Genomic DNA, 57,671 nt, shown 5'->3' with positions numbered 1-57,671 from the left:
TGATTAGCTGTTGTTTGCTGAAATTCTGCAATCAATGAATTTACATAGAAACTACCCGTACCCGTGAATTTCTTTCCACCCAGTTCTGTATTGGCGAGGTAAGAATAATTCCCGGCAGGCATGGTTCCTGCATCTAGCTGATAACCATTTTCGGTTTTAGAAAAAATATAGTTAAACACTTTGCCCGCTTCATTTTTAACCTGAAGATTAACTTCCGACTCATTTACAGGCTGATAGCTATCATTATAAAGGGTACCGTTAAACTGGATGGTTTCATTTTCATCGTAAGCCGACTTTGAAGTAAACACCTTAAACCTCCGCTTGTCATCTTTAACAGATAGGTATTGAACTGTTTTTGAGATCAGATCGTTTAAAACCGATTGATTGCCTTCGTTTTCAGCTTCTGAAAGTTTCCATCTCCAAAGCCCCTCTCCCATCAAATAACCAGTCTTTAAGCCATTTTCATTAGCAAAGAACAATAATGGCTGCTGTGTGCTTACTTTGCCAATACGTTGATTAAAAACAGGTATTGCGCCTGCATTCACAGTTAACCTTCCAAACGGACTTAGCAAAGGATCGAAAGATGAAAACTGCTTCTTATCATCTTCTGTAAGATTGAAGCTTGTAAACCCATTGGCAAAATCGGCATACACTTCTTGAATGGAACCGTTTGCAGAACCTAAATTGACCTGATTTTGGATCTGATTAAAAGCATTTATATTGCTCTGTGCCCCCAAAATGTACCAGATCGGTTTCTTTAATCCTGTTAATTTCTTTAAAAACACTGACGAAATATTTTGTGCATCCGGTAATTGATACAACACGATTAAATCAAATTTAGAGGGATCTGTTGTATTTAAATCGTCAGCAAGTGCAAGTTTAGCTTCGTAGTGTTTATTAAGCGATATAGCTTCTTTTAACACGCCCAGATCAGGGTGTGGAGCAACCGCAGCAAGCAATACTTTCTGCCTTCCATCAATAACTTCTACATAAAAGGTTTGAACATTATTTCTGGTCGTAATTTCATTTTGTAAAGCGCCGAGCTGAACGGTATATTTCTGAACACCAATTTTACCTGCATGGATCTTAACGGGGATCGTTTTAACAAAAGAAGCTCCATTAATCGATATATTTTGCTGTTCTACCTTTGCGCCATTTTGGCTAACCGTTAAAGAAGTGCTTTCGCCATCACTTTGAAAAGCCTGAACCTGAACTTCGATCGTAAAATCGTCATCCAGATACACAATGTTATTGTAATTTACGTTCGAAATTAAGACATCACGCTTTGGAATACTATCACCCAAGGCAATGGTATAAACCGGTGCATTAATCTGATTTACACTGTACAGCGGATTTCCACCGTGATTAAAAATACCATCAGTAGCTAAAATAATGGCGCCAACATTTCTGTTGGTATATTCATCTCTAACTTTCTGAAAAAAAGCCGAGGCATCTGTTAATTTACCCTGATTTTTAAAATCGAAACCATCTGCAACCTGATCGCCAAAGTGAAGTGTTTTTACCTCGTACTTGTCTGATAGTTTATCCTGTAAAACTTTAAGGTTATTTTCGTATAATTTTTGGTCGAAACCAGCTGCCTTAACCTGACCAACAGAAAGAGAATTATCCTGGCCGATAATGATTAAGGGCTTATCCAACGTATAATTTAAGGTTTTGATGAGGGGTGCAAATATTAACCACGTAATGGTAGTCACTACGATAATCCGCAAGGCAGTTAAGCCGTACCGAAGTTTTTTATCTAAATTTTTGTTGCCGCGATACAGCAACCAGGCATACAGCATGCCCAACGCCAAGCAACCGAGAAAAAACAAAATAGATGTACCCGAAAAAAAACTGTTCATACTTTTATAAAGATGGCAATTTTGAGGAAATTTTCAAGATTATTGTCTATAAAGAATTTATGCGAGGGCTAAAATACAACTTCATTTAACCACCGAGTTCACTAAGTTTTACATTGAGGAACACAGATTACCTAAACTGTTTTTAAGCACTCAACTCTGTGTACTTCGTGCCTTTTCTCGGTGATCTTTGTGGTAAAAAAAGAGAACGCTATGCGCTCTGTGGTTAAATCCCTATTTTTAAACCAAATCAAAATTTATGAAATTAATCTGTTTAACGTTTCTAGTGTCTCTAAGCCTTATGGTAAATGCCCAAAATAATTTTAAAGCCACTCAAATTAAATTCGAAAGAGTAGAAAAGGCCTACAATGAAAAATGGGAAACATTGAGAAAATTTGTTTTGGCAGGTGGCTATGGCGATCGGTTCTCTATGGTAATCAATGCTTATAAAACAGAAGGCAAACTAGAGATTTGGTTAAAAAATAATTCAGCAAAAACATATTCGTTGTTTAGAACTTACGATTTCTGTGCACATTCTGGCACCATTGGTCCGAAAGTAATTGAAGGCGATGGACAAACACCGGAAGGTTTTTATTACATTAATGTTTTTAATCCGATGAGTAATTTTCACCTATCATTGGGCGTAAATTATCCAAACGCTGTAGATTATGCCCGAACTGGAAAGAATAGGAAACCTGGAAGCGATATTTACATCCACGGCAATTGCGTTACTGTAGGATGCATTCCATTAACCGACGAAAAAATTAAAGAGGTGTATATTTTGGGTGTTGAAGCTAGAAATGCAGGCCAGGAAAAGATTCCGGTTAACTTCTATCCTTTTAAAATGACAGACACAAATATGAAGAAATATATTGCTCAATTTCCTACACAGGCCAGTTTTTGGAAATCGTTGCAGCCAGGGTATTTAGCTTTTGAGAAAAATAAAAACCAAGCTAATGTAAGTGAGGCAAAAGGAAAATATATTGTGAAGTAACAAAAGAAGTCAAGTTTTAAAAACTTGACTTCTTAATATTTCTAAGGCTTTGGAAGAAACACTTTACCCCCAAACCTTCATACCTTCTACCTTCCCTACAGCATCCCGCCGCAAACAGATAAAGTTTGGCCAGTTACGTAAGCACTCATATCTGAGGCTAGGAATACGCAAACATTTGCAATATCTTCAGTTTCTCCGGCGCGTTTTAATGGAATATCTTTTTCCCATCCTTCAACAACTTTTGGATCAAGAATATCTGTCATTTCGGTACGGATAAAGCCCGGTGCAACTACGTTGGCACGGATATTTCTCGAACCTAATTCTTTAGCGATTGATTTGGTAAAACCGATGATGCCAGCTTTAGATGCAGCATAATTTGCTTGTCCGGCATTACCTGTAGTACCCACAATAGAACCCATATTGATAAAAACACCTTTACGGGCTTTCATCATCACTTTTGAAGCGGCTTTGGTTACATTGAAGATCGATTTTAAGTTGATGTTGATAACATCATCCCAGTTCTCTTCGCTCATACGCATCAATAAACCATCCTTGGTAATTCCAGCGTTATTTACTACGATATCAATAGTACCAAACTCAGCTACGATATCATTGATCAATTGCTCAGCTTCAGCAAATTTAGATGCATCAGAACGATAACCTTTAACTTTTGTTCCAAAGCTTTGCAATTCTTGCTCTAAAGCTTCACCTTTTTCTACTGATGATAAATATGTAAAAGCTACATTAGCGCCCTGCTCGGCAAATTTTTCAGCTATTTTACGACCGATTCCTTTAGATGCGCCTGTAATTAATGCTGTTTTTCCTTCTAATAATTTCATAACCCTTAAATCCCCTAAAGGGGACTCTTATATAATTTATAAAAATTTAATTGTGGTAAAGTTAGCAACTCTATCGAGATATTGTTAAAATGTTTAATTGTTGCGTTGTTAAGGACTGAAAACTCCAAACTTAAATCGCTGGTTCCTGCTGGCTCAAACAATGAAAGCTTCCCAATCCCCATATAATATCAACCGAATTTATACCAATAACCTTTCTATCTGGGAAACAACCTTGAATAATAGCTAAAGCTTTCTGGTCGTTTACATCATCAAAAACCGGAACAATTACAGCCGCGTTAGCAATGTAAAAATTTGCATAAGACGCTGGTAAACGGGTATCTTCATAAATAACCGGCGATGGCATAGGCAATTGAACAATATTCAATGCTCTACCATCTTTCAGCTTCATGGCTTTTAAGGCCTCTAGATTCTCTTGTAACAGCACGTAATTTTCATCCAGCGGATTGCTTTCTACAACAGTTAAAACCGTATCCTCGTTTACAAAACGCGTAATATCATCAATGTGGCCGTCTGTATCGTCGCCAACAATACCATCTCCCAACCATAATACCTGATCTTGACCATAATATTCAAGCAAATATTTTTCGATCTGCTCTTTGGTTAAATGCGGATTACGGTTTTCGTTCAACAAACAAGCTGTGGTGGTTAAAACCGTACCTGCGCCGTTAAATTCTACAGAACCTCCTTCCATCACAATATCTGGTGTAAATAAAGGTAAATCGAAATGTTTGGCAATTTTTGTCGGAACCACATCATCCAGATCAAAAGGAGGGTATTTTCCACCCCAGGCATTGTATCCCCAATCTACAACAGCCTTTTCATTTCCTTTTAATAAAAATGCAGGACCATGATCGCGGCACCAGGCATCGTTGGTTTCATTGAAATAAAATTCAACCTGACTTAAATCAGCTTCTACTTTTGTTAATTCAGAAACAGCAAAAGCTTTCATTTCTTCATCCTTAACATTGATACGTACTTTTTCGCCTTCGGCAACAGCTTTGATAAACTGGCAATATGGTTCGTAAATAGTCTCAATTTTCCCAGGCCAGCTCTCCTCTTTATGTGGCCAGCTTAGCCAGGTTGCCTCATGTTTAGCCCATTCGGCAGGGAAAGCATAACCTTGCTTCTTCGGTGAATAATCGAATTGATTGATATTTAAATCTTTTCTTGGAGGGAAATTTGACATCTGATTTTAATTTATAAAATGAATGGTCCGTGAGGACACAAACCATGGATTTTTATTTATGGGTTTTCGCTTTAAGCTTTGGTCTTTAACCTTTCAGCTTAATCCCCGTCAATGTATCTTTTCGTAATCGGTTGGTAAGAATCAATTCTCCTGTCTCTTAAAAAAGGCCAATGCTTACGGAAGAAATCAGATTCTGACAAATCCAGCTCAACTACCTCGGTTTCTTCCTGATCGTGAGAACCTAAATAAAGTATTTTGCCTTGCGCATTCGTGGCGAAACTTCCACCCCAGAATTTCATGGCACCATCTTGCTCAAAACCCACTCGGTTTACACTCACTACAGGCACACCATTTGCAACCGCATGTGAACGTTGGATGGTTTGCCAAGCATTGTATTGATCTTGATTGGTTTCTTCATCCTGATCGGTAGCCCAGCCAATTGCAGTTGGATAAAACATGATATCTGCCCCCATTAATGCCGTGATGCGCGAAGCTTCCGGATACCATTGATCCCAGCAGATCAGAATACCGATTTTAGCAAACTTGGTCTGGAAAACTTTGTAGCCCAAATCGCCTGGGGTGAAGTAGAATTTTTCGTAGAAAGCTGGATCATCAGGAATATGCATTTTGCGGTATTTACCTAAATATGAACCATCAGCATCTAAAACAGCTGTTGTGTTGTGGTACAAACCTTCAGCACGTTTCTCAAACAAAGAAGCGATAATTACCACGCCCAATTCTTTAGCTACCACTTGTAAGGCATCGGTAGAAGGGCCTGGAATTGCTTCTGCCAAATCGAAATTATCGTAATCTTCAACATCGCAGAAATACAAAGAAGTAAAAAGCTCTTGTAAACACACAATCTGTGCACCTTTTGCAGCTGCTTCCCTCACTTTAACAATCGCTTTATCTAAATTCTCTTGTTTATCTTTAGTACAACTCATTTGTACCAAGCCAACTTTTACTTTCTTCATGTTTTAAAAATGATTGAATTAACAAATTAGCGAATGATTGAATGTTTTAATTTGCGCTTTGCATATTCACTCATCCAAAAATTCATTCATCCAAAATTAGGCTGCAAAGTTACTATTTTGTTTAAAAGTAGAACGGCATAATTGTGTAATTGTTTTTCGGTTTTTAGGAAATCAAAGGCAACATTTCAAACGGCTGTCAGTCGGGCTATCCATTATAGCTCCGATAAAAAATCGGAGGCTGCCATTCCTATCCCGTTTAGATGGCATGGTTTTTACAACTATTAACGTCAACCCACCCAACGCCCTAAATCATTAGCTAATAATGAAAAAGCCCCGATTCTCATCGAGGCTTTCCATTTTACTTTAAAACAAAATTAAGGGTTTATATTATCCTTTTTAGGTTTTGCTTTTGTTTCTACAATTTCTGCAACGGCTACCACTTCTTTGCGTTGTGCTGGGTCCATCAGTTCCATCAACTTCAATCCCAGCAGACCATCCATTGCTGAACCGCCGTGGTTACCTCCACTACCACCAATCAGTACATCAGGGATCAGCTTCACATTACCTTTTGATAATTCTTCGGTAATTTTGTAACGGGTAAAGTTTTCACCACCCAAAGCTTTCACTGCAAGTTCGTAAGCTTCGGCGGTTGATTTACCTACTGCTAAGATTTTACCCGCTTCGGCACTACCGGTTAACGAAATCTGTTCAGCCTCTGCCGATGCCCTTAACTTAATCGCTTCCGAATCAGCCTGCGCTCTTGCTTTGGTTGCTTCTGCTTCGGCATGCGCCCTCATTTTAGTGGCCTCAGCCTCTGCTCCCACTGCCAGTTTTACACCAGCCGCATCACCTTCCGATTTTTTTACGGTTGCACTTGCGGTACGTTCGGCAATCTCTACACTTTGTTGTGCCTTCACAATATCTTTCTGCATATCTGCAATCGCAGTTTCTTTTTCCATTCCCTGGCGTGTTTCCTGTGCTTGTTTCTGGGTTTCGTAAGTAACTTTTTGCTCTTCTGCAATTTTACGGTCGGTTAAAGTTTTCATTAACGATTCTGGCGGAACAATATCACCAATTAACGTATCTACTGCATTTACGTTATATTCATCAAGCACTTTACGGATATGTTCTTTAGCCGATTCCTGACGCTCTTTACGGGTACTTAAGAAAGCAATCACATCACTTCCCTGTGCTGAGTTACGGAAATAGTTACCAATTGTGGGCTCTAAAACCTGCGAAACCAGATTCACCATATTCCCAAAACGTGCAATTACTTTAGGAGCTTCTGTAGTTGGCACGTGGATAATCTGCGCAACATCTAAATTAAATGGGAAGCCATCTTTAGAACGTACGGTAATGGTTGATAGATTTTTATCCAGATTATGCGCCTCACTACGTGCCGATGCCCAGTTTAAGACCAAATTGGTTGTTGGTACCAGCTCTACTTTCATAATATATTTGTTAATCGGATATTTACCAGGACCGAGTGGTTCTAACCAAACGCCTTTTGAGCCTTTGCCAACAATATTACCATGTTTAAAGTCTGCACCGGTTAAGTCATTTCCGTCCGTACCAATAAATGAGATTACAACACCAACGTAACCGATCGCAATTTCGGTCATCGGGATTTCTTCCAATTGGATTGCCCATGGATTAAGATTGTAAGATCCCGCTAAAATTACCTGGGGCTGCAAACCACGGTTACCACCTTGTTTTATAAAGGCATCGAAATCCTGGAAATTGTTGTGTCCATCAACCAATTTACCGGCAATCTGATTGGCCTCAATCGGTAAACCATCCAAAGTGGTTACAATTCCCACCATACTTTCCTGAATGCGGATCATATCCGTAACAGAAACTTGAAACAGCATCGTATTGATACGATAAGAACCCGAGGTAATGTAAGATGTTTGCCGACCTCGCTGACCACCATTTTCGAGAAATTTCACCGCATCCTGAAAATTATCAGATTCTACTTTTTGTCCGAGGATATTTCCAGTTGGGATTTCCGAACCATCTTTGGCCATAATCAGTCCGATTTTTCCTTCAGGAATGATAGTGAATTGTTCCATCGTTACACTGTACTGCCAGAACCACATCCCGAAATATAACCCCGGGGCCAGTGTTTTTCCCTGAAAACCGGCCTCGCCTTTAACTGCGATGATGCGGCCATCGGGCAACTCGCGATCGGAACCGAAGAGCACGAATTTTTTGGTAATTAAACCGATCCTATCTTCGGGCACAATGACCATCCCGAATAAGAAACGTAAAATGTATTTGTATAAAACCACGCACAACAGTGCCACTAAAACCCACCAGTAATTAGAAATGAGCGCTTCCATAATCTTTTATATTTTCTATTTTTTTAACCTGATAAACCATTTATCAAGCACGATATAGTTATCAAATGGCGTGCTTTGTTACCATTTTTAACACTTATTTTCAAACTATTTTTTGTTGATTTTAAGGCCTAAAAGATGACTCAGGATCGGTTGAGAGGAGAATATCAACTACAGATGATATTTTGAAGAATACCTTAATTGAACGCTTATAAAGGCCAAAAACTAACCATTTAGGTTTTAATTAATGACTATAGAAATTATAATTGTATAAATTACAATTAATAGAAAAATTATGTCCTTTTTTAGACCTATACAATTGACCAAAAATGGATACACTGTTTGGCCAGTTGGATTGCAAAAGAATAAAGATGAGCATGAATGAAGCGTTTCCAGAAAAGAGCAGAACCCATGTTAACTAAACCCGATTGCACGAATGCCGATTCCTTCCAATCGGCAGAAGGAAAAGCGGGACCGAAACCAAGCTAAAAGTATAGGAACCTGCTTTTCAAACTATTTCGACCACAAAGGCACGAAAACACAAAGATTAAATGCCTATTTCTTCACGATACTCTTGCTGCAACTCAAACAGGCATTTGGCGCAGAGGCAGCCATCGTATAGTTCGGAGATGTATTGTACTTCGTTTATACTAAGTTGCACCACGCTGCACTGGCATTTGGTATATGAATTTGCCTTGCACTCAATGGCACTATTACATCGCTCGCAAGGAATGATTTCGTGTTTGGCGCTATGTTTTAAGGTATTGTTCATTTGTTCACCGGTCATTAGTTCACTTGTATTTGGCGCTTTAGAAACTAATGTACCAATGGCTAATAAACTACTGAACCAACACAAAAGTATAAACAAAAAATAAGGTTTTGAGCGTTTGCCCAAAACCTTACGATATTATTAGATTCTTAAAAGTCCCCTTTAGGGGATTTAGGGGTTAACCTGAGCAGCTGATACAGCCTTCTTCCATTGAACAAACTGGTCCGTCAACGATTTCTTCTGCAACCTGATCTTGTGTCATTTCAGCTGGGATAACCGCTTCAATGGCTTTACCACCCTGGTTCTCTACAGTAAATTTAACTGCTTGAGAAGCTGCTTGTGTACGCAAGTAATACATACCGGTTTTTAAACCTTTCTCCCATGCATAGAAGTGCATTGAAGTTAATTTTGATGTATTTGGTGCGTTTACGAACAGGTTTAATGATTGCGATTGGCAGATATATGCACCACGATCGGCAGCCATATCGATGATATTACGCATCTTGATCTCCCAAACGGTTTTGTACAATTCTTTAATATAATCTGGAATTGAATCAATCGCCTGGATTGAACCGTTAGCCAATATGATCTGATTTTTCATATCGTTGTTCCATAAACCCAATGCTACTAAATCTTTCAATAAGTGTTTGTTTACCACTACAAACTCTCCACTTAATACCCGACGGGTGTAAATGTTAGAAGTATATGGCTCGAAACATTCGTTGTTACCTAAAATCTGAGACGTAGATGCAGTTGGCATTGGTGCAACCAATAATGAGTTGTACACACCATCTTTAACTACTTTTTTGCGCAATGCATTCCAATCCCAACGACCGCTATCTGGTGTAACATTCCATAAATCGAACTGGAACTTGCCTTTTGATAATGGCGAACCTTTAAAGGTTTGGTAAGGACCATTTTTTACAGCCAAATCGTGCGATGCCGTCATCGAAGCGAAATAAATTGTCTCGAAAATATCTTTATTTAAACGTTTAGCCTCATCACTTTCGAAAGGTAAACGCAATAAGATAAAGGCATCAGCCAAACCTTGTACACCTAAACCAACGGGACGATGGCGCATGTTTGAGTTTTCGGCTTCTGGTACCGGATAATAGTTATGATCGATGATTTTGTTCAGGTTTAAAGTAGCCTGATAGGTTACATCGTATAATTTTTGGTGATCGAAAGCACCATTGATAACGAAACGAGGCAATGCCAATGAAGCTAAGTTACAAACCGCAACTTCATCTTTAGATGTATATTCGATAATTTCGGTACACAAGTTAGAGCTCTTAATGGTACCTAAGTTCTGTTGGTTAGATTTGCTGTTCGCTGCATCTTTAAACAACATATATGGTGTACCGGTTTCAATTTGCGAATCTAAAATGGCAAACCAAAGTTCTTGTGCTTTAATGGTTTTACGGCCACGACCTTCTGCTTCGTATTTAGCGTATAATTCTTCGAATTCCTTGCCGAAACAATCTGCCAAACCTGGTGCTTCGTGCGGACAGAATAATGTCCAATCGCCATTATCTTTAACACGTTGCATAAACAAATCGTTAATCCAAAGGGCATAGAACAAATCGCGCGCACGCATTTCTTCTTTACCATGGTTTTTACGAAGATCTAAGAATTCGAAAACATCTGCATGCCAAGGTTCTAAATAGATTGCGAAAGCACCTTTACGTTTACCTCCACCCTGATCTACGTAACGTGCAGTATCGTTAAATACACGTAACATTGGAATAATACCGTTACTTGTACCGTTTGTACCACCAATATACGAACCAGTTGCACGAATATTGTGGATGCTTAAACCAATACCACCTGCACTTTGCGAAATTTTAGCCGTTTGCTTTAATGTATCGTAAATACCTTCGATACTATCATCCTGCATGGTTAACAAGAAACATGACGACATTTGAGGTTTTGGTGTAGCTGCGTTGAACAAAGTTGGTGTAGCATGTGTAAACCAACGCTCACTCATTAAGTTATACGTTTTGATTGCGCTATCGATATCTTCTTTGTGGATACCAACAGAAACACGCATAAACAAATGTTGAGGGCGCTCTACAATCTGACCGTTAACTTTTAAAAGGTAAGATTTTTCTAAAGTTTTAAAACCGAAATAATCGAAACCGAAATCGCGGTCGTAAATGATAGAACTATCTAAAATATCCTTGTTTTTTTCTATAATCTCATAAACATCATCAGCAATAAGAGGAGCATCTTTCTGCGCTTTCGGGTCGAAATATTCGTACAACATTTTCATCGTACCCGAGAATGATTTAGTGGTGTTTTTATGTAGGTTGGAAACCGCAATACGAGATGCCAACAAAGCGTAGTCAGGGTGTTTGGTTGTTAACGAGGCAGCGGTTTCTGCAGCAAGGTTATCCAACTCAGATGTTGTTACACCATCGTATAAACCTTCGATAACCTTTTTGGCAACATCGATTGGATCTACCAGATCTGAATTTAAACTATAGCACAGCTTTTGAATGCGGGCTGTGATTTTGTCAAATTGTACCGCTTCTTTGCGGCCATCTCTTTTTAGTACGAACATATTTTATGAGATTTAAGTTTTATTATTAAGTCGTGAGTATCAAGTATCAAGACCTAATCATCACTTTGTATTTTTTGTTATTTATTTAATCGGTATCAAGATTTAAGTAGCGAGTAGCAAGATTAAACCTTCCATCTTCTAACTTAAAAGTCCTCGTCTAAAGAAAACGCCTGTTTGTTGTTATCAGCGGAGGTTAATACACCACTTTTTTGATAATCACCAACACGTTTCTCGAAGAAGTTGGTTTTACCCTGCAATGAAATCATTTCCATAAAATCGAATGGATTGGTTGCATTGTAGATTTTTTTGTAACCCAGTTCCTGTAACCATCTATCGGCCACAAACTCAATATATTGACTCATTAATTTTGCATTCATACCAATCAAGGCAACCGGTAATGCATCGGTAATAAATTCTTTTTCAATTTCTACGGCATCACTAATAATGCCATGAACTTGTTCTTCGCTTAATTTATTGCTCAACATGCTGTAAAGTAAACAAGCAAATTCGCAATGTGAACCTTCGTCTCTCGAGATCAGCTCGTTACTGAAAGTCAATCCCGGCATTAAACCACGTTTCTTTAACCAGAAAATAGAGCAGAAACTTCCACTGAAGAAAATACCTTCAACCGCAGCAAATGCCACTAAACGCTCGGCAAAAGTTCCGTTTTCGATCCAGCGTAAAGCCCATTCTGCTTTTCTCTTCACCGCGGGTACGGTATCAATAGCATGGAACAAACGGTCTTTTTCTTCAGGATCTTTAATATAAGTATCGATTAACAGGGCGTAGGTTTCGGCATGGATGTTTTCCATCATAATCTGGAAACCATAAAAACAACGTGCTTCTGGCAATTGAACCTCACTCATGAAGTTTACCGCAAGATTTTCGTTCACAATACCATCACTAGCAGAAAAGAAAGCAAGGATGTGCGAAATGAAATGTCTTTCGCCATCGTTTAAATTGTCCCAGTGCTTCTGGTCGTCAGAAAGATCAATCTCTTCTGCAGTCCAAAAACTAGCTTCGGTCTTTTTATACATTTCCCAAATTGCCGGATACTTAATCGGCAAAAGCACAAATCTATCTTTGTTTTCTTGTAGTAATAATTCCTGTTCCATACGCTGATGTTTTTAATTCTATTTTTTTAACAGAGCCGACAAAGGCACGCATCCATCACTTTTATATGATGATTGTAATGTCTTTTATCAAAACGCTGTTGTGAAAGTGCTAACCCTATTGCCTGGCAAACAACTGAATTTTTAGTTAGGGAAATTTAAAATTGCAATCAGGTGATGTACGTATAAATTACTAAAAACTAAGCTTTTATATTTGTTTTCAAGCGCAAGAAGTTAAAGAACTTTGTTATAACAAATATATATACGGTGGCCCTTTTTTGTGAACCAAAGTTGTTAACACCCTGTTCAATTGCTGGGGAAAAACGATCAGTCGAATATCATTTTCAAGCGAAAAAAAAGCTAATCGTTTCTTTTCAAGGGCTTAGCAAACCAAAATGAGTGTTAATAACTTAAATTTGAGGGGTATAATCGGCACTAAATAGAGCTAAAAGGAGTATTACTCAGTTGTATAACTGAGGTTTACTTTAGCTATGCCTTTACGGAAGATACCGATCTGTTTTGCAGCACGTTCAGATAGATCTATAGCCAATCTTTTAGAGAAAGGACCGCGGTCATTTACCTTCACAACTACTGACTTTCCGTTATCTGGATTGGTTACTGTAACCATGGTGCCGAATGGCAGCGTACGATGGGCAGCTGTTAGCTTTTTTGCCCGGTATTTGGCACCGCTGGTGGTGCGGCGGCCTTCGAATTTTCTGTGATAATAAGTGGCGAGAACTGTTTTTTTGATACTATCCGGTTCATTTGATGAATCAGAATCTTGTGCTTTACCTTGTAAAAACAGGAAACAAAAACTTAATAACAGCAGATACTTCATAGGCTAAAATTTTCTTTATCGAGCCTGCAAATATAAGCATTTAGTTTATAATCAATAATTTGTGGAAAAACAGCACGGTTTTGTGCATTAAAAAAGGCGTACAGCTTGTCACCGTACGCCTCTACCTAACCCTTCTACATCCACCTTATTTTTTATCTGGCACAAAATTCATTGAGATCGAATTTACGCAATGACGGGTGTCTTTATTGGTAAATCCTTCGCCCAAAAATACGTGCCCCAAGTGCGCGTCACAATTGGCGCAAACAATTTCTGTACGGGAACCATCGGCATCAGGGATACGCTTTACAGCACCTTTAATTTCGTCATCGAAAGCAGGCCAGCCACAACGCGCATCGAACTTACTTTCTGAACGGTATAAGGCTGCATTACAACGTTTGCAGATATAAGTTCCTTTATCTGTTGTATGCTCGTATTTACCTGTGCCAGGGTATTCTGTACCTTTATTTACAATTACTCTCTCTTCTTCGGGTGTTAATGGATTCCAGTTCATTTTCTTCTTTGGTATGATTTGTTCTGTTTCCTTCGATTGTTTTACGGCTTTCTTATCTTGCTTTTGGGCACAAGCAGAAAGACCTGTTATTAAAACAACAGCAGAAACCAAAAATAGTTTATTTAACATCGTTTTCATACCTCAATATACGGTATAGATTCTGTTTTGGTTTGCTGGTTTAAGAGAATGGGATAGTGTTTACAAAGGGATGATAATTAGTCTTTCTAGTTGGGAGTTTTCAGTTTTGGGTGCAGAACCTCACCCTGACAAAGTTTAGGCGATATGTTCATTCTCTGCATGCCCCTCTCCAGGAGAAGAAGGATACAAAGTGAAGTGGTTTAAACCCAAAGTTAAGCTTAACCAAAGGCATTAAGATTCCTGCCTGCGCAGGAATGACGAAACGAAAGCAAAAAACAAGAATAAAGCCAAACTTTGTGTGCTTTGCGCCTTAGTGGTCGAACGTATTCTTCGCAAACTTTGCGGTAAAAAAAACAAAAAAAAGCGTCCCGAACTTAATCGAAACGCTTTTCTATAACGAGATTTTAAATCTTATTTTGCTAATTCTTCTGCCATTGCAGCACCGATTTCAGCAGGACTTTCTACTACACGGATACCACACTCACGCATGATTTTCATTTTAGCAGCTGCAGTATCATCAGCACCGCCAACAATAGCACCAGCGTGGCCCATTCTACGTCCCGGAGGCGCAGTTTGACCAGCGATAAAGCCAACAACAGGCTTAGTACCGTTTTCCTTGATCCAACGTGCAGCTTCAGCTTCCATTCCACCACCAATTTCACCAATCATAATGATACCGTGTGTTTCAGGATCGTTCATTAATAATTTAACCGCTTCTACAGTAGGTGTTCCGATAATTGGGTCGCCACCGATACCGATAGCCGTTGTAATACCTAAACCAGCCTTAACAACCTGGTCTACAGCTTCGTAAGTCAAAGTTCCTGATTTAGAAACCACACCTACATGACCTTTTTTGAAGATAAAACCTGGCATGATACCAATTTTAGCTTCATCAGCAGTAATTACACCTGGGCAATTAGGACCGATAAGTGTAACATCGCGATCAGCAATATATTCTTTAACCTGAATCATATCCTTAGTTGGGATACCTTCAGTAATACAAACAATAACTTTAATACCACCTTCGGCAGCTTCCATAATTGCATCAGCAGCAAAAGCTGGTGGCACAAAAATGATAGATACATTTGCACCCGTTTTATCAACGGCATCTTTAACAGTATTAAAAACAGGCTTATCTAAATGCAATTGCCCACCTTTGCCAGGGGTTACACCACCAACTACGTTTGTACCATAGGCCAGCATCTGCTCAGCGTGGTAAGTTCCTTCGTTTCCGGTAAAACCCTGAACGATAACCTTAGAATCTTTATTTACTAAAACGCTCATGTATCAATATTTTTTTTGTGCAAAGCTAATATTATTGAACTGGAATTCAAATCTAAAACCATATTATTTAGTCCGTTTTTTCAGGAAAATGTAAGGAAATGGTTTATAGCAGCTGTAGCCCTGTTATATAGGTTGTGCTAGCAAAATGAATAGGAAACTTTTAGACTAAAGACCAAAGCGGAAAGACTAAAGCTAAAAGTGCAAGGCGAGAATTAACTACTATAATGTTTTGTGCCTCTGCATGAATGAGGGATAAATACCTTTAGGCACTATACCTGGAGCAGGCCTTTCGATCATAAACAGGAACGGCAGCCTCCGATTTTTTCTATCGGAGCTACAGTGAATGGCAGGGCTTAAAAGGCCAAGAACTACAAGCCACTCCTTTTCGAATCAAAATATTTAATGTTAAGGATTAGGAAATGAGCAGTCTAACGCTCTTGGAGGGCTTCAGTCCCGCTCTCCGTTTTTTCCGATGAAGAATCGGAACCACTGCCATCGGGTTTAGTAACAAAGTGCTGGTGCTTGTGGCAACATTCATGCAAAACGCCTAAATTTACGTTTGAAGACTAAAGCTACAGACCAAATAATAAAACTATGCCATGAAGAAATTAATCCCAATCATAAGCATTTTTGCTGCAACCTTTATTTCAGTTAAGGCCAGTGCCCAAAGTATCGATACCAGTAAATATATCCTTCAAAATGATATTGAAGTAGCCAAGGAGGAACCCGGCACGCACAATGGCGGTGGTAAAACAATTGGTTTTAACTTTTTTAGTGAGGCGAAAAGCCTGAAAACAGCATTCCGTAAAAGAATTTTAAAATCAGGCTCATCCATCGGTTATCATTTGCAGAAAGAGGATGAGATTTATTACGTACTCAGCGGAAACGGAACCATGCAGATGAACGGAAAAACTTTTGCGGTTAAACCTGGCGATGCCATTTTAACCCGCCCAGGCAGTTCGCATGGCATTGCCCCAAATGCCGGGAATGATTTAACGATTATGATCGTTTATGAGAAGAAATGATGATATTCAGATTGTAGGGAGATGATACAGCTTGATATTGCACTAATTTTCATCCCCCAGCCCCCTTCGAAGGGGGACGTTGAATACTACAAGCACAGCATACGTAACCAAAGATGGAACTGGAAAAACATTACACCAATAGAACGGGTTGGCTAAGGGCTGCTGTACTTGGGGCCAACGACGGCATTATTTCTACAACCAGTTTGGTTATTGGCATTGCTGCAGCGAGTGATACCAGAAGTCCGATTGTATTGGCGGCACTAGCGGGGCTGGTTGCGGGGGCATTATCTATGGCTGCCGGCGAATATGTTTCGGTAAGCTCGCAGGCCGATATTGAAAAAGCAGATCTTGCGCGCGAGAAAATAGAACTTGAAACCATGCCCGAATTGGAGCTAAAAGAACTTGCCAAGATATATGTTACACAAGGACTGGATGAAGATTTAGCCATGCAGGTGGCCGTAAAACTAACGGAGAAAGATGCTTTATTAGCACATGCAAGAGATGAGCTGGGCATTAACGAAATTACACAGCCCAAACCACTTCAAGCTGCGTTTGCATCTGGTGCTTCTTTTATCAGCGGCGGAATCCTCCCCTTTTTAGTCGCTTTTCTTGCTCCTATCAAATCGATGGTGTTTTATCAATACGGTTTCGCTATTGTGTTCCTGGCTTTATCGGGGGCAATTGCAGCAAAGACAGGGGGCTCCAATATGATTAAAGGGATATTACGAATTTGTTTTTGGGGAACAGTTGCAATGGTAGTAACTGCTTTGGCCGGGTATATTTTCGAGGCAAAGACCAGTTAATTAGTAAGCAGTTTACAGTTCTCGGTTGGCGGTTCTATTTTGCAAAATCTGCGAGCATCTATGTAATCTGTGGGAACCATTTAAACGTATTTATTCCCGCTGATTTCAGATGATAAATGCAGAATGTAGCTTGGCTTTTCCCGTATCATAACTCTAAAAACGAAAAGCCGAACCAACTTTAATCATTGATCCGGCTTTGTTTTACTATTTATCAGACTAAAGACTTTTAACTTCAGCTTTAGGACTTTCTGCTTTAGGTTTCGGTTCGGTTTTCCAAGCTTTCACCCATTCGGCCTGTGCAGCTTCGTCATGGAAAGTCCATGCTACGAAACGGCTTATTTTTTGTCCCTGGCTCATTTGAACGGTAGTTACCTCAAAAGCATTTGCTTTAACCAATGCGCTGTAGATACTTTTTAAGTTGGCACTTTTTGATACCAATGAGGTAAACCATAAAACCTGATTTTTGATCTGTTCACTCTGGATAATCATCTGCTCTACAAAAGCACGTTCACCACCTGGGCACCAAAGCTCGGCCTTGTTACCGCCAAAGTTTAATACGTGTTTTACTTCCTTTTCATTTCCGCCCAGGTTACGCCATTTTTGGCGGGTACCCTGCTCAGCCTCTTTTAACGAAGCATGAAACGGTGGGTTACAAACCACAGCATCGAACCTTTCTTTACCACCCACAATACCTCTAAAAATACCCATTTTTGAAGATTGCTGACGGATTTCTACTGCCCCTTGTAATGGTTTATTGGCTTCGATAATGCGCTTTGCCGAATCGACCGAAAGTGGATCGATCTCAGAACCTACGAAACTCCAGCCATATTCCTGGTGACCAATGATGGGGTAAATACAGTTTGCACCTACACCAATATCCAATACATTAATATTAGCTCCTTTAGGGTTTTTACCTTTATTGCTTGACCCTAATAGATCGGCAACATAGTGAATATAATCAGCCCGGCCCGGAATAGGCGGACAAAGAAAATCCTGAGGAATATCCCATTGTGAAATGTTATAGAAATATTTCAACAATGCTCTATTAAGTGCTTTAACGGCACTTTGATCAGCAAAATCAATAGAATCATCATTGTGTTCGTTTTTAAAAACGAAACGTTTTAATTCTTTTGATGTTGCAATAAGTTGTTTGAAATTGTAACGCGAACGGTGTTTGTTGCGTGGGTGTAACTCGCTTTTTTCTTTGCGGTTATTTTGTTCTTCTTGAGCCAATTTGCTGTGGATTAATTAAACAAGCTGTGTGCATGTTTCTGCTGCAAAGATACTTAATTAGTTTGGGAGTTCGGAGTTTTTAGTTCGGAGTTCCTGGGCGCTTTAAATTATACTCCTTGAACTGAAAACTCACAACTGAAAACTTCAAACTACACCTCCTCTGCTTTTTCTATCATTGCAGGCTGAATAGCTTTCTGATACTTTGCCTCATCAAACTGGTTTTCACTTTTAGCAATTACTATGGTGGCCACGCCGTTTCCGATTACATTGGTTATAGCCCTTGCTTCGCTCATAAAACGGTCTACACCAATTAATATGGAGATATGTTCTATCGGCATAATTTTTAAAGCTGTTAAGGTTGATACTAAAACGATAAAACCACTTCCTGTTACCCCAGCTGCACCCTTAGAAGTAACCATTAGCACGCCTAAAACTGTAATCTGCTGGCCTAAGGATAAATCGACATGAAAAACCTGACAAAGAAATATAACGGCCATGGCCAGGTAAATTGCCGTTCCATCAAGATTAAAAGAATAGCCGGTAGGAATAACCAAACCAACAACCGATTTATCGCAACCGATGGCTTCCATTTTCTGCATCATGCTTGGCAGGGCCGACTCTGAAGAAGAAGTACCCAGTACAATTAAAATTTCCTGACGGATATACTTCAGGTATTGCCAAAGGCTAAATTTATAGTACCTGCAAATTCCATTTAAAATCACAAAAATAAATAAGAAGCAGGTTAAATAAACCGAGCCCATCAGTTTGGCCATGCCCACTATACTCTCCAGGCCATGCGTACCAATACTGAAAGCCATTCCACCGAAAGCGCCAATTGGCGCTAAACGCATAATTACCTTCATGATTTTGAAGAGTACTTTCGATATTTTATCGAAGGCATTTAAAACGCTTGTTCCCTCTCCGCCCAATTTATTTAAACCATAACCGAAAAGAATGGCAAACAGCAAAATCTGTAAAATGTTTCCCTCAGCAAAAGCAGCAATCACATTATGCGGGATAATATGCAGAAAGAATTCTGCCCAGTTCATATCTTTAGCCTGCTCGGCATAACCTACAATTTTTGTAGCATCGCTAGCCTTAGTTATCATTCCGGCACCTGGCTTTAAAACATTGGCTACCACTAAACCAATTGCAATAGCTACTGTGCTTACAATTTCGAAATATAACAATGCCTTGCCACCCACCCTGCCTACTTTTTTCATATCGCCCATGTGTGCGATTCCTAAAACAATGGTAAAGAATATAATCGGTGCAATTAACATGCTAATCAGGTTGATAAAACCCTGACTGATTAATTTAGCCGTAGGGGCAAAACCCGGAAAGAAAATCCCAACATTAATCCCGATTATGATAGCTATGATAACCTGAAAGGTTAAATTGGCAAATATTTTTTTTACGAATTCTATAAATGTCATCTTTATTTTTTTGGTATTTTGGCTTGCTATCGAATATGAACACAGTAAGCGTAAGATAATTTCTATTTATAAATACTGACTTCAATTTTCCCGTCGGCAGTAATTGAGCCTCTATACATTCCCTCGGTATTAAAGGGCATAGTCATATTTCCTTTTTTATCCAATGCAATTAAACCACCGTCGCCACCCATTTCACCTACTTTATCTAAAGCAATTTTCGACGCCTCTGCAACAGATAAACCCTTATATTCCATTAAATCGGAAATCGTTTTGGCCACCACATTGCGGATATAAAACTCGCCCCAACCAGTACAGGAAATACCGGCTGTCTCATTATTGCAATAGGTACCCGCACCAATAATCGGTGCATCGCCCACCCGTCCGTATTTTTTGTTCGTCATACCACCGGTTGATGTTCCTGCGGCCAAGTTTCCGGCTTTATCCAGCGCCACGCACCCCACCGTACCAAATTTATAATCGTGATTTTTGCTTCCAAGTAATTCCGATTTCTTACTTCCATGATCTAACACCGCTTTGGTAGAATCTTCTTTAATGGCCTGTTGCAAGCCATCCCAGCGTTCCTTAGTCCAAAAATATTTAGGATCAACGATTTCCAATCCGACTTCTTTTGCAAATTGATCGGCACCTGCGCCAACCATCATTACGTGTTCCGATTTTTCCATCACTGCTCTGGCTGCAGAAATTGGATTTTTTATGGTGGTTACTCCGGCTACCGATCCTGCCATTAAGGTTTTTCCATCCATTATTGCGGCATCGAGCTCATTTCTGCCATCGTGAGTGAAAACAGCGCCTTTACCTGCATTAAAATGAGGATCGTTTTCTAAAACGTGAATGGTTGCCTCAACAGCATCGAGGCTCGATTTACCTGCTTTAATTTCTGCATAACCCACATTTAATGCTTTTGTTAAGGCAGAAATATAGGCAGCCTCTTTTTCGGGACTCATATTCTTTTTGAGAATGGTGCCGGCACCACCGTGAATCACCATTACGTATTTTTTCTGCTGTGCAGAAACTTGCAAGACTAAAGCCGAAAACAAGAATAAGGCAAGTAATTTTAACCGTTTCATCTTCCTATTGGGTTTAAGAAGCTGTTAAATTAAGAAAATCCTTGAGAATAAATATTTAAACTTTAGCTATCCCTTTTGAAGAGAACTGCAGATCGTAAAGCTTTTTATAGTAGCCATTTAATTTTAACAGCTGTTGATGTGTGCCTTTTTCTTTAATCTCACCTTTATCGAGCACAATAATCTGATCGGCCTTTTGAATGGTGGATAAACGGTGGGCAATCACAATTGAGGTTCTACCTTCCATTAAATTATCAATGGCCTTCTGGATCAATAATTCTGTTTCGGTATCAACTGATGAAGTGGCTTCATCTAAAACCAAAATAGCCGGATTATGCACGAGGGCACGGATAAAAGAAATCAACTGGGCCTGACCAGCTGAGAGTGTAGCACCTCTTTCCATCACATTATATTGATAGCCACCCGGTAAACGTTCGATAAAATCGTGCGCACCAACTTTTTTGGCAGCATTCACCACTTCTTCGATGGTAATTTGGGGGTTATTTAGTGTAATGTTGTTTAAAATGGTATCCGAAAACAAGAAAACATCCTGAAGTACAGTAGCAATATTGCTCCTTAAGTAATCCAGATCAAAATCTTCGATATGGATCCCGTCAACCGTAATATCTCCCCTTTTAACTTCGTAAAAACGGTTCAGGATATTAATTGTGGAAGATTTACCAGCACCCGTTGCCCCTACCAAAGCTACGGTTTCGCCAGCCTTCACTTCGAATGTAAGGTCTTTCAGTACGTAGTTCTCGTCGTTATAGGCAAACCAAACCTTTTCGAATTTAATATTTCCGTCTAATCTGGCTGGCTTTTGCGCCCCCATATTTGGCGTAGTTTCATCAGTATCTAAAACTTTAAAAACACGTTCAGCGCCTACCATTCCCATCTGCAGCGTATTAAACTTATCAGCCAATTGGCGGATCGGTGTAAATACCATACCCAGGTACATAATAAACTGTGTGATGGTTCCAGGCGTTACATCCAACGGCTTGGAAAGAATACTTTTTGCACCGTACCACACCAACAAACCTAACGACATGGCCGAGATTAGCTCCACCACGGGGAAAAAGATAGAATAATACCAGTTAGAACGGATATTGGCATCGCGATAGCGCTTATTAATGGCGTAGAATTTTCCATACTCCTGTTTCTCTCTCGCAAAGTATTGAACAATAGAAACGCCTGTAATGTGCTCTTGCAAAAAGGTATTCAGGTTAGATACCTCATTCCTAATTTCCTGAAATGCAACTTTAATCGCCTTCTGAAATTTCCGGGTAGCAATGATCAAGAGTGGAATGGGTAAAAGCACCACCAAACTCAATTGCCAATCGGTATACAACATTACACACACAATCACCACAACCTGCAAACTATCGCCGATCATCGAGATTAAACCCTCCGAAAAGATATCGGCAATGGTTTCCAAATCTGAAACCGTTCTGGTAATTAATTGTCCGATGGGCGTTTTATCGAAAAATTTTAGGCGGAGTTTTGTAATGTGGTTAAAAACATTGATCCGAAGATCGCGGATAACCGATTGACCTAGTGTATTGGTCAAAAGCGTATGGTTATATTGGATCAAAGTCTGTAAGATCAACATAAAGATCATCAACATGGTCATATTCACCAGACCAGAATAATTGCCTGCTAAAATATAATGATCGAGTGTATACTTAATTAAAAACGGACGTACCGGAGAAATGGCTGCAAGCAGAATGGTTAAAATAACCGACCACACAAAAACGGCACGGTAAGGCTTTACGTATCGAAAAATACGTTTCAGTAATCCGGTGTTGTATACGTCGCCTGTAACTGCCATGCTTAGGGTTTAGGGTGTAAGGTTTAGGGCCTAGGGGCTTACATATCCTACACAAATTTCAAAAAAGTATTAAGTTCATCTTGTAAAGCGGTCGCTGTACCTTACGCCTTACGCCTTTAACCTTCTACCTTATATAAGGGTATTCTATCTTTACTAAATACAAACCGCAGGCAGGTACCGATTGACCGGCCTTACTGCGGTTTTTACTTTCTATAATTGCTTTAAAATCTGTTAAATTTATTTCTTTTTTACCAATCTCTACCAAAGTACCCATAATGGCCCTCACCATGTTGCGTAGAAAACGGTCGGCCTGAATAGTAAAAACCAATCCATCTTCCTGCTGCTCGAAAATGGCTTTGGTTATTTTACAGTTATTGGTAAAAGTTTGCGTGTTTGATTTACTAAAACACGAAAAATCGGTATAATTTAACAACAGTGCCGCTGCATTGTTCATCGCTTCTACATCCAATTTATCTTTAACCAACCACGACAGGTTAAGTTTGAAAGGATCCTTTTCGAAGTGAAGGTAATATTTATAAGCACGGGCAGTAGCATCAAAGCGGGCATGAGCATCATCAGGCACCGGTATAATCCGTTTTGCTGCAATTTGATAAGGCAACATAGCATTAATACCGGTTACCGCACTTAAAACCTTTGTCTCTTCTACACCTTCAACATCAAAATGCGCATAAAAATCAGTAGCGTGCACGCCTGCATCTGTTCTGCCACAGCCCAAAGTTTCGATTGGTTGCCGAAAAAAAACAGACATAGCCTTATCTAACAATTCCTGAACGGTGATTGCATTAGGCTGTGTTTGCCAGCCATGGTATAAGCTGCCATCATAAGCCAATTGGATGAAATACCTTTTTTTACTCAAAGCGATGCAAAAGTACAGTTTAACGTGCAAAGGGCAAAGTGCTAAGGCGAGAGTTTGGCGTTTGGAGTTCTGAATTCCGAGCAAATTTCCATCATAAACAGCAATTAATGCTTCTTATGAATCCCTGCTCCTATTCGGGAACTTTAATCTTTCTTTCTTTTCTCAAAAAAGGCTAGATTTGTTCTTATATATTTACATTCATGATACAAAGAATACAATCGATCTGGTTTTTTTTAGCGGCATTAACCTTAGTTTTAATGTTGTTTTTACCAATCGCCACTAAAGATGTTGCAGGAACAGAATCAGCGGTATACACTACCGGGCTATATCAAACTTTAACCATTAAAGCAGGCATAAGTCTTAAAACCCAATCTTTTTTACCTTTAATTATTACCAATATCGCCGTTGCATTTATTTGTTTAATGAATATCTTCAACTATAAAAAAAGAAGTCTTCAAAAACGTATTGCAATTATTTCGATCATTCTAATTGGAGGTTTTGCTTTTTGGTGCAGTGTTTATGGTAAAAAACTACCTGGCGGTATTGAAGGTGCCAGTTTTGGTGTTGGAGCATATCTGCCTGCCTTAGCTATTTTATTTGTTGTGCTGGGCATTTTCGGCATCAATAAAGACGAAAGATTAATCCGCTCGGCAGAAAGGTTGCGCTAATTCTTTAATTTCTATATAAAATTACCTCTCGCTATGCGGATTAAAATAAATTATACCGTTAACTACATTTGTTCGGTGGTTTTGCTTTGCGGAATCTTATCATGCAACAAAAGCATCCATACTTTTGGAAAAACCAAAATCGAAAAAAGTGTTGATTCTATTTACCTTAAACAGAGAATAGCAGAAATAAAGGGTTTAAATACCGATGTTTTTACGAAAGGATCATTCAAAGGCGCTGGTGATACACCAATTGTATACCGCTTATTAAACCCAAAAAGTACGAACAGGAAACTTCCACTGGTGATTGTATTTCATGGATCAAACGCGGTTGGAACCGACAATACGAGCCAGCTGGGTATTTTGGCAAAACTGTTTGCCACGGATGAAATACAGGAGAAATACCCCGCTTTTGTTTTGGCACCACAGTTCCCTTCGCGATCATCAAATTACATGATAGATCAGAGCAGAAACGTACTTACCTCTGTCCCACAGCCGTGTTTAACAACCGCACTACAGCTGATTGACAGCTTAAAAAACAATTTAAATATTGATGAGAATAGGATTTACCTCATTGGTTTTTCGATGGGTGCTTCTTCAGTGATCAATGCCTTATCGTTAAAGCCCGATTTATTTGCTGCAGGTATAAGCATTTCGGGGATACCACAATTCGACAAAATAAAAACACTAACGAACATTTCAATTTGGTTGATCCATGGAAATATGGATACCGAAAACCCTTTTAATAGTGACGAGCAGTTTTACAAAGAAGTAAGCCACAATAAAACCAGGTTTTGGGAATTCGACAATATAGCACATAACGATATTTTCGCTCCTGCAATTTTAACCGACGAACTGCCACATTGGTTATTCAAACACAAACGCAAATAGCGGCATTACTTCAGCCACCTAAACCCGGTTGGAGTGAAAATCCTTTTTAAAACCTGAAAGGTTTGAAAAAGATTGAAACGAAAAACGGGGCTGCTGCAACCGAAAGCTTAAGCATTTGCTTTCCAAATCAAAAAAATAAGCCCGTAGGATAAAATCATGACCTTATTTTAAACCCACTCATCACTCGTCTTCCCTATTCCATTACGCATCTCTCATTACTTCCTTATTTTCAAATATTTAGCTTAAAAAACTATTTACTTGATTATCTGTGAAATACGAAATATTAACCTTACCTTTGCGGCTCAATTAAAAATAAAAAGACGAATGACAAACCCATTTCAATTATTGGGGATAAGTGATGACGTCGTTAATGCCGTAAAGGATCTTGGATTTGAAACTCCAACACCTATTCAGGAGCAAAGTATTCCTGTACTGTTAGAAGGCACTAATGATTTTGTTGGTTTGGCCCAAACAGGAACAGGAAAAACAGCCGCATTTGGTTTGCCGCTGTTAGAACTAATCGATTTTAAAGTAACAAAACCGCAGGCATTAATTTTATGCCCTACCCGTGAGTTATGCTTGCAAATCGCTAACGACCTTAAAAACTTTTCTAAAAACGTTGCTAATGCCCACGTTGTTGCCGTTTACGGTGGCGCGAACATTATGCAACAACTACGCGAAATACGCCAAGGCGTTCAGATCGTAGTGGCCACGCCCGGCCGTATGTTGGATATCATTGGCCGTAAAGCCATTGACTTTACTAACGTTAAATATGTTGTGCTTGATGAAGCTGACGAGATGTTGAACATGGGTTTCCAGGACGACATCAACGACATTTTATCAACTACTCCTGATGACAAAAAAACCTGGTTATTCTCGGCTACCATGCCTGCAGAAGTTCGCCGTATAGCTAAGAACTATATGGATAACCCTGTTGAATTAACCATGGGCACAAAAAATACAGGTAACGTAAACATCGAACACGAATATTACATTGTTCGTGCACGTGATAAATATGCTGCCTTAAAACGTATTGTAGATTTTAACCCTGAAATTTTTGCCGTAGTATTTTGTAAAACCAAATTGGATACACAAGATGTTGCTGAGCACTTAATTAAAGATGGTTACAATGCTGATGCTTTACACGGCGATTTATCGCAACAACAACGTGATAAAGTAATGCAACGTTTCCGTGAGCGTAACATGCAGTTGTTAATTGCTACTGATGTTGCCGCACGTGGTATCGATGTAAACAATGTAACACACGTAATCAACTATTCTTTACCTGACGAAATTGAAAGCTATACCCACCGTTCTGGCCGTACTGGTCGTGCTGGTAAAACAGGTATTTCTATCTGTATCATCAACTCTAAAGAATTAGGAAAAATCCGTCAGTTAGAACGCATTATTGGTAAACAATTTACCAAAGCTGAGCTTCCTACAGGATTTGATGTTTGTGAAAAACAATTGTTCTCTTTGGTACATAAAGTACACAATGTAGAAGTTAACAACGAACAAATTGATCAGTACATTCCACGTATTATGGATGAATTTGCTGATTTATCAAAAGAAGATGTAATTAAACGTTTTGCTTCGTTAGAATTTAACCGTTTCTTGGATTACTACTCTAAAGCACCTGATTTAAATGCAGCAGTTGGCGACGACCGTGGTGCGGACAGAGGCGAAAGAGGTGCCGGACGTGGACGTGGTAGCGAAGGTTACACCCGTTTGTTCATCAACTTAGGTTCTGTAGATGAGTTTACCCGTGGCGATATGTTATCATTTATCTGTAACAACGGTAAAATTGGTGGCAAAAGCGTTGGTAAAATCGATTTAAAAGGTGTTTTCTCTTTCTTTGAAGTGGAAGACGACGTAGCTGACAAAGTTTTTGAAGGCTTTAAATCTGTTGAGTTTAACGGTCGTCAGGTACGTATCGAGAAAAGCGGAGACGGTGGTCGTGGTGAAGGTGCTGGCGAAAGACGCGGTGGCGGCGAAAGACGTAGCGGTGGCGGTGGTTTCGGCGGTGAACGCAGAAGCGGCGGTGGCGGCGGTTATCGCAGCGGCGGCGACAGAAGAAGTTCTGGCGGTGGTAGTGGAAGACGTGAAGGTGGTAACAGCGGTGGCGGTTTCAGAGATTTCTCTGGACGTAGCCGTGACGACAAAGGTGGCAACACCGGAGGTCCGCGCAGAGAAGGCGGAAACCGTGAAGGTGGCAGTGGCGAACGCAGAAAAAAATGGTAAATCACTAAACCAAATATTTTACAGCCGTTCTGATTATTCAGAGCGGCTTTTTTTATAAATAATATTTTGTTATTGCTACCTTTCTGTGGTGTCAGATGTTACCATCTGACATGTAGTTGAAATTCCAGTCAGATGATAACATCTGACTTCACACCCATTTTTTGTTTAAAAAAAACAGCTATAAAACATTATATTTAACGTTTAGATATACTAAACAAGATCATGCGTTATTTAAAGTTTTTTATCATTTTATTTTCCCTATTCATCAACAGCAGGCTTTCTGCTCAACAAAAAATTTCTGATCAAAAAATGCAATGGTTTGCCAATGCCAAACTGGGCATTTTCATCCATTGGGGCATTTATTCTGTCAATGGTATTTCAGAATCGTGGTCTTTTTTTAACAATTACATCAATCATGATGCTTATATGAAACAACTCGATGGTTTTACCGCTGCAAAATACAGACCAGAAGAATGGGTAAACCTGATTAAAGAAAGCGGTGCCAAATATGCCGTAATTACCACAAAACACCATGATGGTGTTGCCCTTTGGGATAGTAAGGCTCCCTTAGCCACAACAACATTAAAAAGTAGTGCTGCAAAAAAAGATTTAATCACTCCATTTGTGACTGAACTTAAAAAATCGGGCCTTAAAACAGGGTTATATTTTTCTTTACCTGATTGGAGCTACCCGGATTATGATGGTTTTACCCGCGACAAGAAACGTTATAATTATAAACAGGATCCCGTACGCTTTAAAAAATTCCAGAATTATTTCCAAGGGCAGTTAAACGAACTTTCGGCCAAATATAATCCTGACCTGGTATGGTTTGATGGCGATTGGGAGCATAGTGGTGAAGAATGGCAGGCTAAGAACATATTATCGAACTTACGCAAGGTAAATCAAAGTATCATTATCAACTCTCGCTTAAATGGGCATGGCGATTATGATACACCGGAGCAGGGTGTTCCCGTTGTAAAACCAAACTCACCAGAATGGGAACTTTGTTACACCATGAATGATTCGTGGGGCTATCAGCCTTACGACAATCATTATAAATCATCAAACATGATCATCCGCACCCTGGTTGATTGTATCAGCATGGGCGGTAATTTATTGCTTGATATTGGACCAAAAGCGGATGGAACTATTGCACCAGAACAGGTTAAAATTTTAAAAGATTTAGGTCGCTGGACCAAAAAACACAGTGAGGCAATTTACGGAACGCAGGCCGGGATCCCTGATGGACATTTTGTAGGGAAAACAGCATTATCAAAAAACAAAGATGTTCTATATCTCTATCTTGATTACAAAACCAGAAATGGCATTTTGCTTAGCGGCGTAAAATCTAAAATAAAAAAGGTAGAGTTGATTGGTAATAAAACATCAATAAACACGGTAAAACTAAATGAAACTGATTATTTTATTGATGTTAATGAAAGCGATTTCGATAATGATGTTACGGTGTTAAAAGTTTTTCTAAACGAGCCAATCCAATTATCAAAAGAAAAAAAACAAACCATTTCTTTAGAAACTTTATTTGCAGCATCCCAACATTTAGACCTAACCAATTATAATCTGAGAAAACTTTCTTATGATTTAAATTCTGGTGTAAATATTTTTCAGAACACCAATCTGACTGCTGATGGTTTTGATTTTAAACCAGGTATTAAAAATGTTAATCCAAAGGTTAACAACTGGGTAATCAAAAATGCTGAAGCATTATACAAAACAACAGGTGGAATTCCGGCAGGACATTACCAGGGCAATACAGCACTTTCTGCAGATAAACAAACCCTTTACTTATTTGTAGAAGGCACACCAACCGGGCCAATTGCCATTAAAGGATTAAAAAACAACATCAGCAGGATCAGGATTGTGGGTGAAGGTACCATGCTGCCACATGAAATTTATAACAAACTGTATTGGAGCAAAATACCGGGTATTGTTTACATTCCCGTACCTAAAGATAAATTAGATCCTGAATTAACGGTAATTGCGGTGCTTTTAGATAGCACGATTGATTTGTACCGTGAAAAAGTTGGCGCGATTGAAAGCAATCTCTAATTATTTAACAATTGTAAAATAGTGGCGCGACTTTACGATTATCCTTAAATTGCATTACTTTCGCACATCATGCAGGCAAAATATATCTCATATCAGGAAACCGGGTCATTTTCAAAACTGGTTTTAGATTATATTAACGACGAAGAACAGCTTAAAGCTTTTTACAGCTATCGTCCTGACATGGAGGGCTTAGCCAAAGCAATTGAGCATAGAAATTTCTTAGGAAACAGAGAAACTTTAGTTAAGGTTTTACAAGATCAATACCAACATTTACAGCCCAATAAATCGGTTACCAAAAACATAGAACTTTTAGGCTCGGCGAATACCTTTACGGTTACCACGGGCCACCAGTTGAATCTTTTTACCGGCCCACTTTATTTTATCTACAAAATTGTAACCACCATAAATTTAGCCATCGAGTTAAAAATGGCCCATCCCGATAAAAACTTTGTTCCGGTTTATTGGATGGCAACAGAGGATCACGATTTTGATGAAATTAACCATGTAAGTGTTGATGAAAAGAACATCAGCTGGATACAGCAAACCAATGGTGCAACCGGCAGGTTAAGTACCAAAACCGTTGCTGCAGCGGTAACCGCTTATAAAGGCTATTTAGGCATATCTAAAAATGGAAAACGGATTGCCAAATTGGTAGAACAAGCATATTTAGAACACGATAATTTAGCCGATGCCACCAGGTTTCTGGTAAACAATTTATTCGAAAAATATGGCCTGGTGATAGTAAATGCAGATGATGCACAACTAAAAAAGCAATTTGCGGGTATCATTACCGAAGATATTATTCAGCATAATAGTGCAAAAAATATAGAAAACAGCTCGAAAAACCTGGAGGATTTAGGCTATAAAACCCAGGTAAATGGCCGTGATATTAACTTCTTTTACCTTATTGACAACCTGCGAGAGCGTTTGATCTTCGAAAAAGGAAAATACATTGTAAATCATACAGACATTGGTTTTACCGAAGCGGAACTAAAAGCCGAAATTGAATCATATCCCGAGCGTTTTAGCCCAAATGTGGTGATGCGGCCGATGTACCAGGAAGTGATTTTGCCAAACATAGCTTATATAGGTGGCGGTGCAGAAGTAGCTTACTGGATGCAGTTAAAGGCAAATTTCGACTTTTATAAAGTTGATTTCCCGGTTTTATTACTTCGTAATTCAGCTTTATTGATTGATAAACGCAGTGCGCAGAATTTATACCACTTAGGTTTTTCTTTAGAAGATATATTTTTACCCGTTGAAGCGTTAAAAAACATTTGGGTAAAGCGAAATACAACCGCCCAATTGAGTTTGGCTGATGAAACCAGGGCCATTAACAGCATTTTTGATCAAATTAAGCTAAATGCCTACAAAATAGACAAAACGCTTTCCGTATCAACAGATACAGCAAAACAGCGGACCAATCATTTATTGGCTAACCTGGAGAAGAAACTATTCCGCGCAGAGAAAAGGAAACATGAAACGGCATTGCTACAGATTGATAATGTAAAGAAAAGACTTTTCCCAAATGGAGCACTTCAGGAAAGAACCTTGAATATTGCACCCATGTATGTAAATTATGGGGAAGATTTTCTTTCCTCATGCATAGAAAACTTCGAACCACTGGGAGGCGATTTTACTGTTTTATTGCCGTAATTATTAGATAATCCGTCATTGCGAGGCACGAAGCAATCTTAATGCATCTAGTTTAGCGATAGTTGTAGGATTGCTTCGTGCCTCGCAATGACGACAAAAAATAAAAAATGAATTTCATCACTTTTACAGAAACCAATCTTAGGAATTTTACTTATAACGTTTTTAAAAAAATGGGCTGTTCTGATGAGCATGCCGATTTAGCAACCGATGTGTTGATCCGTTCAGATTTACGTGGAATCGACTCGCACGGCGTTGCCCGTTTAAGCGGTTATGTACGTCTTTGGGAAAAGAAAAGGATTAATGCTACACCTGATATTAAAATTGTACATGAAACACCTACTACTGCCACTGTAGATGGCGATGCAGGTTTAGGCTTAGTGGTTGCACCTTTCGCAATGAAGATTGCCATCGAAAAAGCAGAAAAATACGGTAGCGGATGGGTATCGGTTAAAAACTCCAACCATTTTGGTATTGCAGGTTACCATGCTTTAATGGCGGTAGAAAAAGATATGATCGGCATTAGTATGACCAATGCAAGCCCCTTGGTGGCCCCTACTTATGCCAACGAACGTTTACTGGGCACGAACCCCATGTGTTATGCCTTTCCCGCAGGGAAATACTCACCAGTAATTGTAGATATGGCTACAGCAGCCGCAGCAAATGGTAAATTAGAAATTGCCCAGAGAGCAAATAAAAGTATTCCTGATGGCTGGGTTCAGGATAAAAGCGGAGTAAACTCAACAGATCCAAACGAATTAAAAAACGGAGGTTCACTCCTTCCTTTGGGCAGCGATAAAGATCATGGTAGCCATAAAGGTTATGGCCTGAGTGCAACGGTTGATATTTTATCAGCGGTGCTCTCTGGCGCCAATTATGGTCCTTGGGTACCTCCTTTTGTAGCTTTTTTAGAACCATCAGCAAATCCGGTTGGCGAAGGACTTGGCCACTTTTTAGGCGCTATGCGTGTAGATGGTTTCAGGCCAGCTGCAGACTTCAAAAATCATTTAGATAATTGGGTAGAACGCTTTAAAAGTGCAAAAACGATAGATCCTGATAAAAAGGTAATCATCCCTGGCGAACCTGAACATGAATTTGAGCAGGAAAGGAAAATCAATGGTATTCCGATAATAGATGTAGTGGTAAAGGATCTGAATGAACTTGCTGTGAAATTGGGGATTGAAGAATTGAAATAACTTCATCTTTATTTAACCGCAAAGTTCGAGGAGAAAAGGCGCGAAGATCGCAAAGTTAGGTGCTACAATTCCAAATATCCTTCGGCTCCGCTCAGGATGACGACCGCATGGAAATTCCGTGTTTTCCGTGCTTCCGTGGCAAAAAACATTTGAGGATCTATCTATCATCCATCTAACATCTCAATATTAGATCCTGATATAATTCAGGAGGACGGGCACAAGAAAACTCGGATTAAAATAAAAAAGCCGCAGATTTAACCAGAATCTGCGGCAACTATTACTTGATATGGTTTATACCCACATAGGGGTGTATTATTAAGGTTTAACGATTAAATTATCTTTTAAATAAAGTGATTTACTTGATGATCCGATCATAATTCTATATTCTCCTGGAGCTACTTCCCATACATTATTGATATTAAGTGTTTGAAGCACCTCTTTATTCATTTTGAATGAAATTACCTTTGTTTCACCAACCTTTAAATGTATCCGCTGGAAAGCACGCAGTGCAAGAACAGGCTGAGCCAATTTGCTTAATAAAGGTCTCATGTACAACTGTACCACTTCTTCACCGTCGTAATTGCCTGTATTTTTAAGCTCGAAGCTTAAGTTAGCAGTTTCATTTTTAGCGATACTTTTGCGGTTAAACGTCAAATTTGTATAAGAAAAGTTGGTGTAACTTAATCCATATCCAAATGGAAAAAGTGGCTCGCCGCTTAAGTTGTTATAATCATCGCTTCTCCCGGTAGGTTTGTGATTGTAAACCAGGGGTAACTGCGATTCGTCAATCGGGTAAGTAATTGGAAGCTTCCCAGATGGATTTGCTTTTCCCAGCAATACATCAGCAACGGCAGCACCTCCTGCTTCGCCAGGGTACCACGCGTTTAAAACCGCGTTTACTTTATTTAACCAAGGCTGCATATTGATGGCACTTCCACCAGTTAATACCACAATAATAGGTTTTCCTGTTTTTGCGAGCTCTTCCAATAACAATTCTTGGTTACCAGGTAGGTTTAACATGGCCCGATCTAAAAACTCTCCTTCTTTTATGCCTGTAACAAATACGATTGCATCTTTATTTTTTGCAGCAGCCACCGCATCAGTTATTTCGTTTGATTTCCTGATATCATAATCCCAGATCAATTTGATTTTACCATTGCCTTTAGGCTCAAAAAATTCGACCTTAATTGCATACTCCTTATTTTTTTCGAAATGAAATGGAACCGTCTTCGTGCTGAAAGATTTTTTATCCCAATTATCGATAATCAGTTGGTTATCCAGGTATAATCGGTAACCATCATTACCCTCTAATCCGATATTAACATCGGCATTTTGTGGTACCTTAATTTTACCGGCCCACCGTACCGAATAATCATCTAACTGAAGTTGCTCATCAGGTGGGTATAATGTCCAACTGAAATTAACAACCTTATCATTTACTTCTTTAACGGGTTTTCCGGAGAAGCGAAGCCCTTTGTAATAGGTCCCGATTAATCCTGCTTTTTGATTAACAGAAAGAAACTGGCTATCAATAGGAACATAAGATTGAAGCTCGCGACTGCTTCCTTTTAAATAATTGATTTCAACATCGTTGGATACTGCACTTTTCAACCCTTCCAAGATATTTATCTTTTTATTTCCAGTACCACTATATCCACCTAACCTGGCTTCAATTGCATCTTCACCTAATAATAGAATCCGTTTTGTAGTTTTTAGGGGAAGCGTGTTATCGTTTTTTAGGAGTACCAAAGATTTTAAGGCAGCCTCTTTGGCTAGATTGTGATTACTTTGATCGCTTAGCATCTTTTCAGCAATACTTTCATCCACGTAAGGATGCTCAAACAGCCCAAGCTCGAATTTAGCTTTCAGAACCCTGGCAAGGGCATCGTCTATTCTGGATTTGGGAATGCTGCCATCTAAAAATGCAGGTAGAAAAAGTTTGTAATGGTTATAATCTACCTGGAAGATTACATCAAGGCCAGCGTTAATTGATTGTGCCGTTGCATCTTTATAATCTTTAGCCGTAAAATGTAATACATTGGCACCGCCAACTGCACCTGCGTCAGAAATTACGAAGCCCTTAAAGCCCCATTCCGTTTTTAGTTTAGTGGTAAGCAGCCATTTATTTGAGGTTGCAGGAGAGCCAAAAACACTGTTATAGGAAGTCATTAATGAACGTATACCTACATTTTTAACACCATCCTTAAATGCAGGAAAGTGGATTTCTTCTAAATAATGTTTATCCATTTCAATTGGATAACTATCCCGACCACCATCGCCAATATTGGCAATAAAATGCTTTGGGGTAACAATAATATTTTGCCTTTCTATGGCATTCATAAAAGCATGGCCCAGAACCGTTGTTAAATAAGGATCCTCTCCATAGGTTTCTTCTACCCTTCCCCATCTAACATCTGTAGCCATATTAATTACAGGCGCCAAAAGATCTCTCAGGCCGCGTGCTCTTGCCTCTTTGGCGATAGCTGTACCAATCTTGGCCACTAAAGCAGTATCGAAACTTGCCGCTAAACCAATTGATTGTGGAAAAGCGGTAGCGCCTTGCCTAACCAAACCATGTAAAGCTTCATCGAATGGAATGATTGGGATGCCCAAACGGGTTTCCTCAACAAAATATTTTTGGATTTTGTTAACTTTTTTAGCCAGAGAAAGTCCGTCTTCAGAAGTATTGTAGGTTAACATTTGTTGTGCATTACCACTTCCCTGGGCAGCAGCACTTACCTGCAAACCAAAAATACCTTGTTTAAACTGATCTTTATTCTTTTCGGTTACGTCACCTGGAATCATAAATAACTGCCAGAATTTCTCCTCCGGTGTCATTCTCGAAATGAGATCTTTTACCCTCAAATCAATACTTAGCTTTGGATTTTTATAGGCTAAAGCTTGTCCATTTTTAACTTGCGCAAAAAGGCTACTGCAGAAAAACAATGCAGGCAATAAGTATAGGCATCTTCTCGATTTCGGCATTGCTAATTGGTTTCAGGTGTAAAAGAAAAAGTCAAGGCTATTTTCTCTTCCGTTTTAGGAAAACCGAAGTGTACCTTGCCATCTTTCAATGTCCATTTTACCTTTTGGTTGGTACTTAAAATGGTAATGAGACTTCCTTTTTTAGGAATACTCCCTTGCCATGAAATTTCTTTGTTTGGCGTATTGCCAATTAAATTGATGCCGTAAATAGTTTTACCATCTTTACTTTGCGTGAACCAGTTCTGTCCATCATGGTAGTTTTTGGTAATCCTTGTTCCATAAATGGCAACACCATTTTTACTGGTCCACTTACCAATTTCATCCAATCTTGTAATCACATGATCAGGCAGCGTTCCATCTGCCTTGGGGCCAATACCTAAAAGCAAACTTCCACCTTTAGCTACTATTTCTACCAATTTATGAACCACTTCGCCTGTTGATTTATATTGATCGTTTGGTACAAAGCCCCAGGCTCCACCTAAAGTCATGCAGCTTTCCCATGGGTAATCCAATTGCTTTTCAGGGATTTTCTGTTCTGGTGTTTGGTAGTTTTCAAACTGGCCATGTACCGTTCTATCAACCACAATTAAACCTGGTTGTGCCTTTCTGGCATCAGCGGCAATTTTAGGCATATCAATATCCTGACTCCAATCTGGAATAGGTGCTCCCCAGGATAGTACTTCTTTGTTTACGCTATTGCGTGGGCGAACCCATCCACCATCTAGCCATAAAATATCAATGCTTCCGTAATTGTTCATTAACTCTCCAATCTGGTTCTGGGTAAAGCTTTTGAACTTATTCCAGCGCCACTGATTCTTTCTGATATCATAATTATTATTTCTATCTGCAGTGGCATATTTGTCCCACCAATAGTATTGAGAATGCCAGTCGGGTTTAGAAAAATAAGCCCCGATCATAAAATTTTCCTTGCAGAAAGCATCAAACACATATTTAGCTACGTCTTTTTTGGCATTGGTTGAAAAAGGACCTTTTGCAATGCTAAAATCGGATTGTTTGGTATCGAACATGGCAAAGCCATCGTGATGTTTGGTGGTAAACACCAAATATTTCATTCCTGCACTTTTACCTACTTTGGCCCATTGCTCCGGATTAAATTTTGTTGGATTAAATTTCTCGTTTAAGCCCCAATACCATTTCTTATAATCATCGTACTTTATTGTACTGTCTCTGTCAATCCAGTCTTCTGAACAGATTGACCAAGATTCAATAATTCCAGGAACAGCATATAAACCCCAGTGGATAATCATCCCAAACTTTTGGTCTTGCCAGTGCTCTAATTTCTTTTTTACTGCTTCATCTTTAGGCCATTCGTATTTGGTTGATTCTTTTAGGATATCGTTTCGTTGTGCAAAAGCGATATTGACGAAACAGATAAAGGCAATTAAAAGGCTACGTAGTTTCATATTTTAATATAATTAAAAATCCCGGCAGAAACTGCCGGGATTTAATTTAAAAAGGATTAAGGCATCCAGAATATTTTAGTTTTGCGGGTATCTTTAGCTACTACAGCCTGATAGTTTGCACTATTTAAAGTTTTCTCTTTTGCCGGATAAATTAATCTTGTTGGAGGAGTCTCATAACCTGCTTGCTTTCCGTTTGTTGGGAATGTTAACACAGGGAAACCAGTTCTTCTGTATTCAGACCATGCTTCCGTTGATTGAAGAACACCAAAGTGCACCCATTTTTGAGTGTAAATCTTTGTTAATTTATCTGTTGAAGCACCAGTGTATGCTGCAGTAGAAGTATTTACCCAAGTATCAATTGTTGTTGCTGAAGGAAAAGTTTCCTTAACATACACCCCTTGATTTATACTATTCAGGTGGTAATAAAATGCTACAGATTGCCTTAAAGCAATATCGTAAGCAGTTTTGGCATCTGTTGTACTGCCCCAGCGCTCAAATGCTTCTGCTTTTAGCAAGTTAACTTCTGATGCTGTAATTAAAATTCCAGGAAGTTTTTGGTTGAAAACAAATGTTCCAGAATCTAACACAGCATAATCAGCAAAGCTTGATTCTTGTTGGGCTGTGGTGAAAGTTATTGGCATAGCTCGGTAAGTTGTATTCTGAACGAATTTACCTCCTACTGTACGACCAAATTTTTCATATAATACCGGAATGCGCGGATCATTTGCTGGTACGAGAACTGTATTTAACATATAATCAGTAGCATACCAACTGCCTTCAAAAAATGCATCATGCAAATCGCTTGAACTGTTTGTAAGAGGCTGCAATAAAATATCAGAAACACTTGGGTTGTAAGTGCCAACATTACCACCATCAACTAATGGGAAATTAGTCTGATCGCCCAACATTTGAAGTACAGCAGTTTTTGCAGTCGCTTCGTCTGTTTTTGAAATACGCATTAACAGCCTTAAGCGTAATGAATTAGCGTATCTAGTCCATTTATTTACATCCCCCTTTAACAGAATATCTGCTTTAGCAAAAGCAGCGGTAGAAGTTGCTGTTTTGAAGTAGGTGCCTGCACTTGCTAAATCAGCAATAAAGCTAGTATAAAGTGCTTTTTGCTCATCGTATTTAGGGTTTTTAATTAAATCATTTGTTGTTAAACCTCCAGCTTCTGAATAAGGAATATCGCCCCATAAATCTACCATCTTAGCCGCTTGCTCAATAAGCACTACTTTTGCCGCTTGTAAAATAACTCTTTGAGCAGTTTGATCAGTAGATGAAAGTGAGTTAAACTTCCTTTCCATTGCCCTGTATAATGCAACAGATCCGCTTCCATTTCCTCCTGGGCCATAGAAATCATCCCAGTATTGTTGTGAGTAACTATCGCTTTGCTGATAAACGGTATTGCCGTTAGCAATGTAAGTAGTTTGTGCATATACACCTGGCATTTGACTTAAGAATGTGCGCACGTTCCAATACTTAGCAGCTACACGGTCATTATTAAGCATCCCCGTAAATAATCCCGGTAAGTTTGGGTCTAAAACGTTTTCAGGGTTATTAAATTTATCATCAATATCCTTTTTGCAACCAACTGCAACAGTTAGTGACAATACAAGAAAACTTGCTTTTATGATTAACTTTTTCATAATATCTTATTTGTAATTGACTAAAAATTTGCATTTAATGAGAATCCAAAGTTTCTAGATGCAGCTGTTGAGCCCACATCTACACCTTGCGACCACCATTTATTTCCTAGCGGTGCCTCTGGATCCAGATCTTTCAAAGTTCTGTGGATGTAAAACAAATTACGTCCGATCAATGAAAATCTTAAATTAGAAATTTTCAGTTTTTTAGTGAAGGAAGCAGGGATTTTATAGCTCAATACAACCTCTCTCATTTTGATATAATCGTTATCAAAAATCTCTGCTTCGGTTAATGAACCTTCACCCCAGTTATAGGTGGTTAAGTAATAATCAGCAGCAGAAAGCACTTTAGTATTTGGCAATCCGGTGGTTTGATTTACGCCCTGCAAAACTACACCGTCATTGTAGGTTTTACCATTGCTGGTATAACTTAAACCGCCGCTAGCTGCATCTCTGAATTCCATTGAATTTTCTAACATACCTGCACCACGCATATATTTCAAGTTAGGTGCAATCATTTTGCCACCAAAACGGTAATCGATAGTTACGTCTAATGCAAAGTTTCCGTAGCTAAAAGTGTTAGAGAAACCTCCAACTGCTTTAGGCATAATGTTTCCTGCCTTAACATAAACAGAATTATCCATTACATAGTAACCATCATCATTGATTAAGTAATTGCCATTCGCATCAGTTTTTCTCGGACGGATATAGATGTTACCCAAATCCTCGCCAGCTCTGGCCACAATTTTAGCAGTAGCTTGATCTGAAGAATAGAAATTGATCTCAGAATTGGCATCATACAATGAATTAACTTTCGATTTATTGGTTGAGAAGTTTAAACGGGTATCCCATCTGAATTTTCCAGAAACCGGTGTTGCGTTTAAAGCAATCTCCCATCCTTTATTACCTACTTCACCAACGTTTACAATCTGTTTTTGTGCGCCATTTGTTGCAGTAACGTCCAAAGGTAAGATTTGATTTTTGATCTTATTATTATAATAACTCACATCTAAACCTAATCTTCCATTTAGGAACCTTGTTTCCAAACCAAATTCAGCTTCATGCTTCTTCTCAGGCATTAAGCCTAAGTTACCATATGAGTTTAAGGATACGATTGATGGCACGGGGCCGTTGATGCTTTGTAAAGAAGTTTGCTTATAAGAAATGTTTGCTTCATAAATAGGAGGAGCATTACCTACCACACCGTAAGAAGCTCTTAATTTTCCATAACTCCAGAATTTTGGTAATTTCCAAAGATCACTAAATACAAAACCACTGTTTACTGAATAATAAGAGTATTGATTGTTTCCTGGAGGAAGGGTAGAAACATATTCTTGTCTAGCAGTACCCTCTGCAAATAAGAAATCTTTATAGCTAAGGTTCATGATACCTAAATACGCATACTTAAGTTGTTCCTTACGTGCCTCAGTAGTTTCTGCCACATTAAATGAGTTAGATAAGGCAAAGAAGTTCTCCGTTACTAGTCCATCTCTAGTGTTCGATTTTAAGTCTTTATAAGTTTCTTTTCTACCTTGGTAACCACCACTGATTGATAGACCAAAATCTTCACCAATTTTATTTGAATAGGTTAATAACGCATCCCCGTAAAGTACTGAGTATTGACCTTGAGTTGTTGTATATGCCCCTGTACTTGTATTCGTGTTAAGCGCGCTTGGAATTTCAGTAAACTGATGATTTTCAGTTTTAACACTGGTATAGTCATTACCAATACGTCCTCTCAACTTTAGGTTTTTAGCTACATCATAGTTTAAAGTGAAACTGGATAACAACCTGTTTTCGTTTTCATCATACTGGTTTCTCAATTGTTGCCAGTAGAAATCCAACAAATTGGTTGCTCTGATATTGAAAAGGAATGGTTCAGGACGAGCAGTTTGATCAAAAGTAGCATACTTGTAACCTTTGCTCGTTTGGAATCTTTCTTTCATCAAGTTCATATCTTCCGCACGGCTGAAAAAACCAGCAAACGAGCCTAAAACTTGACCTAATTGGTAAGGCCTGTTTTTGGTAATGGTATTTACATAACTTACAATCACATCTGCAGATAATTTTGGTGCAAGCTTGATTGTAGAGTTTAAGTTAAAGGTATTTTTAGCACCGGTATTTCCTGGTTGAGTACCTTTATAATCTAAACGAGAAGCAGAGAAACGATAGTTAACGCCTTCTGTCTGATTAGAAATTGCAACGTTTGCATTAGAAGTATATCCATTTTGATACACATCTCTGTAGTTATTTGGTTGTGGAGAATAAGAACGAATTGACCCATCCCACCATCTTACTTGTTGGCCTTCCATTTTAGGGCCAAAATTTGCATAAGCTCTGAAATAAGGTCTGAAACCACTTGGAGAACCTGCATCAGCGATCCAGCCTTCTTCATTTGCACCGTTTGCTACGTTAGTTTCTCTATCATAACCAGGGCCATAAGTGTTTTGGAAATTAGGTAAGAAAGCAACCTGATCTATTGATCCCTGATAGTTAAAATCAACACCCAAACCTCTGTTTTTAGACCCTTTTTTAGTGGTAATTACCACAACGCCACTCGCCGCATCAGAACCGTAAAGTGCAGAAGCACTTGCACCCTTTAATACCGTTAAGCTTTCAATATCCGCAGGGTTAATATCCAATATACCGTTACCACGAACGCGTTGATCATCCCAATAGTTGTTGTTATTAGCACCAGCAGCACCATTTTGTCCATCGTTTCTGATCATCACACCATCCACAACATATAAAGGTTGCTGATTGTAATTAATGGAGTTAATACCCCTGATTTGAACGTTTACAGCACTACTTGCACCACCTGGAGCTGTTGTAATTTTTACCCCTGCAGCTTTACCATAAAGAGCTGAGGCAAAGTTGGTATTACCAGCTTCTGTTAGCTGTTTAGCCGTTACCGTGCTTACTGCGTAACCAAGAGATTTTTCCTGGCGTTTAATCCCCAATGCAGTTGTTACTACATTAACTTCATCAAGCTGATTAGAACTTTCTTTTAGGATTACATCTATTGATGTTTGATTGTTTATGCTAATTTCTTGCTTGGCATAACCTATTGCAGTAAATACTAAAATTTCGTTAGGGCTTACTGATATAGAGAATTTTCCACTGCCATCTGTTTGAGTTACTTTTGCAGTTCCTTTAACAGAAACGCTTACACCAGGAAGAGGCCCTGATGCGTCTTTTACCGTACCGGTAATATTCTTCTGTGCAAAAGCTGTTATTGTTAAAAAACATAACAACAACATACTTAGACACTTTAAGTACATTTTTTTCATAATTTTTAGTTTAGTTAGTTTAAAATAAGTTTAAGGTAGTGCGAGACTTGGTAAGTTGATTTTTTATTTTAGCATATGCATTGGTTTTAGTTATATGTTTAAGAATCTCTTTAGTCAAATTGATTATACTCTACTGTCAAACTTCCTGCAGCCAATAATTCAGCTTCATCCGTCAGGGTAGAGAGCTTTATTTCGGTTTGCTCGGCTATTCGGGGAATACAAAACTCATGGATAGCTTGCTGGATTGGTGGCAAAAGCATTTTACCTGCCTTAGCTCCTCTTCCACTTAAAACAATACACTGAGGGTTTAAAAGATGGATTAATGTGGCTACTCCTTTGCCCAATTGAAAAATAGCTTTAGCCAATACTGATATGGCCACTGGATCTTGCTGACTTACAGCATGTAAGAAATGATCTGCAGGGTGTTTACTTTTGTCTTTAAACAGTTTTTTCATGCTCGATTCGGCGCCTCCAGCTATTGCTTCTTCCGCCCGCTTAGCCATCACTAATAAGGAAGTATCAACCTCTAAACAGCCTCTTCTGCCGCAAGAGCACAAATTGTCGCTGTCTGAAAGTGGGATGTGACTAAACTCACCGGCACTGCCACTACTGCCGCGGTATAATTTGCCGTTTACAATTATTCCCAAGCCCGTTCCCCAGCCAATATTAACCACCATTACATCTTTTAAATTAACAGCTTCTCCGAAATTTAATTCGGCCAGCGCAATCAAACTAGAATCGTTATCTATATATACAGGTAAATTGATTTTAGAAGAAAGATAATTTTGTAAGGTTGTTCCTTCTTTAACTTTAAGAAAAGAGTGGTTAATTCCTTCATCGGCATTAACAAAACCTGGCATACCAATACCAACTCCTAAAATATCTGTTCTGTTGATTTCAGATTGGTCGATACTGGTGTTGATGAAACTTACAAGGTCGCCAATATCGCTTTCTTTTGATGACAGCTCAAACTCTAAAGTCCGAATTGGTGTAACCATTGTCCTTGAAAGGTCGTAAATGGTTAGCCTGGATGTTAGCTGATCCATTGCAATGGCTACAATATATTTTTTCAGATTTGGATTGATCAGGAACATTGCAGCCCTTCTGCCGCCTGTTGATGGAGCAAAACCCTCTTCTATAATATATCCTTCAGCTATTAAACCATTAACCACAGCGGTAACTAAAGGCAAGCTCTTTTGCGTCAGCTTACTCAAGTCTGTAAGTGATAGCGATTTTTTATAGTATAAATGCTTAATAACACCAGCCCTAAGCCGCTGGTTTTTCTCTACAATTACAGACATGATATTTGATTACAGTTCAAACTTAAAAAATATTTTTAAAACATCACAATACTTTTTAATTTTTTTTAAAAGTTAATTATCAATTGGCCGTAAACAAAACGGGCGAATAATCTTCGATTATCCGCCCGTTTTAAAGAATTATATTTTATTAATGGATCCCCATAAACAACCTGCTCCATCTTATTTTATGCAATAAAGATGCTGTACTATCCCAGCTCATCCAAACAAATAAGGCTTTACCAACAATATGATCTTCGGGTACAAAACCCCAATAGCGCGAATCGGCTGAATTGTGGCGGTTATCACCCATCATCCAATAGTAGTCCATTTTAAAAGTATAAGTAGTGGCCACTTTATCATTAATATACCAAACACTTGCTTTTTGCTCTACTTTATTTCCTTCGTAAGTTCTGATTGCCCTGTAATACAGCGGCATGGTGTTGCTATCGATTTTAACAGTCCATCCTTTTGAAGGGATTTTAATCGGCCCGAAGTTATCCCGGTTCCAAACCCTGTTTGGATCGTTCGGAAAAACACCTCCCGGAACAGCCCCGGCAGGATCAGGACTTAATGTAACTGATTTTACAAAATCAAATGTTTTTAATTTATCGGCAATTTCTGGCGAGGCATCTACAACATATGTCTTATCAGCAATAGCAGGCGTTCCGCCTAAATTCAGTTTAAATTCATCAAGTACAGCATAATTAAAATCCATGGTTTTAAATTCGATGCGATACGGCATCATACCCGTATTTTTTAAAGGCTCATTTTTGCCATTTACATTGGCAACACCATTGCTCATCGAAATTACATCGCCCGGAATACCAATACATCTTTTAATAAAGTTCTCCCGTTTATCTACCGGACGGTCTATTATCGTAAATGTGCTTCTAACCTGCTGCCGGCCCATGCTGCGTTCTAATGCATAATAACTTTCTGCCTGGTTTTCTACTGCAACAGTATCTCCTTCGGGAAAGTTGAATACCACAACATCGTTTCTCTTAATTTTAGATAAACCCGGTAAACGGCGATATTTCCACTGCACACCATCCCAATAAGCTTTGGTAGAAGTGGTTAAAGGCATAGTATGGTGAGCAAAAGGAAAAGCAACCGGAGTCATCGGGATACGCGCACCGTAATTAACTTTACTCACAAAAAGGAAATCGCCAATAAGCAAAGATCTTTCCATCGAACCAGATGGAATGGTATAAGCCTCAATAAAAAATACGCGGATGATGGTTGCTGCTACTACTGCAAAAACAATTGCATCAACCCACTCACGGGTTTTAGTTTTTTTCTTCTTTGGGGCATCTTTTTTTCGTTGCCAGAATTTATAATTCATATATCTTATTTTTGGTTTGCGATTTATTAATCGGTTTACCTGTTATCCTTCGGTGTGATTTCACAGATTATGTGATTACACAGATTATTATCTGTTTGGCTATTCGGTTAATTGCATAAATCGCTTAACTGAAAACTGCCAATTGTCAACTAAAAATTATTTCCTATTCAAAAATATCAGTAATGCTGAAAAATCCTTTTTTATCTTTTAACCATTCTGCTGCTACTACAGCACCTAAAGCAAAACCAGCTCTGTTATGGGCCGTATGTTTAATTTCTATTTCATCTACCTCACTACTGTAAATTACAGTATGCGTACCTGGAATATTTTCTATCCTATGTGATTCTATCAGCAACTGTTCTGCTTTCGGAAACAATTCAACATCAGTTCCTACCACTTCGTTTAACCACTCTTGTTTTCTGTCCAGGTTATCTACGATCCCTTCTGCAAGGGTAATGGCTGTACCACTTGGTGCATCCAGTTTTTGTGTGTGGTGAATTTCTTCAACCTGAACCTCATAGGCAGGGTAGTTATTCATCAGCTTTGCCAAAGTTTGGTTAAGCTTAAAGAATAAATTTACGCCAATACTAAAGTTAGACCCATAAAGCAGCGTATTGTTACTGTTGTTGCAATCGTCTTTTACTTCCTGGAGTTTGCCATACCAGCCAGTAGTACCTACAACTATAGGCACATTGGCATCAAAGCAGGCATCAATATTTTTTAAAACCGAATCAGGTGTGCTAAAATCGATGGCTACATCAGCCGATTTTAAATTCTGTCTGGTTAAATCCTCCTGATTATCGACGGTTATCTTTAGAACAATTTCATGGCCACGTTCTACTGCAAATTTCTCGATAATCTGCCCCATTTTACCGTATCCTAAAAGCGCAATTTTCATGTGTTTATATTTATTTTCAGTTTTTATTTTTGTTTAACGTTAATTGGCAAATGATCATGATTTCAAAATCTGTAGTTAACTAATCATGACGGTTTCGATATTAAAATGTCAGTGATAATTTTAACGCAGGCGTTGCATTGAAACCATACATCGAATTGGTATTAATCATAGATGGCATTACCTTAAAAGAAAGGTTATCATCAATATTGAAGAAATGCAAACGGGCTGCAACATAAGCATCAACTACATTGGCGAAATAAACCAAACCGTAAGAAAACAATACAATCTGTTTATTTCTTCTATAGGTATCTTTACGTTGGGTGATGCCTGTAGTAGAATAACGGCTACCAAAGGGGCCGTTAGGGTCAGGCTGATCGCTATGTGAGTCGCGATATTGTAATTCTGTTAACGCTAAATTATATTGTTTGCTACTTTCAATGTATGACATGGTAAGTACCGATATACCACCATAAATAGCTGCAATTTTACCACCAGTATACAGCTTTTGAAAAAACTGGCTTTTTCCAGCCCTGGTACCATAACCGTCGTTAAGCAGTTGTATATTATACAATTGCCCCCACCCAGGTATAATCATCGATCTGAAAACAGCTTTTCTACCGGCAACCTTACCCGGATTAACATATTTGGCTTTCATCGAATCCTTTCTCGTCATCGGTTTTCGGGCCGCAGTATCTAACGATTTAGATAATTTGATTTTAGAAGTATCAGCAGGTTTTAATACCGTATCCTTAACCTGCGCCGAGGCTAAGTTTACAAGAAAAAATGTAAATGCAGCAACCAGTATTAAAAGCTTAGTCTTTTGCATTACCAGTCTAATAACTCTAAAATTCGGTTTAGATCGTCATCGCTCATAAAAGGAATTTCTATAGCGCCCTTACCATTCTGACTTACTTTTAACTTTACACGGGTAGCAAATTTAGAAGCCAGATCGTCCTGCAATTTTTGATATTGAAAAGAAACCGCTTTTTCTTTCGATTTTTCGTTTGCTTTTAAAGGTACATGCTGTAAATTACGTACAAGCTCCTCTACTTTACGCACCGATAATCCTTTTTCTAAAATTTCCTGGTGAATAAACAATTGTTTATCAACACCATCAACATTAATTAAGGCTCTGGCATGCCCCATACTAATTCTCTGATCGCGGATGGAGGCCTGAATGGCTGGCGGAAGTTTTAACAGTCGCAGGTAATTGGTTACTGTTGTTCGGTTTTTACCTACACGTTCGCCTAATTGTTCTTGTTTTAAACCTACCTCATCAATCATCCGCTGGAAACTCAATGCTACTTCAATGGCATTTAAATTTTCGCGCTGAATATTTTCAATCAGGGCCATTTCCAACATCTGTTGGTCGTTGGCACTGCGGATGTAAGCTGGAATCTGTGTTAAACCAGCCAGCTTCGAAGCCCTGAACCTACGTTCGCCCGAAATGAGCTGGTATTTATTTGCGCCTAATTTCCTTACCGTAATTGGCTGTATTAAACCTTGTACCTTAATTGAATCGGCAAGCTCATTCAAAGCTACCTGGTCAAATTCGGTACGTGGCTGATATGGATTGGTTTCAACTTCAGTTAAACTTACGTGACTGATATTGCCAATCTGCTCGGTTTCGCTAACAGCATTTACCTGCTGTTTCGGCGGATGAGAAGATTCGCTATCATCTAAAAGCGCACTTAACCCTCTTCCTAAACCTGTTTTTCGCTGAAAAGATGTCATCTATAATTTATAAAGTTGCTGTTCCTATATTTTCTTCTTCCTTTAAAAGGCCGTTTTTCTTTACAATTTCGCGGGCCAGATTCAGGTAGTTTATGGCACCTTTGCAATTGGCATCGTGCATAATGACCGAAACACCATAACTAGGCGCTTCACTTAAACGTGTATTACGCTGAATAATGGTATCGAAAACCAGTTCATGGAAATGTGTTTTTACCTCTTCTACCACTTGGTTTGATAAACGTAAACGCACATCGTACATGGTTAGTAAAATACCTTCAATTTCCAGATCAGGGTTTAAACGGTTCTGAACAATTTTGATGGTATTTAATAACTTGCCCAAACCTTCTAGCGCGAAATACTCACACTGAACAGGAATAATAACCGAATCCGCCGCTGTTAAAGCATTGATAGTGATTAAACCTAAAGATGGTGAACAATCGATGATAATAAAATCATACTGATCTTTAATTTTCTCCAAAACCGCTTTCATTTTGTACTCGCGGTTGTTCAGGTTAATCATCTCGATTTCTGCACCAACCAAATCGATATGGGCAGGCAGTAAATCTAAATTTGGTGTATCCGTTTTTTGGATGGCCTGTAAAGGATCGATATCATTAATGATACACTCATAAATACTATCTTTAATATTCCGGGGATCGAAACCGATACCTGAAGTCGAATTTGCCTGAGGATCAGCATCAACCAGTAAAGTTTTGTATTCTAATACGGCCAAACTCGCAGCCAGGTTTATAGATGAAGTTGTTTTACCAACACCACCTTTTTGATTTGCTAATGCAATAATTTTGCTCATCTATGTATCCGAAATTTACTTAACGTTTATTTGGGCTGTGTTATTTATGCGTTTTAATTGGCAAAAAGTTCTATTTTTGCGTTGTTTACGGCCTTTTTCACAATCAGCTAAGATACAAACTATATGGCAATTTTAGCAAGAAGCGTGTTTGGGTTTTACACATCTTATTAACAATTATCCATGATCACAATTATAGCTGCTACCAACAGACCCAATAGCAATACGCTAAAAGTTGCTAAATATTACCAAAGGCAACTAAAAGAAAAAGGAGCCGATGCCAGTTTGTTCAGCCTGGAGCACCTGCCTATAGATGTTTTGAATACGGATATGTATGGCAAACGATCACAAGCTTTTCAAGAAATCCAAGACATGATTAATAACACCGAAAAGTTTTTATTTATCATGCCAGAGTACAATGGAAGCTACCCTGGGGTATTAAAAGTGTTAATAGATGCCTGTAATTTTCCCGATAGTTTTTATGATAAAAAGGCTGCTTTAGTCGGAATTTCTTCTGGTAAATATGGAAATATCCGCGGTGTAGATCATTTTACAGGCGTTTGCCACTATATCCACCTCCACATTTTGCCTTTACGGCTGCACATTCCAAATATTAAAACTGAGTTAAATACAGAGGGTAATTTCAATCATCCGGATACCATCAAGTTTACCAACGAGCAGATAGAGAAGTTTATCAAATTCTAGTAGGCACTTATTTTTCTACGCCCGGCAGCCCCAAATCTTATTACTGGTCGCGCTACCTAAACCTGATGGAAGCGGCACGCAGTAAAGCGGATAGCGGGAACTGCACCGACCTAAATGTTACTATACCTGCTTTCTAAAAAATAATAGTCTAATCTTTTTTTTGGAAAGCCCAGCCTGCATTTCATAGGAGCGTCAGTCCTGCTTTTCATTCCAAGTCCGCACTCGTACCTCGCTTACGGACTTTCCATTGCAATCAGTTTTAAGAACAAAGGAATTGCCATGACTTAAAAATCTTCCTAGTAAGATCGGATTTATTTTCAGCACCCTATAACCCCTAATATTATTACTGCTCGCGCCACCTAAACCCGATGGAAGCGGCACGCAGTAAAGCGGACAGCGGGAACTGCACCGACCTAAATGTTACTATACCTGCTTTCTAAAAAATAATAGTCTAATCTTTTTTTTGGAAAGCCCAGCCTGCATTTCATAGGAGTGTCAGTCCTACTTTTCATTCCAAGTCCGCACTCGTACTGGTCTACGTGCTTTCCATTGCAATCAGGTTTAGGAATATAAACAGTGTCTTAAATTTTCAGAAGCAATGGTTCATAATGATAAAAACCCTTCCAAAATGAAAAGTTTTTTTACTTAAAACAATCACAAAAATATTCTATTAACCTAAAATACAACAATTTAAACAGAAACCCAATCTACTGGCATGCCAATTGACTACAGGCTAAACAGATGCTATTTATTTAACCTTGTTATATAATTTAGTGAATCAGGAAACAGGTTTAAATTATAACCTATTTTTACACAAAAAAGAGAAAAATTGCTTTGCGTTAATAGCAAAAACCTCTTCGCCCTTTGCAGTTAAACAAAAAAGTCATGAAACCATCAATGATTTTCAAATATCACACAATAAAATAAGCAAATCATGATAGCTTCATCACCATTAAAAAAAACATAAACAGATGAAAATCAAAACCAAGCTCCGCCTCGGATTCGGGTTTCTCTTTATACTTGTTTTATCCTTCGGATTAATCGCACTCTTTTTCTTAAACGAGCTTTCCGATAAATCGAAGGTAATTCTTAAAGACAACTACAAATCGTTGAAATATGTTGCCGCTATGCGCAATGTAATCGATCAGCATCCTTTCCCATTAAGCAGTACTCAACTGGCTGTATTTAGGGAAAACTTGAAAAACGAAGGGTTAAACATTACCGAACCCGGCGAAAAAGTGGCTTTCCAGAAATTAGAAACGACTTTTAGGGTGCTGAACAACTCACAATCATCAACCGATAAAGAAAATAGCATCAAAAATTTGCGCGTTGCGCTGCAAAATATTGAAAATCTAAATATGAAGGCCATTTACGATAAAAATGAATTGGCTAGCGAAACCTCATCGAGGGCAAATCTGTATATCATGATTGCAGCCACGCTAAGTTTTATCATCCTGTTTACGTTCATTGTTAACTTCCCTGGTTTTGTGGCCAATCCACTTGCTGAATTTAGTGCGGCGATTAAACAGATCAGTCGTAAAAATTATAAACAGCGCCTGCACTTCGAAAATGAGGATGAGTTTACAGAACTTGCAGATTCATTTAACGGAATGGTGGTTAAACTAAACGAATGGGAAAACAGCAACTTATCTAAAATTAAATCCGAAAAATCACGTATCGAAGCCATTATTGCACAAATGCAGGATGCCATAATCGGCTTAAATGAAAAGGGAGAAGTACTCTTTCTAAATCATCTGGCGGCAAAACTAATGAGTCTTGATGAAGATAAAGTTATTGGCCAAAACGTGGCCGAACTGATGCAAAAGAACGAGCTGCTTAAACGGATCATTAAACCCGAAACAGACGATAATACCTTAAAAATTTATGCTGATGATAAAGAATCTTATTTCCTGCTGGAAAACCGCGAAATCATCATCCCAAATTATGAGGAGCAGGATGAAAACACTTTAATTGCCTCTTCTAAATCTGCCGGAAGCGTTTACACATTAAAAAATATTACACAGTTTAAAGAGCTCGATGAGGCTAAAACAAATTTTATTGCTACAGTATCACACGAATTAAAAACACCGCTATCATCTATCAAAATGAGTTTAAAATTGCTAAACGATGAACGGGTGGGTGCCATGAACGAAGAACAACATGAGCTGCTCAACCACATCAAAGAGGATAGCGACAGACTGTTAAAAATCACCAGCGAACTTTTAGATCTTTCGCAGGTAGAAACCGGTAATTTAAAACTCACTTTTGCAATAACCAAACCTGAAGAAATTGTAAGTTATGCAGTTGATGCCGTTAAATTTCAGGCCGAACAAAAATCGATTCAACTGGTGCTTAACTGCAGTCAGAACTTGCCAAATGTGAATGCCGATATCCAGAAAACAGCCTGGGTACTGGTTAACTTTTTATCTAATGCATTGCGGTACAGTTCTGAAAAATCGAAAGTAATCATCGATGTTTTCCAAAAAGACAAGTTCATCGAATTCTCTGTGCGCGATTTTGGAAAAGGTATTGATGAAAAATATCAGAAAAGATTATTCGACAGGTATTTCCAGGTACCCACCGATGGACAGAATAAATCGGGCTCCGGATTAGGCCTTGCCATTTCTAAAGATTTTATTGAAGCCGAAAACGGAAAAATATGGGTGGTAAGTGCAATTGGCGAAGGCAGCAAGTTTTGTTTCAACTTGCCGATTGTAGAATAGATTCCGCATTTTTTTACCACAGAGGACACCGAGTTTTGCACTGAGGTACACAGAGTATAAAACAAATACAATAGCTATGCGCTTAACTCGGTGTGCTCTGTGGCCTACCCTCTGTTTTCTCTGTGGTTAAACTGAAGATGATTATGCTCCCAAACGCTCAGCGCCTTACGCTTACACTATATAAGGCTCCATTTCTTTATCAATGCTTTTACGCAGTTCCATTAATTTAATAGCGTAACCATGCATGGCAATTTCTTTTTCGGTTTTAGGCTTAAAGACTGGAATTGCCTTTGGCTGTCCATCGTCGTCTACTGCAACAAAAACAATAATACAGTGTGTGTTTTTAACAAAATCGGTTTGACCTACTGGTTTAGAAAAAGCATCAACGGCAATATGCATGCTGGTTTTGCCCGTGTAAATAATGCGTGCTTCCATTTTAACCAAGTGCCCGATATGAACTGGGTGAAAAAACCTGATTCCACCAACATAAACCGTTACACAATAGGTTTGACTCCACTGTAAAGCACAGGCAAAAGCAGCCTGATCAATCCATTTCATCATCATTCCTCCATGTACCTTACCGCCATAATTAACATCTGAGGGTTCGCTTAAAAATTGAAGTTCGATATGGTTTTTTGTTCTGGGCATGGTAATGTTGTGTTTAAATTGCTTGGTTTTAATGTCTTTGCTAAGATATTATAAAATAAGCTATTTTCCTGCGGTTAGCTGTTATGATCTGTTAAGGTGATAGGTACAATTAAAGCCAAATTCAAAAAATAATCCCGCAGATTTAAGATGATTACCCGCAAATTGATTGGTTTTTTCTGCGGTCATCCGTGAGATCTGCGTGAAAGAACTCTCCCAGCGGTCGTCATCCTGAGTTCATCTTAGGATTTAACTCGCATGATTGGAATTGCAATAGTTCTGGTGCAGTCAGATGTTACCATCTGGCTGATGGATTTAGCCTACTATCAGTTGGTCACAACTGACACCACAGAATATTTAACCACAGATAATACTTAATCCGTGTTTATCTGTGTACATCCGTGGCAAAAAAACAATAAAAAAGCCGTAGCGAGACACTACGATTAGAAGAGTGCCAGTTGGTAACAACTGACACCACCTAATGGAATTATTTTGCCATAATACTTATCGCATATCCCCCACCTGGTGCACAATATTGAGCTAATTTAGTTTTACTGGTTACCTCCATTTTGCGAATGATATAGGCCTTAGGATTGGTTTCGTAATGGGCACCTTTTGCATCAGCATAAATGGTTGCATTATATTTTTTACCAGTATCCAAAAAGCTAAAATCGATTTTAGATGTTCGGGCCACCTCATCATTGGTACGGCCAACAAACCAGTTGTTTTTACCTTTCGCTTTACGCGCAAAAGTGATATAATCGCCTGGCTCTGCTTCTAAAACTTTGGTATCGTCCCAATCTACAGCCACATCTTTAATAAACTGAAAAGCATCCATATACTTGTTATACGTTTCAGGCAAATCGGCAGCCATTTGTAAAGGGCTATACATGGTAACATAAAGTGCCAGCTGGCGGGCCAATGTACTGTGCACAAAAGAAGTATTTTCGGGATTGTAGACACTTACTTTTGTTTCAAAAATACCTGGGGTATAATCCATAGGTCCACCAATTAACCGCGTAAAAGGTAAAATGGTGGTGTGATCGGCATTGTTGCCGCCAAAAGCTTCGTATTCTGTTCCCCTTGCCGATTCATTTCCAATTAAGTTCGGGTAAGTACGCGCCAGGCCTGTTGGGCGAACAGCCTCGTGTGCATTCACCATAATTTTGTATTCAGCTGCTTTTTGGATGGCATACAGGTAATGATTGTTTAACCATTGGCCATAATGATACTCACCTCTTGGGATTATATTACCTACATAACCGCTTTTAACGGCATCGTAACCATTGGCCTTCATAAATTTATAAGCGGTATCTAAATGGCGCTCATAATTACGTACCGATGAAGAAGTTTCATGGTGCATAATCATTTTAACACCTTTACTTGCGGCGTAACGGTGTAATTCTTTTACATCGAAATCAGGATAGGGCGTTACAAAATCAAATACATAATCTTTTGTTTTACCAAACCAATCTTCCCAACCCTCGTTCCAGCCTTCAACCAAAACAGCATCTAATCCGTTTTTAGCAGCAAAATCGATGTATTCTTTTACATGTGCGGTATTTGCAGCATGTTTCACATTGGGTTTTGTTTTGGCATAATCGGTTACACCTAATTGTACACTGATTAAATCGTTGTAGGCCCAGGTGCTTTTACCCGTAATCATTTCCCACCAAACACCCACATACTTGGTTGGTTTTATCCACGATACATCTTTAAATTTCGTTGGCTCATTTAAGTTATAGGTTAGCTTTGAGGTTAAAATGTCACCTGCTTTATCACTTACAATAATGGTTCTCCAGGGCGATAAACATGGTGCTTGCAAATAACCTTTATCGCCAACTGCATCTGGCGTTAACCACGATTCTAAGACCATGTTTTTATCGTCGAGATTTAACGACATTAGCGAATAGTTGATCAATGCCGCTTCGTGGATATTGATGTACAAACCATCTTTACTCTTCATCATTAAAGGTGTTTGTAAACCTGTTGGTGAGAAAGTAGTTTGCGACGCATTTGGTGTAACCGCAGCTTTCATTTTACTGCGTACTTCTGATAGGTTTGAGGTTACCGTACTGTATTCCTGTGTATCATAATCACCAGGAAGCCAAAAAGCTTTATGATCTCCAGCTAAGGCAAACTGGGTTTTCTCTTCTTTAATTACGAAATAATCTAAGTTTTTTTGTTCAGGAAATTCATATCTAAAACCCAAGCCATCATTAAACAAACGTAACCGCACAATGATATAGCGGTTAGTTTCCTTTTGCGTTAAAGTTACCGCCAGTTCGTTGTAATGATTTAAAATTTCTTTTACTTCGCCCCAAACCGGTTTCCAGGTTTCGTTAAATGCACTGGTTTTAGCATCAGTAATAGTAAAACCAGCCAGTAACGATTTGCCATCTTTAAGTTCAAGCCCCAGCTTGCTGGTTTTAATAACGTCTTTTCCTTTGTACTTTAAGCTATAGGTAGGTACCCCCCCTTCGGCCAAAGCAAAGCTGGCCACCAGATTGCCATCCGGCGACTTCAAATCCTTTTCGGGAACGTTCCCGAAAACATTCCCGAAAAATAGCAAAGTGCATATTAAAGTAAGGATTTTAGAGCGGTTAAAGGATTGGTTAGGTTTCTTATTCATATTATCATTTATTTTTTGTTGTTACTATTTATATACATTAGAACTTGCAGGTTTTGGTTTCTCTAATATAAAAATGCATTTAATTAAATACAATTTATATCTAATTAGATAATAATCCGATATAACCTGATACAAAAAGTATTTCTACTTTACTATGTTTCGGTTCGTGATGATACGAACCGCGGCGGACGTTGATATTGTTTTTAATGGCCGTATTGAGCGCTACGCCGTTTAAAAACCTGCGAGGTCTAGTCACGCAATATCTCCGCGTTAGGGATTGTAAGGGTCCAGTACCAATTCTTCATCGATACCGGATCGAAGCGAAGCCATGAGCCTGACCCTTCCGCAACTTGCGTAACGCCCAATAAGCTGGCAGTTTGCAGTTCACACCTCGCGATGAGCAACGTCGGGCTATTCAAAATAGATCGTGAAACAAGTTCAGGATGACGATTCGATATAAAATCGGGATAGGATTATGGTACTCTAAGTTATTCTAAAAGCAAAGTATCATCGTCCTCATCGGTTAAACTCAACTGTACACTATCGCTACCTGCAATGCCTTCTATCGAACCTCGGATATGGGTCGCATTTAACAATACTTTCTCTAGCTGCTTTTCACGTGCTTTCCATAAACGTTCCATTGCATCACGCTCGCGTTGTATGGATAGTTTCATGCTCATAAAACCTTCTCTAATGGCTTTCCATTGTTCTGAAAACTCTGCTCCCATTAAGTAATCGTAAAGCATGTGCATTTTTTCACCGCGGTTTTCCTGCGATTTTACTGCACCTGCCAAGCGCAAAATACCTTCACGCAACACGTAGGCTACAGCATTTACTTCTTCGAAAGAGCAGATCCAAACCCCATCGCGTTGCCCGAAACAATCCATGCCTTTTGGGTAACATTGACTGACGATTACCGCTACATCAATACCCATACTGCGCATATCTTTCTTCAGTTTTTCGATCCAGTCGCCTCCAAAATCTTTGGTACGCTTGCTTTCGTAAATAATTTTACCGCATTCCTGTCCAAATTGGTTGCGTACCACCTGTACACAATCTGCACCACGTACTCCTTTGCCAACTTCTTCAATTAAATCGAAAGGATAATTGGTACGGAGCAATTCTTCCAAAATCAGTTCCTGCACTTCGCCCTGCAATTGCATACTGCCCTGCTCGGCTTTGCGTTTCATTTCTTCGGCCAATTTTTTCTGGTCGTCGAGCTGTTTTTCCAATTCCTTTAAACGCAATTGGTGTTCGGTATCTTTAATGTTATTTTTTTCTGCCTCTTGCTTACGGATCTGTTCTACCAACTCATTACGCTGCTCTTGCATTTTACGTTGAAAAGCAAGTTCCATTTCTTCCTCTTTTACCTTAAGGCTTTCCTCGCGGCGTAAAAACTCCAGTTCTTTTTCGCGGGCCAACTTTAGTTTTTCGGCATTATCTTTCGCATTACCTTCCAGCATCTGCAGTTTGGTTTCAAAATCAGCCGAAATGCTTTTACGCAGATTTTCCTCCAGATTATCCTTAAGCTTGGTTTTCTCTTCAGCAAGTTTAATATCAAAAGCTTTTAACTGCTGCTGTTTTTCAGATTCGAAAATTTGCAGTTTACGTTGATATTCTTCATCTTTCTGTCTTGCATAAGCAGCCGCTTTTTCACGTAACTCTTTCTTATAATCTTCGGCCATGGCTTCTTCCATCGGAAAAACATGGGCACAGTTGGGGCATTTTATTTCGGTAGGCATTGATTTTTGTTTTAACTACCAAGGCACAAAGCACACCAAGGTTTTTTTATTGGTAAAGATATTAAAGCTTTTTATCAATGTATAAACGAGTTTTGCACCGTTACCATTAAAGCACCTTCGATCTGATTTCGTGACCGGAGGCCAAAATTTTACTTACCGGGCATTTTGCGGCAATTTCCTCCAATCTGATTTTTTGTTCTTCGGTAAGTATTCCGGTACATACAATTTCTTCAAAAAATATGGTTTCCCCATTTTCTGTATCAATATTTACTTCTACCTCAATTTTATCAATTGGCCATTCCTTTCTATCGGCATACATCCTTAAGGTAATGGCTACACACGATGCTAAAGAGGCCATTAACAATCCTTTTGGGGCAAAACCTTTATGTGTACCACCCAATTCTAAAGGCTCGTCTACTATAATATCATGAGAACCATTTGTTACAGAACATGCATAATGCTCTTTATTGATTGTCGCTTTTACCATATAATTAGTTTTAGTATTCCAAATATTGTGCTTTAACTTTAAACTTAGGTAAAAGTCTGGTATTTTTTTTTTAAAATGAATTGATAAGTCGGAAGCTTTAACAAAAAGCTATTGATTGCTTTCCAAATCAAAAAACATCAAACATTATATCAAGCGAATTGTTCATTTATAAAACCACATGATCATGAAATACAGAAAGTTAATTGGAAAATATTTAAAGCACGAATCGGATAACAGTGCAAAAATAGCACTTGCTTTAGTGGCTGGTTTAGCAGCGGGCGCAGTAATTAGTATTTTATTTGCCCCTGATAGTGGCGCAGGTACCCGTGGAAAAATTGCAGGTGGGGCCAGAAATCTTCGTTATGGATTTCAGGACAAATACAATCTTTTAAAAGAGAAGGTTTTTGGCGTAGAAGCCATCGAAGAAGATATTATCGAACATGAAGTGCCACATTTTAAACATAAGGTTGTTAAGAAACGTAAATCGGATGTGCAGGAAATTTTAGAAAATGCACACGAAAATGGCCAAGTACAAGAAGGGCAAGGATAAAAAACTTAAATATATAAAAGAAAAGTCGTCATCTCCGATAGCTCCTAAAATCCGCATGTCTGTCGTAATCTGAATATTACTAAGTTCTAAAAATGAATATCACCTGATTTTATTCCGCGATAATTATATTTATAGGCGGAAGTTCATTTTTGATTGGCATTTCTGAACAGATTTGGGGTCGAAATTTTATTTTAGGCATAAAAATGAAATAGACATCCCCTCCTGGCTATATTTCAGGTAACATATTAGCGCTAAGTATTTCTTTTAGTGATCCTGATGCTATGGGTAGCTATGATCTATTGAGTAAATTCTTAATTTCAGCTGTCTGCCCT

General features: G+C 38.8%; 42 protein-coding genes (1 of these 42 running past the window's edge). 12 read left to right on the top strand and 30 right to left on the bottom strand.

From position 1 onward, the window contains the following. Positions 1-1,862, bottom strand: the 5' portion of a protein-coding gene (locus EYS08_RS10465; protein ID WP_131029992.1) for a hypothetical protein. 223 nt of this gene lie to the left of the window's left edge; only the first 1,862 of its 2,085 coding nucleotides appear in the window; its start codon is at positions 1,860-1,862; the stop codon falls past the left edge of the window. Between the two features lie 256 nt (positions 1,863-2,118). Here EYS08_RS10465 and EYS08_RS10460 point away from each other — a divergent pair, with 256 nt between their 5' ends. Next, entirely contained in the window at positions 2,119-2,853 is a 735-nt protein-coding gene (locus EYS08_RS10460; RefSeq protein ID WP_131029991.1) for a L,D-transpeptidase family protein, read from the top strand. Between the two features lie 95 nt (positions 2,854-2,948). On the opposite strand, the gene fabG is transcribed toward EYS08_RS10460, so the two are convergent. From fabG to sucD, 10 genes are all read right to left on the bottom strand, one after another. Then, positions 2,949-3,692 (bottom strand): 3-oxoacyl-[acyl-carrier-protein] reductase, encoded by a 744-nt coding sequence (gene fabG / locus EYS08_RS10455; protein WP_057933957.1) that lies wholly within the window; start codon positions 3,690-3,692, stop codon positions 2,949-2,951. 130 nt (positions 3,693-3,822) lie between these two features. Next, a complete protein-coding gene (locus tag EYS08_RS10450) occupies positions 3,823-4,899 on the bottom strand; it encodes an agmatine deiminase family protein (RefSeq protein WP_131029990.1) in 1,077 nt (358 codons plus the stop codon). Positions 4,900-4,997: 98 nt separating this feature from the next. Next, positions 4,998-5,873 (bottom strand): carbon-nitrogen hydrolase, encoded by an 876-nt coding sequence (locus EYS08_RS10445; protein WP_131029989.1) that lies wholly within the window; start codon positions 5,871-5,873, stop codon positions 4,998-5,000. 374 nt (positions 5,874-6,247) lie between these two features. Next, entirely contained in the window at positions 6,248-8,215 is a 1,968-nt protein-coding gene (locus EYS08_RS10440; RefSeq protein WP_131029988.1) for an SPFH domain-containing protein, read from the bottom strand. A gap of 544 nt (positions 8,216-8,759) precedes the next feature. Next, positions 8,760-8,984 carry a cysteine-rich CWC family protein gene (locus EYS08_RS10435; protein WP_131030096.1) on the bottom strand — a complete coding sequence of 75 codons (225 nt, stop codon included), beginning with the start codon at positions 8,982-8,984 and terminating at the stop codon, positions 8,760-8,762. A gap of 175 nt (positions 8,985-9,159) precedes the next feature. Then, positions 9,160-11,544, bottom strand: coding sequence for a ribonucleoside-diphosphate reductase subunit alpha (locus tag EYS08_RS10430; RefSeq protein ID WP_131029987.1), 2,385 nt, complete (start codon positions 11,542-11,544; stop codon positions 9,160-9,162). A 143-nt stretch (positions 11,545-11,687) separates the two neighbouring features. Further along, positions 11,688-12,659: a ribonucleoside-diphosphate reductase small subunit gene (locus tag EYS08_RS10425; protein WP_116251674.1), complete on the bottom strand. Its 972-nt coding sequence runs from the start codon at positions 12,657-12,659 to the stop codon at positions 11,688-11,690. A 454-nt stretch (positions 12,660-13,113) separates the two neighbouring features. Next, the gene (locus tag EYS08_RS10420; RefSeq protein ID WP_131029986.1) at positions 13,114-13,494 is read right to left on the bottom strand and encodes a septal ring lytic transglycosylase RlpA family protein; all 381 of its coding nucleotides are present in this window, start codon (positions 13,492-13,494) and stop codon (positions 13,114-13,116) included. 145 nt (positions 13,495-13,639) lie between these two features. Beyond that, complete coding sequence (locus EYS08_RS10415) at positions 13,640-14,143, bottom strand: methionine-R-sulfoxide reductase (RefSeq protein ID WP_131029985.1); 504 nt, start codon at positions 14,141-14,143, stop codon at positions 13,640-13,642. 411 nt (positions 14,144-14,554) lie between these two features. After that, the gene (sucD, locus tag EYS08_RS10410) at positions 14,555-15,427 is read right to left on the bottom strand and encodes a succinate--CoA ligase subunit alpha (RefSeq protein ID WP_131029984.1); all 873 of its coding nucleotides are present in this window, start codon (positions 15,425-15,427) and stop codon (positions 14,555-14,557) included. A 599-nt stretch (positions 15,428-16,026) separates the two neighbouring features. Here sucD and EYS08_RS10405 point away from each other — a divergent pair. Further along, entirely contained in the window at positions 16,027-16,452 is a 426-nt protein-coding gene (locus EYS08_RS10405) for a cupin domain-containing protein (RefSeq protein ID WP_131029983.1), read from the top strand. A 113-nt stretch (positions 16,453-16,565) separates the two neighbouring features. Then, positions 16,566-17,255, top strand: coding sequence for a VIT1/CCC1 transporter family protein (locus EYS08_RS10400; RefSeq protein ID WP_131029982.1), 690 nt, complete (start codon positions 16,566-16,568; stop codon positions 17,253-17,255). A 216-nt stretch (positions 17,256-17,471) separates the two neighbouring features. Here the strand turns inward: EYS08_RS10400 and rlmF are convergent, their stop codons facing one another. The 5 genes from rlmF to truA form a co-directional block, all read right to left on the bottom strand. Beyond that, a complete protein-coding gene (gene rlmF / locus EYS08_RS10395) occupies positions 17,472-18,488 on the bottom strand; it encodes a 23S rRNA (adenine(1618)-N(6))-methyltransferase RlmF (RefSeq protein WP_131029981.1) in 1,017 nt (338 codons plus the stop codon). Positions 18,489-18,637: 149 nt separating this feature from the next. Continuing rightward, complete coding sequence (gene dctA, locus EYS08_RS10390; protein ID WP_131029980.1) at positions 18,638-19,924, bottom strand: C4-dicarboxylate transporter DctA; 1,287 nt, start codon at positions 19,922-19,924, stop codon at positions 18,638-18,640. A 62-nt stretch (positions 19,925-19,986) separates the two neighbouring features. After that, positions 19,987-21,012, bottom strand: a complete 1,026-nt coding sequence (locus EYS08_RS10385) for an isoaspartyl peptidase/L-asparaginase family protein (RefSeq protein ID WP_131029979.1) — start codon at positions 21,010-21,012, stop codon at positions 19,987-19,989. A 55-nt stretch (positions 21,013-21,067) separates the two neighbouring features. Next, positions 21,068-22,837 (bottom strand): ABC transporter ATP-binding protein, encoded by a 1,770-nt coding sequence (locus EYS08_RS10380; protein WP_131029978.1) that lies wholly within the window; start codon positions 22,835-22,837, stop codon positions 21,068-21,070. A 124-nt stretch (positions 22,838-22,961) separates the two neighbouring features. Continuing rightward, entirely contained in the window at positions 22,962-23,714 is a 753-nt protein-coding gene (truA, locus tag EYS08_RS10375) for a tRNA pseudouridine(38-40) synthase TruA (RefSeq protein WP_131030095.1), read from the bottom strand. A gap of 200 nt (positions 23,715-23,914) precedes the next feature. Between truA and EYS08_RS10370 the strand changes: the two genes are divergently transcribed. From EYS08_RS10370 to EYS08_RS10345, 6 genes are all read left to right on the top strand, one after another. After that, positions 23,915-24,382, top strand: coding sequence for a DUF4293 domain-containing protein (locus EYS08_RS10370; RefSeq protein ID WP_131029977.1), 468 nt, complete (start codon positions 23,915-23,917; stop codon positions 24,380-24,382). Between the two features lie 33 nt (positions 24,383-24,415). Beyond that, positions 24,416-25,270, top strand: coding sequence for a carboxylesterase family protein (locus EYS08_RS10365; protein WP_131029976.1), 855 nt, complete (start codon positions 24,416-24,418; stop codon positions 25,268-25,270). Between the two features lie 324 nt (positions 25,271-25,594). Then, the gene (locus EYS08_RS10360; protein ID WP_131029975.1) at positions 25,595-27,511 is read left to right on the top strand and encodes a DEAD/DEAH box helicase; all 1,917 of its coding nucleotides are present in this window, start codon (positions 25,595-25,597) and stop codon (positions 27,509-27,511) included. A 222-nt stretch (positions 27,512-27,733) separates the two neighbouring features. Further along, the gene (locus tag EYS08_RS10355; RefSeq protein ID WP_131029974.1) at positions 27,734-29,578 is read left to right on the top strand and encodes an alpha-L-fucosidase; all 1,845 of its coding nucleotides are present in this window, start codon (positions 27,734-27,736) and stop codon (positions 29,576-29,578) included. A gap of 69 nt (positions 29,579-29,647) precedes the next feature. Continuing rightward, a complete protein-coding gene (gene bshC, locus EYS08_RS10350) occupies positions 29,648-31,234 on the top strand; it encodes a bacillithiol biosynthesis cysteine-adding enzyme BshC (protein WP_131029973.1) in 1,587 nt (528 codons plus the stop codon). 107 nt (positions 31,235-31,341) lie between these two features. Then, positions 31,342-32,427, top strand: coding sequence for an Ldh family oxidoreductase (locus EYS08_RS10345; RefSeq protein ID WP_131029972.1), 1,086 nt, complete (start codon positions 31,342-31,344; stop codon positions 32,425-32,427). Between the two features lie 315 nt (positions 32,428-32,742). On the opposite strand, the gene EYS08_RS10340 is transcribed toward EYS08_RS10345, so the two are convergent. From EYS08_RS10340 to EYS08_RS10295, 10 genes are all read right to left on the bottom strand, one after another. After that, positions 32,743-35,412, bottom strand: coding sequence for a beta-glucosidase (locus EYS08_RS10340; RefSeq protein WP_131029971.1), 2,670 nt, complete (start codon positions 35,410-35,412; stop codon positions 32,743-32,745). A 2-nt stretch (positions 35,413-35,414) separates the two neighbouring features. Next, positions 35,415-36,836 carry an alpha-L-fucosidase gene (locus EYS08_RS10335; protein ID WP_131029970.1) on the bottom strand — a complete coding sequence of 474 codons (1,422 nt, stop codon included), beginning with the start codon at positions 36,834-36,836 and terminating at the stop codon, positions 35,415-35,417. Between the two features lie 56 nt (positions 36,837-36,892). Continuing rightward, positions 36,893-38,485, bottom strand: coding sequence for a SusD/RagB family nutrient-binding outer membrane lipoprotein (locus tag EYS08_RS10330; RefSeq protein ID WP_131029969.1), 1,593 nt, complete (start codon positions 38,483-38,485; stop codon positions 36,893-36,895). 20 nt (positions 38,486-38,505) lie between these two features. Then, on the bottom strand, positions 38,506-41,772 hold the full coding sequence (locus EYS08_RS10325) for a SusC/RagA family TonB-linked outer membrane protein (protein WP_131029968.1): 3,267 nt from the start codon (positions 41,770-41,772) through the stop codon (positions 38,506-38,508). A gap of 110 nt (positions 41,773-41,882) precedes the next feature. Next, positions 41,883-43,073, bottom strand: a complete 1,191-nt coding sequence (locus tag EYS08_RS10320; protein ID WP_131029967.1) for an ROK family protein — start codon at positions 43,071-43,073, stop codon at positions 41,883-41,885. Between the two features lie 148 nt (positions 43,074-43,221). Further along, a complete protein-coding gene (lepB, locus tag EYS08_RS10315; RefSeq protein ID WP_131029966.1) occupies positions 43,222-44,415 on the bottom strand; it encodes a signal peptidase I in 1,194 nt (397 codons plus the stop codon). A gap of 163 nt (positions 44,416-44,578) precedes the next feature. Then, positions 44,579-45,313 (bottom strand): 4-hydroxy-tetrahydrodipicolinate reductase, encoded by a 735-nt coding sequence (dapB, locus tag EYS08_RS10310; protein WP_131029965.1) that lies wholly within the window; start codon positions 45,311-45,313, stop codon positions 44,579-44,581. Between the two features lie 100 nt (positions 45,314-45,413). Beyond that, positions 45,414-46,139, bottom strand: a complete 726-nt coding sequence (locus EYS08_RS10305; protein ID WP_131029964.1) for a DUF5683 domain-containing protein — start codon at positions 46,137-46,139, stop codon at positions 45,414-45,416. Next, a complete protein-coding gene (locus tag EYS08_RS10300) occupies positions 46,139-47,047 on the bottom strand; it encodes a ParB/RepB/Spo0J family partition protein (protein WP_131029963.1) in 909 nt (302 codons plus the stop codon). The genes EYS08_RS10305 and EYS08_RS10300 overlap by 1 nt, the downstream gene beginning before the upstream one ends. A gap of 7 nt (positions 47,048-47,054) precedes the next feature. Further along, on the bottom strand, positions 47,055-47,858 hold the full coding sequence (locus EYS08_RS10295) for a ParA family protein (protein ID WP_029280114.1): 804 nt from the start codon (positions 47,856-47,858) through the stop codon (positions 47,055-47,057). 180 nt (positions 47,859-48,038) lie between these two features. On the opposite strand from EYS08_RS10295, the gene EYS08_RS10290 reads away from it, so the two are divergent. Together EYS08_RS10290 and EYS08_RS10285 are read left to right on the top strand one after the other, a co-directional pair. Further along, positions 48,039-48,560, top strand: coding sequence for an NADPH-dependent FMN reductase (locus tag EYS08_RS10290; protein ID WP_131029962.1), 522 nt, complete (start codon positions 48,039-48,041; stop codon positions 48,558-48,560). A gap of 971 nt (positions 48,561-49,531) precedes the next feature. After that, on the top strand, positions 49,532-51,283 hold the full coding sequence (locus EYS08_RS10285) for an ATP-binding protein (protein ID WP_131029961.1): 1,752 nt from the start codon (positions 49,532-49,534) through the stop codon (positions 51,281-51,283). A 171-nt stretch (positions 51,284-51,454) separates the two neighbouring features. On the opposite strand, the gene EYS08_RS10280 is transcribed toward EYS08_RS10285, so the two are convergent. From EYS08_RS10280 to EYS08_RS10265, 4 genes are all read right to left on the bottom strand, one after another. Continuing rightward, positions 51,455-51,931: an acyl-CoA thioesterase gene (locus EYS08_RS10280; protein ID WP_131029960.1), complete on the bottom strand. Its 477-nt coding sequence runs from the start codon at positions 51,929-51,931 to the stop codon at positions 51,455-51,457. A gap of 484 nt (positions 51,932-52,415) precedes the next feature. After that, on the bottom strand, positions 52,416-54,560 hold the full coding sequence (locus tag EYS08_RS10275; protein ID WP_244215924.1) for a glycoside hydrolase family 97 protein: 2,145 nt from the start codon (positions 54,558-54,560) through the stop codon (positions 52,416-52,418). A 488-nt stretch (positions 54,561-55,048) separates the two neighbouring features. Then, entirely contained in the window at positions 55,049-56,302 is a 1,254-nt protein-coding gene (locus EYS08_RS10270; protein WP_131029959.1) for a DUF2130 domain-containing protein, read from the bottom strand. 106 nt (positions 56,303-56,408) lie between these two features. Then, positions 56,409-56,789, bottom strand: coding sequence for an OsmC family protein (locus tag EYS08_RS10265; protein ID WP_057932237.1), 381 nt, complete (start codon positions 56,787-56,789; stop codon positions 56,409-56,411). A gap of 184 nt (positions 56,790-56,973) precedes the next feature. On the opposite strand from EYS08_RS10265, the gene EYS08_RS10260 reads away from it, so the two are divergent. After that, positions 56,974-57,339 carry a YtxH domain-containing protein gene (locus EYS08_RS10260; protein WP_131029958.1) on the top strand — a complete coding sequence of 122 codons (366 nt, stop codon included), beginning with the start codon at positions 56,974-56,976 and terminating at the stop codon, positions 57,337-57,339. Positions 57,340-57,671: the final 332 nt, after the last annotated feature.

This window comes from Pedobacter kyonggii (genome assembly GCF_004310665.1).
In the GTDB taxonomy this organism is placed as follows: Bacteria; Bacteroidota; Bacteroidia; order Sphingobacteriales; family Sphingobacteriaceae; genus Pedobacter; species Pedobacter kyonggii.
Note: the sequence above shows the minus strand (reverse complement) of the source record. Positions and strands in the feature narration are given on the sequence as shown.

What these genes read in the sequence shown, in the direction of transcription:
- EYS08_RS10450 (WP_131029990.1), bottom strand. Translation starts at nt 4,899, where the DNA reads ATGTCAAATTTCCCTCCAAGAAAAGATTTAAATATCAATCAATTCGAT.
- EYS08_RS10365 (WP_131029976.1), top strand. Translation starts at nt 24,416, where the DNA reads ATGCGGATTAAAATAAATTATACCGTTAACTACATTTGTTCGGTGGTT.
- EYS08_RS10370 (WP_131029977.1), top strand. Translation starts at nt 23,915, where the DNA reads ATGATACAAAGAATACAATCGATCTGGTTTTTTTTAGCGGCATTAACC.
- EYS08_RS10405 (WP_131029983.1), top strand. Translation starts at nt 16,027, where the DNA reads ATGAAGAAATTAATCCCAATCATAAGCATTTTTGCTGCAACCTTTATT.
- EYS08_RS10325 (WP_131029968.1), bottom strand. Translation starts at nt 41,772, where the DNA reads ATGAAAAAAATGTACTTAAAGTGTCTAAGTATGTTGTTGTTATGTTTT.
- EYS08_RS10340 (WP_131029971.1), bottom strand. Translation starts at nt 35,412, where the DNA reads ATGCCGAAATCGAGAAGATGCCTATACTTATTGCCTGCATTGTTTTTC.
- EYS08_RS10345 (WP_131029972.1), top strand. Translation starts at nt 31,342, where the DNA reads ATGAATTTCATCACTTTTACAGAAACCAATCTTAGGAATTTTACTTAT.
- EYS08_RS10285 (WP_131029961.1), top strand. Translation starts at nt 49,532, where the DNA reads ATGAAAATCAAAACCAAGCTCCGCCTCGGATTCGGGTTTCTCTTTATA.
- EYS08_RS10430 (WP_131029987.1), bottom strand. Translation starts at nt 11,544, where the DNA reads ATGTTCGTACTAAAAAGAGATGGCCGCAAAGAAGCGGTACAATTTGAC.
- EYS08_RS10400 (WP_131029982.1), top strand. Translation starts at nt 16,566, where the DNA reads ATGGAACTGGAAAAACATTACACCAATAGAACGGGTTGGCTAAGGGCT.
- EYS08_RS10355 (WP_131029974.1), top strand. Translation starts at nt 27,734, where the DNA reads ATGCGTTATTTAAAGTTTTTTATCATTTTATTTTCCCTATTCATCAAC.
- EYS08_RS10385 (WP_131029979.1), bottom strand. Translation starts at nt 21,012, where the DNA reads ATGAAACGGTTAAAATTACTTGCCTTATTCTTGTTTTCGGCTTTAGTC.
- fabG (WP_057933957.1), bottom strand. Translation starts at nt 3,692, where the DNA reads ATGAAATTATTAGAAGGAAAAACAGCATTAATTACAGGCGCATCTAAA.
- EYS08_RS10460 (WP_131029991.1), top strand. Translation starts at nt 2,119, where the DNA reads ATGAAATTAATCTGTTTAACGTTTCTAGTGTCTCTAAGCCTTATGGTA.
- dapB (WP_131029965.1), bottom strand. Translation starts at nt 45,313, where the DNA reads ATGAAAATTGCGCTTTTAGGATACGGTAAAATGGGGCAGATTATCGAG.
- EYS08_RS10445 (WP_131029989.1), bottom strand. Translation starts at nt 5,873, where the DNA reads ATGAAGAAAGTAAAAGTTGGCTTGGTACAAATGAGTTGTACTAAAGAT.
- EYS08_RS10320 (WP_131029967.1), bottom strand. Translation starts at nt 43,073, where the DNA reads ATGTCTGTAATTGTAGAGAAAAACCAGCGGCTTAGGGCTGGTGTTATT.
- EYS08_RS10295 (WP_029280114.1), bottom strand. Translation starts at nt 47,858, where the DNA reads ATGAGCAAAATTATTGCATTAGCAAATCAAAAAGGTGGTGTTGGTAAA.
- sucD (WP_131029984.1), bottom strand. Translation starts at nt 15,427, where the DNA reads ATGAGCGTTTTAGTAAATAAAGATTCTAAGGTTATCGTTCAGGGTTTT.
- EYS08_RS10260 (WP_131029958.1), top strand. Translation starts at nt 56,974, where the DNA reads ATGAAATACAGAAAGTTAATTGGAAAATATTTAAAGCACGAATCGGAT.
- EYS08_RS10420 (WP_131029986.1), bottom strand. Translation starts at nt 13,494, where the DNA reads ATGAAGTATCTGCTGTTATTAAGTTTTTGTTTCCTGTTTTTACAAGGT.
- EYS08_RS10415 (WP_131029985.1), bottom strand. Translation starts at nt 14,143, where the DNA reads ATGAAAACGATGTTAAATAAACTATTTTTGGTTTCTGCTGTTGTTTTA.
- EYS08_RS10270 (WP_131029959.1), bottom strand. Translation starts at nt 56,302, where the DNA reads ATGCCTACCGAAATAAAATGCCCCAACTGTGCCCATGTTTTTCCGATG.
- EYS08_RS10335 (WP_131029970.1), bottom strand. Translation starts at nt 36,836, where the DNA reads ATGAAACTACGTAGCCTTTTAATTGCCTTTATCTGTTTCGTCAATATC.
- EYS08_RS10300 (WP_131029963.1), bottom strand. Translation starts at nt 47,047, where the DNA reads ATGACATCTTTTCAGCGAAAAACAGGTTTAGGAAGAGGGTTAAGTGCG.
- EYS08_RS10425 (WP_116251674.1), bottom strand. Translation starts at nt 12,659, where the DNA reads ATGGAACAGGAATTATTACTACAAGAAAACAAAGATAGATTTGTGCTT.
- EYS08_RS10330 (WP_131029969.1), bottom strand. Translation starts at nt 38,485, where the DNA reads ATGAAAAAGTTAATCATAAAAGCAAGTTTTCTTGTATTGTCACTAACT.
- lepB (WP_131029966.1), bottom strand. Translation starts at nt 44,415, where the DNA reads ATGAATTATAAATTCTGGCAACGAAAAAAAGATGCCCCAAAGAAGAAA.
- EYS08_RS10440 (WP_131029988.1), bottom strand. Translation starts at nt 8,215, where the DNA reads ATGGAAGCGCTCATTTCTAATTACTGGTGGGTTTTAGTGGCACTGTTG.
- EYS08_RS10360 (WP_131029975.1), top strand. Translation starts at nt 25,595, where the DNA reads ATGACAAACCCATTTCAATTATTGGGGATAAGTGATGACGTCGTTAAT.
- EYS08_RS10290 (WP_131029962.1), top strand. Translation starts at nt 48,039, where the DNA reads ATGATCACAATTATAGCTGCTACCAACAGACCCAATAGCAATACGCTA.
- EYS08_RS10380 (WP_131029978.1), bottom strand. Translation starts at nt 22,837, where the DNA reads ATGGCAGTTACAGGCGACGTATACAACACCGGATTACTGAAACGTATT.
- EYS08_RS10280 (WP_131029960.1), bottom strand. Translation starts at nt 51,931, where the DNA reads ATGCCCAGAACAAAAAACCATATCGAACTTCAATTTTTAAGCGAACCC.
- dctA (WP_131029980.1), bottom strand. Translation starts at nt 19,924, where the DNA reads ATGACATTTATAGAATTCGTAAAAAAAATATTTGCCAATTTAACCTTT.
- bshC (WP_131029973.1), top strand. Translation starts at nt 29,648, where the DNA reads ATGCAGGCAAAATATATCTCATATCAGGAAACCGGGTCATTTTCAAAA.
- EYS08_RS10265 (WP_057932237.1), bottom strand. Translation starts at nt 56,789, where the DNA reads ATGGTAAAAGCGACAATCAATAAAGAGCATTATGCATGTTCTGTAACA.
- EYS08_RS10275 (WP_244215924.1), bottom strand. Translation starts at nt 54,560, where the DNA reads ATGAATAAGAAACCTAACCAATCCTTTAACCGCTCTAAAATCCTTACT.
- EYS08_RS10435 (WP_131030096.1), bottom strand. Translation starts at nt 8,984, where the DNA reads ATGAACAATACCTTAAAACATAGCGCCAAACACGAAATCATTCCTTGC.
- EYS08_RS10305 (WP_131029964.1), bottom strand. Translation starts at nt 46,139, where the DNA reads ATGCAAAAGACTAAGCTTTTAATACTGGTTGCTGCATTTACATTTTTT.